54 protein-coding genes (2 of these 54 only partly in view) are annotated in these 57,671 nt (G+C 37.7%); 4 read left to right on the forward strand and 50 right to left on the reverse strand.

The window, feature by feature from the left end; translation table 11 throughout:
• The 17 genes from hslV to MUA90_RS08760 all read right to left on the reverse strand — a co-directional run.
• Nucleotides 1-518 carry the 5' portion of an ATP-dependent protease subunit HslV gene (gene hslV / locus MUA90_RS08680; protein ID WP_114603486.1) on the reverse strand. It extends 22 nt beyond the left edge of the window, so 518 of the gene's 540 nt are visible here — the first part of the coding sequence; it begins with the start codon at nucleotides 516-518; its stop codon lies beyond the left edge, outside the window.
• Between the two features lie 2 nt (nucleotides 519-520).
• Nucleotides 521-1,411: a tyrosine recombinase XerC gene (xerC, locus tag MUA90_RS08685; RefSeq protein WP_262586329.1), complete on the reverse strand. Its 891-nt coding sequence runs from the start codon at nucleotides 1,409-1,411 to the stop codon at nucleotides 521-523.
• Nucleotides 1,412-1,532: 121 nt separating this feature from the next.
• Complete coding sequence (gene trmFO, locus MUA90_RS08690; protein WP_262586332.1) at nucleotides 1,533-2,840, reverse strand: FADH(2)-oxidizing methylenetetrahydrofolate--tRNA-(uracil(54)-C(5))-methyltransferase TrmFO; 1,308 nt, start codon at nucleotides 2,838-2,840, stop codon at nucleotides 1,533-1,535.
• Nucleotides 2,841-2,923: 83 nt separating this feature from the next.
• Complete coding sequence (topA, locus tag MUA90_RS08695) at nucleotides 2,924-4,987, reverse strand: type I DNA topoisomerase (RefSeq protein WP_262586333.1); 2,064 nt, start codon at nucleotides 4,985-4,987, stop codon at nucleotides 2,924-2,926.
• Between the two features lie 142 nt (nucleotides 4,988-5,129).
• Nucleotides 5,130-6,020 (reverse strand): DNA-processing protein DprA, encoded by an 891-nt coding sequence (dprA, locus tag MUA90_RS08700; RefSeq protein WP_262586335.1) that lies wholly within the window; start codon nucleotides 6,018-6,020, stop codon nucleotides 5,130-5,132.
• Nucleotides 6,021-6,246: 226 nt separating this feature from the next.
• Entirely contained in the window at nucleotides 6,247-7,161 is a 915-nt protein-coding gene (gene sucD / locus MUA90_RS08705; protein ID WP_114603490.1) for a succinate--CoA ligase subunit alpha, read from the reverse strand.
• Nucleotides 7,162-7,181: 20 nt separating this feature from the next.
• On the reverse strand, nucleotides 7,182-8,348 hold the full coding sequence (gene sucC / locus MUA90_RS08710; protein ID WP_105992976.1) for an ADP-forming succinate--CoA ligase subunit beta: 1,167 nt from the start codon (nucleotides 8,346-8,348) through the stop codon (nucleotides 7,182-7,184).
• A gap of 223 nt (nucleotides 8,349-8,571) precedes the next feature.
• On the reverse strand, nucleotides 8,572-9,348 hold the full coding sequence (locus tag MUA90_RS08715; protein ID WP_262586338.1) for a ribonuclease HII: 777 nt from the start codon (nucleotides 9,346-9,348) through the stop codon (nucleotides 8,572-8,574).
• On the reverse strand, nucleotides 9,348-10,217 hold the full coding sequence (gene ylqF, locus MUA90_RS08720; protein WP_262586340.1) for a ribosome biogenesis GTPase YlqF: 870 nt from the start codon (nucleotides 10,215-10,217) through the stop codon (nucleotides 9,348-9,350). The genes MUA90_RS08715 and ylqF overlap by 1 nt, the downstream gene beginning before the upstream one ends.
• Before the next feature lie 124 nt (nucleotides 10,218-10,341).
• Nucleotides 10,342-12,342 carry a CocE/NonD family hydrolase gene (locus MUA90_RS08725; protein WP_262586342.1) on the reverse strand — a complete coding sequence of 667 codons (2,001 nt, stop codon included), beginning with the start codon at nucleotides 12,340-12,342 and terminating at the stop codon, nucleotides 10,342-10,344.
• A 3-nt stretch (nucleotides 12,343-12,345) separates the two neighbouring features.
• Complete coding sequence (locus tag MUA90_RS08730; RefSeq protein ID WP_262586344.1) at nucleotides 12,346-13,860, reverse strand: BCCT family transporter; 1,515 nt, start codon at nucleotides 13,858-13,860, stop codon at nucleotides 12,346-12,348.
• A gap of 268 nt (nucleotides 13,861-14,128) precedes the next feature.
• Entirely contained in the window at nucleotides 14,129-14,914 is a 786-nt protein-coding gene (gene phnX, locus MUA90_RS08735) for a phosphonoacetaldehyde hydrolase (protein ID WP_262586346.1), read from the reverse strand.
• On the reverse strand, nucleotides 14,907-16,016 hold the full coding sequence (gene phnW / locus MUA90_RS08740; RefSeq protein WP_262586348.1) for a 2-aminoethylphosphonate--pyruvate transaminase: 1,110 nt from the start codon (nucleotides 16,014-16,016) through the stop codon (nucleotides 14,907-14,909). The genes phnX and phnW overlap by 8 nt, the downstream gene beginning before the upstream one ends.
• Nucleotides 16,017-16,018: 2 nt before the next feature.
• Nucleotides 16,019-17,041, reverse strand: coding sequence for an extracellular solute-binding protein (locus tag MUA90_RS08745; RefSeq protein WP_316959788.1), 1,023 nt, complete (start codon nucleotides 17,039-17,041; stop codon nucleotides 16,019-16,021).
• The gene (locus MUA90_RS08750) at nucleotides 17,038-18,429 is read right to left on the reverse strand and encodes an ABC transporter permease subunit (RefSeq protein WP_262586350.1); all 1,392 of its coding nucleotides are present in this window, start codon (nucleotides 18,427-18,429) and stop codon (nucleotides 17,038-17,040) included. The genes MUA90_RS08745 and MUA90_RS08750 overlap by 4 nt, the downstream gene beginning before the upstream one ends.
• Nucleotides 18,426-18,662, reverse strand: coding sequence for a hypothetical protein (locus tag MUA90_RS08755; RefSeq protein WP_262586351.1), 237 nt, complete (start codon nucleotides 18,660-18,662; stop codon nucleotides 18,426-18,428). Before MUA90_RS08755 ends, MUA90_RS08750 begins: the two co-directional genes overlap by 4 nt.
• Nucleotides 18,652-19,407, reverse strand: coding sequence for an ABC transporter ATP-binding protein (locus MUA90_RS08760; protein ID WP_262586353.1), 756 nt, complete (start codon nucleotides 19,405-19,407; stop codon nucleotides 18,652-18,654). The genes MUA90_RS08755 and MUA90_RS08760 overlap by 11 nt, the downstream gene beginning before the upstream one ends.
• Nucleotides 19,408-19,576: 169 nt before the next feature.
• Here MUA90_RS08760 and MUA90_RS08765 point away from each other — a divergent pair, with 169 nt between their 5' ends.
• Nucleotides 19,577-20,329, forward strand: coding sequence for a DeoR/GlpR family DNA-binding transcription regulator (locus MUA90_RS08765; protein WP_262586355.1), 753 nt, complete (start codon nucleotides 19,577-19,579; stop codon nucleotides 20,327-20,329).
• A gap of 96 nt (nucleotides 20,330-20,425) precedes the next feature.
• Here MUA90_RS08765 and MUA90_RS08770 read toward each other — a convergent pair whose 3' ends face one another.
• Nucleotides 20,426-20,896, reverse strand: coding sequence for a GyrI-like domain-containing protein (locus MUA90_RS08770; RefSeq protein ID WP_262586358.1), 471 nt, complete (start codon nucleotides 20,894-20,896; stop codon nucleotides 20,426-20,428).
• A gap of 127 nt (nucleotides 20,897-21,023) precedes the next feature.
• Nucleotides 21,024-21,878: an ABC transporter substrate-binding protein gene (locus MUA90_RS08775; RefSeq protein ID WP_262586360.1), complete on the reverse strand. Its 855-nt coding sequence runs from the start codon at nucleotides 21,876-21,878 to the stop codon at nucleotides 21,024-21,026.
• Between the two features lie 240 nt (nucleotides 21,879-22,118).
• On the opposite strand from MUA90_RS08775, the gene MUA90_RS08780 reads away from it, so the two are divergent.
• Nucleotides 22,119-24,728 (forward strand): YfhO family protein, encoded by a 2,610-nt coding sequence (locus tag MUA90_RS08780; RefSeq protein WP_262586361.1) that lies wholly within the window; start codon nucleotides 22,119-22,121, stop codon nucleotides 24,726-24,728.
• Nucleotides 24,729-24,926: 198 nt separating this feature from the next.
• Nucleotides 24,927-26,564 (forward strand): hypothetical protein, encoded by a 1,638-nt coding sequence (locus tag MUA90_RS08785; RefSeq protein WP_262586363.1) that lies wholly within the window; start codon nucleotides 24,927-24,929, stop codon nucleotides 26,562-26,564.
• 78 nt (nucleotides 26,565-26,642) lie between these two features.
• Here the strand turns inward: MUA90_RS08785 and MUA90_RS08790 are convergent, their stop codons facing one another.
• From MUA90_RS08790 to MUA90_RS08910, 25 genes are all read right to left on the reverse strand, one after another.
• Complete coding sequence (locus MUA90_RS08790; protein ID WP_262586365.1) at nucleotides 26,643-27,644, reverse strand: ABC transporter ATP-binding protein; 1,002 nt, start codon at nucleotides 27,642-27,644, stop codon at nucleotides 26,643-26,645.
• A complete protein-coding gene (locus MUA90_RS08795; protein ID WP_262586366.1) occupies nucleotides 27,604-28,422 on the reverse strand; it encodes an ABC transporter permease in 819 nt (272 codons plus the stop codon). The genes MUA90_RS08790 and MUA90_RS08795 overlap by 41 nt, the downstream gene beginning before the upstream one ends.
• Complete coding sequence (locus MUA90_RS08800) at nucleotides 28,419-29,261, reverse strand: ABC transporter permease (RefSeq protein ID WP_232167183.1); 843 nt, start codon at nucleotides 29,259-29,261, stop codon at nucleotides 28,419-28,421. Before MUA90_RS08800 ends, MUA90_RS08795 begins: the two co-directional genes overlap by 4 nt.
• A gap of 20 nt (nucleotides 29,262-29,281) precedes the next feature.
• Complete coding sequence (locus tag MUA90_RS08805) at nucleotides 29,282-30,361, reverse strand: ABC transporter substrate-binding protein (RefSeq protein WP_232167182.1); 1,080 nt, start codon at nucleotides 30,359-30,361, stop codon at nucleotides 29,282-29,284.
• A 168-nt stretch (nucleotides 30,362-30,529) separates the two neighbouring features.
• The gene (locus MUA90_RS08810) at nucleotides 30,530-31,375 is read right to left on the reverse strand and encodes a metallophosphoesterase family protein (protein ID WP_262586372.1); all 846 of its coding nucleotides are present in this window, start codon (nucleotides 31,373-31,375) and stop codon (nucleotides 30,530-30,532) included.
• Nucleotides 31,376-31,575: 200 nt separating this feature from the next.
• A complete protein-coding gene (locus MUA90_RS08815; protein ID WP_262586374.1) occupies nucleotides 31,576-31,887 on the reverse strand; it encodes a YxeA family protein in 312 nt (103 codons plus the stop codon).
• A gap of 227 nt (nucleotides 31,888-32,114) precedes the next feature.
• Nucleotides 32,115-32,465 (reverse strand): 50S ribosomal protein L19, encoded by a 351-nt coding sequence (gene rplS / locus MUA90_RS08820; protein ID WP_262586375.1) that lies wholly within the window; start codon nucleotides 32,463-32,465, stop codon nucleotides 32,115-32,117.
• A gap of 104 nt (nucleotides 32,466-32,569) precedes the next feature.
• Nucleotides 32,570-33,307 carry a tRNA (guanosine(37)-N1)-methyltransferase TrmD gene (gene trmD / locus MUA90_RS08825; protein ID WP_262586377.1) on the reverse strand — a complete coding sequence of 246 codons (738 nt, stop codon included), beginning with the start codon at nucleotides 33,305-33,307 and terminating at the stop codon, nucleotides 32,570-32,572.
• The gene (gene rimM, locus MUA90_RS08830; RefSeq protein ID WP_262586379.1) at nucleotides 33,304-33,807 is read right to left on the reverse strand and encodes a ribosome maturation factor RimM; all 504 of its coding nucleotides are present in this window, start codon (nucleotides 33,805-33,807) and stop codon (nucleotides 33,304-33,306) included. The genes trmD and rimM overlap by 4 nt, the downstream gene beginning before the upstream one ends.
• Nucleotides 33,808-33,922: 115 nt before the next feature.
• Nucleotides 33,923-34,201 carry a 30S ribosomal protein S16 gene (gene rpsP, locus MUA90_RS08835; RefSeq protein WP_262586381.1) on the reverse strand — a complete coding sequence of 93 codons (279 nt, stop codon included), beginning with the start codon at nucleotides 34,199-34,201 and terminating at the stop codon, nucleotides 33,923-33,925.
• 162 nt (nucleotides 34,202-34,363) lie between these two features.
• The gene (ffh, locus tag MUA90_RS08840; protein WP_262586383.1) at nucleotides 34,364-35,731 is read right to left on the reverse strand and encodes a signal recognition particle protein; all 1,368 of its coding nucleotides are present in this window, start codon (nucleotides 35,729-35,731) and stop codon (nucleotides 34,364-34,366) included.
• Between the two features lie 13 nt (nucleotides 35,732-35,744).
• Nucleotides 35,745-36,077: a putative DNA-binding protein gene (locus tag MUA90_RS08845; protein WP_105992997.1), complete on the reverse strand. Its 333-nt coding sequence runs from the start codon at nucleotides 36,075-36,077 to the stop codon at nucleotides 35,745-35,747.
• Nucleotides 36,064-37,308 carry a signal recognition particle-docking protein FtsY gene (gene ftsY, locus MUA90_RS08850; RefSeq protein ID WP_114603517.1) on the reverse strand — a complete coding sequence of 415 codons (1,245 nt, stop codon included), beginning with the start codon at nucleotides 37,306-37,308 and terminating at the stop codon, nucleotides 36,064-36,066. The genes MUA90_RS08845 and ftsY overlap by 14 nt, the downstream gene beginning before the upstream one ends.
• Nucleotides 37,305-40,874, reverse strand: coding sequence for a chromosome segregation protein SMC (gene smc, locus MUA90_RS08855; protein ID WP_262586386.1), 3,570 nt, complete (start codon nucleotides 40,872-40,874; stop codon nucleotides 37,305-37,307). Before smc ends, ftsY begins: the two co-directional genes overlap by 4 nt.
• 40 nt (nucleotides 40,875-40,914) lie before the next feature.
• Complete coding sequence (gene rnc / locus MUA90_RS08860) at nucleotides 40,915-41,646, reverse strand: ribonuclease III (protein WP_114603519.1); 732 nt, start codon at nucleotides 41,644-41,646, stop codon at nucleotides 40,915-40,917.
• Between the two features lie 135 nt (nucleotides 41,647-41,781).
• Nucleotides 41,782-42,015 (reverse strand): acyl carrier protein, encoded by a 234-nt coding sequence (locus MUA90_RS08865; protein WP_002480667.1) that lies wholly within the window; start codon nucleotides 42,013-42,015, stop codon nucleotides 41,782-41,784.
• 124 nt (nucleotides 42,016-42,139) lie between these two features.
• Nucleotides 42,140-42,877 (reverse strand): 3-oxoacyl-[acyl-carrier-protein] reductase, encoded by a 738-nt coding sequence (fabG, locus tag MUA90_RS08870; protein ID WP_105993001.1) that lies wholly within the window; start codon nucleotides 42,875-42,877, stop codon nucleotides 42,140-42,142.
• Nucleotides 42,870-43,796, reverse strand: a complete 927-nt coding sequence (gene fabD / locus MUA90_RS08875; RefSeq protein WP_105993002.1) for an ACP S-malonyltransferase — start codon at nucleotides 43,794-43,796, stop codon at nucleotides 42,870-42,872. The genes fabG and fabD overlap by 8 nt, the downstream gene beginning before the upstream one ends.
• Entirely contained in the window at nucleotides 43,789-44,775 is a 987-nt protein-coding gene (gene plsX, locus MUA90_RS08880) for a phosphate acyltransferase PlsX (protein WP_105993003.1), read from the reverse strand. The genes fabD and plsX overlap by 8 nt, the downstream gene beginning before the upstream one ends.
• A gap of 7 nt (nucleotides 44,776-44,782) precedes the next feature.
• Nucleotides 44,783-45,340: a transcription factor FapR gene (gene fapR, locus MUA90_RS08885; RefSeq protein WP_105993004.1), complete on the reverse strand. Its 558-nt coding sequence runs from the start codon at nucleotides 45,338-45,340 to the stop codon at nucleotides 44,783-44,785.
• Between the two features lie 215 nt (nucleotides 45,341-45,555).
• Nucleotides 45,556-47,610 (reverse strand): ATP-dependent DNA helicase RecG, encoded by a 2,055-nt coding sequence (recG, locus tag MUA90_RS08890; protein WP_262586391.1) that lies wholly within the window; start codon nucleotides 47,608-47,610, stop codon nucleotides 45,556-45,558.
• 2 nt (nucleotides 47,611-47,612) lie between these two features.
• On the reverse strand, nucleotides 47,613-48,482 hold the full coding sequence (gene sdaAA / locus MUA90_RS08895) for an L-serine ammonia-lyase, iron-sulfur-dependent, subunit alpha (protein WP_262586393.1): 870 nt from the start codon (nucleotides 48,480-48,482) through the stop codon (nucleotides 47,613-47,615).
• A 19-nt stretch (nucleotides 48,483-48,501) separates the two neighbouring features.
• Nucleotides 48,502-49,164, reverse strand: coding sequence for an L-serine ammonia-lyase, iron-sulfur-dependent subunit beta (sdaAB, locus tag MUA90_RS08900; RefSeq protein WP_262586394.1), 663 nt, complete (start codon nucleotides 49,162-49,164; stop codon nucleotides 48,502-48,504).
• 245 nt (nucleotides 49,165-49,409) lie between these two features.
• Nucleotides 49,410-51,056, reverse strand: a complete 1,647-nt coding sequence (fakA, locus tag MUA90_RS08905) for a fatty acid kinase catalytic subunit FakA (protein ID WP_262588827.1) — start codon at nucleotides 51,054-51,056, stop codon at nucleotides 49,410-49,412.
• A 12-nt stretch (nucleotides 51,057-51,068) separates the two neighbouring features.
• Nucleotides 51,069-51,443, reverse strand: coding sequence for an Asp23/Gls24 family envelope stress response protein (locus MUA90_RS08910; protein ID WP_105993009.1), 375 nt, complete (start codon nucleotides 51,441-51,443; stop codon nucleotides 51,069-51,071).
• Nucleotides 51,444-51,792: 349 nt separating this feature from the next.
• On the opposite strand from MUA90_RS08910, the gene rpmB reads away from it, so the two are divergent.
• Nucleotides 51,793-51,981 carry a 50S ribosomal protein L28 gene (gene rpmB, locus MUA90_RS08915; protein ID WP_000517908.1) on the forward strand — a complete coding sequence of 63 codons (189 nt, stop codon included), beginning with the start codon at nucleotides 51,793-51,795 and terminating at the stop codon, nucleotides 51,979-51,981.
• 142 nt (nucleotides 51,982-52,123) lie between these two features.
• Here the strand turns inward: rpmB and MUA90_RS08920 are convergent, their stop codons facing one another.
• From MUA90_RS08920 to rlmN, 6 genes are all read right to left on the reverse strand, one after another.
• A complete protein-coding gene (locus MUA90_RS08920) occupies nucleotides 52,124-52,759 on the reverse strand; it encodes a thiamine diphosphokinase (RefSeq protein WP_262586396.1) in 636 nt (211 codons plus the stop codon).
• Between the two features lie 29 nt (nucleotides 52,760-52,788).
• Nucleotides 52,789-53,451 (reverse strand): ribulose-phosphate 3-epimerase, encoded by a 663-nt coding sequence (rpe, locus tag MUA90_RS08925; protein ID WP_262586398.1) that lies wholly within the window; start codon nucleotides 53,449-53,451, stop codon nucleotides 52,789-52,791.
• Complete coding sequence (rsgA, locus tag MUA90_RS08930; protein WP_105993012.1) at nucleotides 53,451-54,326, reverse strand: ribosome small subunit-dependent GTPase A; 876 nt, start codon at nucleotides 54,324-54,326, stop codon at nucleotides 53,451-53,453. Before rsgA ends, rpe begins: the two co-directional genes overlap by 1 nt.
• A gap of 143 nt (nucleotides 54,327-54,469) precedes the next feature.
• Nucleotides 54,470-56,485, reverse strand: coding sequence for a Stk1 family PASTA domain-containing Ser/Thr kinase (pknB, locus tag MUA90_RS08935; protein ID WP_262588828.1), 2,016 nt, complete (start codon nucleotides 56,483-56,485; stop codon nucleotides 54,470-54,472).
• A complete protein-coding gene (locus tag MUA90_RS08940; protein ID WP_114603529.1) occupies nucleotides 56,485-57,228 on the reverse strand; it encodes a Stp1/IreP family PP2C-type Ser/Thr phosphatase in 744 nt (247 codons plus the stop codon). The genes pknB and MUA90_RS08940 overlap by 1 nt, the downstream gene beginning before the upstream one ends.
• A 6-nt stretch (nucleotides 57,229-57,234) precedes the next feature.
• Nucleotides 57,235-57,671, reverse strand: partial view of a dual-specificity RNA methyltransferase RlmN gene (gene rlmN / locus MUA90_RS08945; RefSeq protein WP_105993014.1) — the end only. It continues 658 nt past the right edge of the window; 437 of the gene's 1,095 nt are visible here — the last part of the coding sequence; its start codon lies off the right edge, out of view — the gene reads right to left on this strand; its stop codon occupies nucleotides 57,235-57,237.

Here is a 57,671-nt window from a genome sequence, read left to right on the forward strand (position 1 = left end):
TTGTCATTTGTGAAGACACAAATCTCTGAAGCGACTTTCAAACTTGAATAAGCAATGTCTTTTGCTTCCATTTCCGTATGGCGTTTCAAAGCACGTCCAGCACTTAAAGCATAGTTGCCGCCAGAACCGATTGCAATTAAATCGTCATCCGGAGCAATCACTTCGCCAGTACCGCTGACAACTAAAATGGCATCTTTATCCATTACAATCAGCATTGCTTCTAATTGTCTGAGCTGTTTATCGCCTCTCCACTCTTGTGCAAGTTCAACAGCTGCTCGTTCCAAATTGCCGCTGAATTCTTGCAATTTCGTTTCGAATTTTTCAAACAATGTAAATGCATCTGCCACACTGCCTGCAAACCCTGCTAAGACTTTTCCGTTATAAAGTCTGCGGACTTTGCGTGCAGTTTGCTTCATAATGACTTGTTGTCCAAGTGTCACTTGACCATCGCCAGCCATTGCCGCATGGCCGTTTTGCCGTACCGCAAATATTGTAGTCGCATGAATTGAATTATTCATTCCTATTTCTCCTTTTTAGCTCGAGGATGTGCATTTAAATACACTTTGCGCAATTGTTGATTAGAAACATGTGTATAGCGGCCAGTCGTCGATAAGTTAACATGGCCGAGCAGTGATTGCACCGTTCTTAAATCTGCACCTTCATTCAGCATATGTGTCGCAAACGTATGGCGCAGCTTATGCGGATGAATATCTGTCACGCCTGCAGTCCGCTTCACTATGTCATTCAATACATAGCGTACACCGCGTTCTGTAATCGGACGTCCGTTCATATTAACCAACAGATAATCATGCGTTGATTTCTTAATCGGCGCAAACTCAGAAAGATAACGTTCGATACTTTCTCTGCACATATTTCCAAAAGGAATAAAGCGTTCTTTATTACCTTTACCTAATACTTTGACACCCGGCGAATTTAAATCTAAATCCTCTAACTTGATGTTCACTAATTCTGAAACTCGAATACCAGTACCATATAATAATTCTAAAATGACACGATCTCGCATACCTTTTGTTCCATCTTCTTCTACGGTTTCAAAGAGTGCACTCATTTCTTCTTCATAAAAGAAGTGTGGTAAGTATTGTTCTTTTTTCGGATGCACGAGTTGAACAAATGGGTTAATAATTGTGTCATCTTGTGTCATCCAATATTCATAGAAAGACCGTAACGTTGAAATTTTACGAGAAACTGTTGTTCTTTTCAAGCCTTTTGAATATAAATATGATAAATAATTTCTTGCATCTTTATATTCGAAAGATTTTAATTGTAAATGCTCTTGTTCTAAAAAGCTGTTAAATTGAATTAAATCATCATGATATGATTTCAAAGTATGTTTAGAAAAAAAGCGTTCAACTTTCAGCATATATAAAAAATTGTCTTGGATTTTATTCAATAAAAACCCCTCCATCATTTGCATTGTAGCATATCGACAGAGGGAGCTGCAGTGATTTAAGTCTCGAAACCGCAAACGTTTTCTAAACACAAATCCATTTTATCAAAATATTCATAATTTATCACAATGTTTGCTTAAAATTCTCTAAATACGTTAACGCACGATTTGCTTGTTGTTCATATCTCTCTTTTTTGTCTTTAATGCGTTTCTCTAATGAAGGCACTAAACCGAAGTTTGCATTCATAGGTTGGAAGTTCTTATTGTTTTTAGCATGTGAAATGTAGTATGCCATGCTGCCGATCATTGTTTCGCGCGGGAAGATGACTTCTGCTTTGTTTTGAAGTTTATGTGCAACGTTGATACCCGCAACTAAACCGCTTGCGGCACTTTCTACATAACCTTCAACACCAGTCATTTGACCTGCAAAGTATACTTTGTCGTGGCCTTTCAATTGATACGTTTCGCTTAATACATCCGGTGAGTTGATAAATGTATTTCTGTGCATAACACCATAACGTACAATATCTACATTTTCTAAACCAGGGATCAGACGGATGACATCTTTTTGTGCACCCCATTTTAAATGTGTCTGGAATCCGACAATATTATACAACGTACCTGCTGCGTCGTCTTGACGTAATTGAACGACCGCAAATGGACGTTTGCCTGTTTTAGGATCTTCTAAGCCGACTGGTTTCATTGGACCGAACAATAATGTTTTGCGTCCGCGTTCTGCCATCACTTCAAACGGCATACAGCCTTCGAAATACTTTTCTTTCTCGAATTCATTTACTGGTGCAGTTTCAGCTTTTAATATTGCATCGTAGAATCTATCGAATTCTTCTTCTGTCATCGGACAGTTCAAGTAAGCTGCTTCGCCTTTATCATATCTTGATTTCAAATACACTTTATCCATATCGATTGTATCTTTTTCAATGATAGGCGCAGCTGCATCATAGAAGTAAAGCTGATCTTCGCCTGTAATGTCTACAATTTCTTTAGCAAGGCCTTCTGTTGTTAAAGGTCCTGTCGCAATAATTGTATAGCCTTCAGGAATTTGTTCGATTTCTTCATTGATAACCGTAATATTCGGATGTGATTTCAACGTATCCGTAATATATCCTGCGAAATCATGTCTGTCTACAGCTAACGCACCGCCAGCAGGCACACGTGCATTATCTGCCGCTCTGATAATCAATGAATCTAAACGGCGCATTTCTTCTTTCAACACACCTACCGCGTTTGTCAGTGAGTTACCGCGTAAAGAGTTTGAACAAACCAACTCCGCAAATTTATCCGTATGATGCGCAGGTGTTTGTTTTACTGGACGCATTTCGATTAAATTCACTTTAATTCCTCTTTGTGCCAGCTGATATGCTGCTTCTGATCCTGCTAGACCAGCACCAACTACATTAACTGTGTCTGTCATTAATAATCCTCCTCAATCAGATGAAAAGAGGCAAGACGCAATTAGCGTAGTGCCGTTTTGTGTCCAACCTCTCAACTCTGGCTTTATTTTTGAACTTCTTCTTTATAATCGCAATTTGAGCAAACCACTTGGCTTGAACGTCCTTTTTTACGTACCACTAAGTGGTGGTCGCATTTAGGGCAATCTCTGCCTACTGGTTTATCCCATGAAATATAGTCGCATTCTGGATAGTTCGAACAACCGTAAAAGATTCTTCCTTTTTTAGATTTGCGTTCAACAACTTCGCCATCTTTGCATTTCGGACATTTTACGCCGATTTCTTTAACGATAGCTTTCGTGTTTCTGCAATCCGGGAAGTTGGAACAAGCCATGAACTTGCCGTAACGTCCCATTTTAATTACCATCGGAGCACCGCATTTTTCACAATCTTCTCCAGCCGGTTCATCTTTGATTTCAATTTTTTCCATTTCTTTTTCAGCACGTTCTACATCATCTTTGAACCCGCCATAGAAATTTGCTACAACATTTCTCCATTTTTCATCGCCGTCTGCGATTTTATCAAGTAATGTTTCCATGTTGACTGTAAATTCGACATCAATGATTTCAGGGAAGTATTCTTTTACTTGTTCATGCACGATTTCACCTAACTCTGTCGGCACAAACCGCTTACTTTCCAATTTAACATAGTTTCGCTTTTGAATGGTGTCAATCGTCGGTGCATAAGTCGAAGGTCTTCCGATTTTAAGTTCTTCCAACGTTTTAACCAAGCGCGCTTCAGTATATCTTGGAGGCGGTTGTGTAAAGTGTTGAGAAGGTTCGATGTTTGTCGCAATGACTGTTTCGCCTTCTTCGATAATCGGCAAGCGTTTATTTTGCTCTTCTTCATCTTTTGATTCCACATATAAAGTCATGAAACCTTTGAATTTGATTGATTGGCCATTCGCACGGAATTTAATATCGTTTTGCTCAATGTCCATCGCTACTGTATCAATTACAGCAGGTGCCATTTGACTTGCGACAAAACGTTCCCAAATCAATTTATACAAACGGTATTGGTCTTTCGTCAAATATGCTTTCATCTCATCAGGTGTACGCAAAGTTTTCGTAGGACGAATCGCTTCGTGGGCATCTTGATCCCCTTGTTTGCCTGATGCCTTGCGATGAGAAATATATTCTTTACCGTATTTTTCAGTAATGTAATCTTTCGTTTCTGCTTTTGCATCTGCAGAGATACGTGTAGAGTCAGTACGCATATAAGTAATCAAACCGACTGTACCTTGGCGTTTTAAATCGATACCTTCATACAGCTGCTGTGCAACCATCATAGTTTTTCTCGTCTTGAAGCCTAGTTTTCTAGAAGCTTCTTGTTGCAAAGTAGAAGTTGTGAATGGATTTGCTGGATTACGTTTTTTCTCTTTGCGTGTCACTTTTGTCACTTCGAAATTCTCGCCATCAAGCTGATCCGTCACAAATTTTACATCATCTTTATTCTTCAATTTATAAGGCTTGTGCTTATAATGAAGGAATTTTGCTGTGAAAGTCGATTTTTTATAGCGGAATTTCCCTTCGATTTTCCAATATTCTTCTGGTTTGAAATTACGGATTTCATTTTCACGATCAATCACTAGACGCAACGCAACAGATTGTACACGCCCAGCTGAAAGTCCTTTTTTAACTTTTTTCCATAATACCGGTGAAATATTGTAACCTACTAATCTGTCTACAATACGGCGTGCTTGCTGTGCATCGACTAGATTACGCTCTAAACTTCTCGGCGTTTTAAAACTTTCTTTTACTGCATCCTTCGTAATTTCGTTAAATACAACTCGGTTTTTAGCATTTTCATCTAATTTTAAAATGTTTGCTAAGTGCCATGCAATTGCTTCACCTTCACGGTCGGGGTCACTTGCTAGGAAGATTTTCTTTGCTTTTTTAGCATGTCTCTTTAATTCAGCAACGACCGGTCCTTTACCACGAATCGTAATATATTTGGGTTCAAAATCATCTTCAACATCTACGCCCATTTGGCTTCTCGGCAAATCTCTGACATGCCCCATTGAAGCGATAACTTTATAACGTTTCCCTAAATATTTTTCAATTGTTTTTGCTTTTGCAGGCGACTCAACTATGACTAAATTATCTGCCAAAGTAGGATCCCCCTTTGCTCCAATTAAATGTTCCTTGTTACAAAGATAAATGATAAACGGTTTATTTTACATTTGTCAATATTTTAATTTACATGAATATCAACGATTGACATCAATATTAGTGATAATTCCATCTATTGTATCACTCAATCTGTTGATAATCTTCAATAATATCTTGTGCACAAAGTACAATCTTTGCACCTTCTTGCGCACGCTTTAAATTACCGCGTGTTAATGATTGAAAGAGACTGCCCGGCAGCACATAAACATTGCGGTTTTGTTCTAAAGCTAAATCCACTGTGATTTGTGCTCCGCTTCTTTCCCTCGACTCTGTAATCATCACACCTTGTGCTAATCCGCTGATAATACGATTGCGTTCTGGAAACTTATATTTTTTCGGCGGATCGCTTGGAATATATTCACTGATAGTTAATCCTTTTCTTTCTATTATAGAACGCACTGCTTTTGTTTCTTTCGGATAATGATGATAATGTCCGAATGCTAAGACACCTATCGTCGGCATATGATGATGCAATGCTGCTTGATGTGCAAAGCAGTCTCCGCCTTTTGCTAAACCGGAAACTATCACAAAAGGATATAAAGATAAATCAGCCATTAATACTTTCAAAACTTTCTCAGTGTATGCGGTAGCTTCTCTGGAACCTACGATACTTAAGTAGTTCTGTCCGCGCAATAAATCTAAGTTTCCTTTGCAAAACAAAATCAATGGCGGATCATAAATGTTTTTTAGCAGTTTCGGATAGAGAGGATGAAAAATTGAAATAATCTCGATGTTTGAGTCAGTTAATTTGCGTCGGATTTGTTCAACATTGAGCGTACAATAGTTGTGATAATAAGTTGCGGCATAACGTGAAGGAGTATGATTTGAAAAATGTCGAAGATTTGTCATTTTTTCTTTAAGAGGCAAATCAAAATAATCGGAGTTGCTGCTTAATAATGCATATATCTGCCTTGTGGAATAGCCGGCAAAGCGTAATTTGAGGAGTTCTGAATCGATTGTTTTATGAGGCATATCTTTCCTGCTTTCTATGTTGTTTGATGTCATTATACATAGAAATCAATATTTCAGACAACACTTTTCTGATTAGAACCTAATGTTAGGAGTTTCTACTATTATATGTAAGTAAAACGATAAATTAATCTATAGCTATAGGAATACTCAAGTATGAAAATGAAAAGACACAGATTTGCGAAACAATGCAAACCTGTGTCTGACTCTCTATTTATTTCAACGCAGCTTATGCGTCTTTTTTAACTGTTAATAATTGTTCGTAGATACCCGCTTCTTTTGCCGCTTCAATTAAAGTTGAACCGATTTCAGAAGGTGTATCTGCTGTTTTAACACCATTTTCATTGAGTGTTTTGATTTTTTCTTTAGCAGTACCTTTACCGCCAGAAATAATCGCACCAGCATGGCCCATACGTTTACCTGGAGGGGCTGTTTGACCTCCGATGAAGCCTACAACTGGTTTAGTCATGTTAGCTTTAATCCATTCAGCCGCTTCTTCCTCAGCAGTACCGCCGATTTCACCGATCATTACAACAGCTTTTGTATCTTCATCTTTATTGAATGCATCTAATACATCGATGAAGTTTGTACCGTTGACTGGGTCGCCACCGATACCAACAGCTGAAGTTTGTCCGATTCCTTCTTCAGTTAATTGATGCACTGCTTCGTAAGTTAATGTACCAGAACGTGATACAACACCTACATGGCCTTTTTTGTGGATATAGCCAGGCATAATTCCGATTTTGCAATCATCTGGAGAGATAACACCTGGGCAGTTTGGTCCGATTAAACGTGTATGTTTATCTTCTAAATAACGTTTAACTTTAACCATATCAAGAACAGGAATGTGTTCTGTGATACAAATTGCTAAATCTAATTCAGCATCTGCACATTCTAAAATTGCGTCAGCCGCAAATGGAGCTGGAACGTAAATTACTGAAACGTTTGCTCCTGTTTCTTTTTTCGCTTCTTCTACAGTGTTGAATACTGGTACGCCTTCAACTACTTGACCGCCTTTACCAGGTGTAACACCTGCAACGATTTGAGTACCGTATTCAAGCATTTGTTTCGTATGGAAAAGGGCTGTAGACCCAGTGATACCTTGTACAATTACTTTTGTGTTCTTATCAACATATACGCTCATCTTAGTGTCTCATCCTTTCCTTAGACTTCTTTGACAAGTTTGACAATTTTTTGAGCGCCTTCAGCCATTGTTGCTGCCGGCTCAATTGCTAAACCTGAATCTTTTAAGATTTGTTTACCTAACTCAACGTTTGTACCTTCAAGACGTACTACTAAAGGCAATGTTAAGTCTACTTCTTTAACTGCTGCTACGATACCTTCTGCGATAATGTCGCAACGCATGATACCACCGAAGATATTTACAAAGATACCTTTAACATGATCATCGCCTAAGATGATTTTGAATGCTTCAGTAACTTTTTCTTTCGTAGCGCCGCCGCCTACGTCTAAGAAGTTTGCAGGATGGCCTCCGAAGTGATTGATTGTATCCATTGTTGCCATAGCTAAGCCGGCACCGTTAACCATACAACCGATGTCGCCATCTAAAGCAATGTAAGATAAATCGTATTTAGAAGCTTCGATTTCTTTTGGATCTTCTTCTTCTAAATCACGGAATTCTAAAATGTCTTTGTGTCTGAATAATGCGTTATCGTCAAAGTTGATTTTAGCATCTAATGCTAAAACATCTCCGTCGCCTGTAGTTACAAGCGGGTTGATTTCAACGATAGAAGCATCTTTTTCGATAAATACATTGTATAAAGCGATTAAGAATTTAGCCGCTTTGTTGATTGATTCTTTTGGAATATTGATATTGAAAGCAATACGACGTGCTTGGTATGGTGCTAAACCAACAACAGGATCGATAGTTTCTTTGAAGATTTTTTCTGGTGTTGAAGCCGCTACTTCTTCAATTTCAGTACCGCCTTCTTCAGATGCCATTAAAGTAACGCGATCTGTCGCACGGTCAATAACGAAACCTACGTAATATTCTTTTTGAATATCGCAGCCTTCTTCAATATATAAACGTTTAACTTCTTTACCTTGTGGTCCAGTTTGGTGAGTTACAAGAGTTTTACCTAATAATTCTTTAGCGTAAGCTTCCACTTCTGATAATGACTTAGCGATTTTAACACCGCCAGCTTTACCTCTACCCCCAGCGTGGATTTGTGCTTTTACAACATAAACATCAGTGTCTAATTCTTTAGCTTTTTCTACTGCTTCGTCAACAGTGAATGCTACACGTCCTTCTGGAACTGGAACGCCCATTGAACGAAAGATTTGTTTTCCTTGATACTCGTGGATATTCATTCTCCATCCTCCTGTTTCTTAGGTTAAGTACACTGTTAATTATAGAAAATGAAAGCGCTATTGTAAACTGAAAGAGGCTTATTTTGTCAATTTTGTTAATTTTTTAATTATCCCTTGAAACCTTGGTAGATATGAGATTGTAACTATTATAGTAGTTTTTCAAATTACTCTGAATATTACACAAGGCTGGCACCAATTTTTACAATTTGCACCAACCTTATTTTCAATCATTTTTAGTTGTAAGTGATTTAATCGGTTCAAAAGATTTTCTGTGTTCTGGAGTAACCCCAAGCTTATCTATTCCTGCTAGATGTGCTTTTGTGCCATAGCCTACATTATGTTCAAAATCATAACCTGGATATTCTGCACTTAATTCACGCATATAAGCATCACGATATTCTTTTGCCATAATACTCGCAGCTGCGATTGAAACACTTTTTGCGTCCCCTTTGATAATCGAAGTTTGCGCAATATCTAATGGCAGCTCCATCGCATCTATCAAAAGATGCGTCGGTTGTTTTGGCAAAGCTTCTATCGCTCGCATCATTGCGACTTGAGTCGCTTGATAAATATTCAAGTCGTCAATTTCTTCAGGTGTTGCCAAACCATAAGCATACGTCGCGTTTTGTTCAAGTGCTGCTTTAAGTTCCAGTCTTTTAGCAGGTGAAACTTTTTTCGAATCATCTAATCCATAATAAGCATGACCCGCGTTTAAGATCTCAGCACATGCGACAACCGGACCTGCTAATGGTCCTCTGCCGACTTCATCGATCCCGCAGATTACAGCTTGTGCATCTTGAGACAATATTTCATTTTCATACTCTGACATCGTTTCATATTTGTCTATCAGTGCTTGTGCTTTTAAGAGTTGTTTCCTGCGGCTTAAAAGCGCTTGTTGTACACCTTTTCTAGTATCTTGGTTCCATTCATGTGCATCCAGTACTTCTATACTGTCAATAGATTGAAGCAAGGCTTTGATTTCTTTAATCGACTGTCCCATTATTTGATTTCATCTGCCATCTCTTTATAAATATCAAAACTTTGTGTACCTAATTTGGCATTTCTGATGTCATTAATCAGCAATTCAATTACCGCTTCATAATCCACTTCATTTCCGCGCTGCAATAATCCGCGTCTGCGTCCTATCGCATCAAACCACTCTAGATTTTCTGCTTCAGCATCCAAATCCACATTATAATGCTTTTGCAGAGCTTCAATTGCATGTGCTTTATAAAACTCTAATCCATAAATCGCAACATCATCCAAATGCACAATACTGTCTTTGATTGCACCTGTTAAGCTTAATTTCTTACCGACAATCTGATCTTCGAATTTCGGCCAAAGAATTCCCGGTGTATCTAACAGTTGAAGCGACTTTCCGACTTTAATCCATTGCTGCTGCTTGGTAACGCCTGGAGTATTACCTGTTTTCGCAATCGCTTTATTTGCTAGTTTATTAATTAAAGTAGATTTCCCTACATTCGGAATACCGACAATCATGGCACGAATTGCTCGCGGTTTTAAACCTTTTGCTTTATCACGTTCGAACTTTTCTTTTGTTGCTTCAATTGCAGCTTGCTCTACTTGTTTTAAACCCTTGCCATGCTTAGCATCTACAGCTACTGGGAAATAACCTTTACCTTTGAAATATTCTTCCCATTTGGCTAATTCATTTAAATTTGCCATATCTTTTTTATTCATAATCACCACACGCGGCTTATTTTGAATAACTTCATCAATCATCGGGTTTCTTGAGCTATAAGGAATACGTGCGTCTACCAATTCAAAAACAACATCAACCTTCTTTAATTGTTCAGACACTTCACGTTTCGCTTTCGCCATATGCCCTGGATACCATTGAATTACCATGATTCATCACCTTTCATTTATAACGTTCTTATTCATTCGCATTCTCTTTATTATACTATATTTTGAGAGTCATGAAAAAATGAAAAATAGGACCTGAAACCATTGCAGTTCCAGATCCATATTTTTATACAAAGTTACGTTTATACTTTTTGCGCCATTCTTTTTCAAAACATTGTTCACCATTGTTATAAGCAACAAGTTGATTAAATAAATAGAAGTATTCTTCATCACACCACATATCGCTGATGGTTTCGACTTTAGTATCTATATCGTCATCTTTAACAATGACATCCCATGTACATCTTACGTGTGCTGATAACGGGTCATCTTCAATAATAATGAAATCATTATAATTCTCTGTACCGTAAGTAATATTAAGGTGCGGTAAGTTTCTTAACCCCTCATCAGAGTAATCCGCTAATACCCATTTGTCTTCTGTTAATTTTTTGATGACATCTCTTGTTCTGCTGCCTTCTCTAATCACTTCTTTTTCTAATGGTTCAGCTGTTTCTGAATTCGGATAGTTTAATGTGACAGGTTCAAATTTGTTAACATGCGGCAATTCAACTTTCGAATGTTCCAAGTCCACATCTAAGTTCACCATCTCAGGCGAAGGCCAAACTTGCGGCCAGTATGTCGGGGACATAGTTATCTCAAGATGATGTCCCTTCGGCAGCTGATAACCGACAACATCTAACGGGAATTCTACATCCACATATTGATCTGTCGGTAAAGCTTCAGGGAATTCATGACTCTGATAATGGTTAATATTAAATTGTCCTCTTGTAATTAATGTTTTCTTGCCGTTAGGGTGTACATCTGAAAGCCGAACATGAATGTTTGCTTGTTCTTTATCTGATTTCACCCTTAATTTTGCGATAGGCATACCAATTATATTGATTGGTTCATCAAACCTTTTACAAGAAATCGTAGTAGCTAATGCATTATCAATTGTTTGATCGTCAGGTAAATCGCCTTCTTGGCCAAATGGACAAAATACACCTGAATAAAGTCCATGATGCTGGCAATTCAACAATCTGACAGAACCCTCTAAATCTTTCAAAATATCTTGATGTTCCACTTTTTCATGATATAAATCCATCCACTCTCCAGAGCGGTATGCATATGAAGTTTTAGGTTCAACAGAATCTTGCAGATAAACTAAAAACTCATCTTGGTGTGCTTCATAATCTGGATTTTCCATCCATTTATCCAGCCATTCCAACACTTCTTGCAGGTAACCGATTTGAGGTCCAGGAATTGCAAGGTCTGGGAACTCATGCGCCCAAGGTCCGACTATTGCCTTTTTAGGTACATTTAAATTTTCCATCAAGCGAAATAGTGCGTTCGGATATGCATCTGCCCAACCGCTCATCGTCAGCACAGGTATGTTGATATCCGAATAATCTTCATTGACTGAACCATGTTTCCAATAACTGTTTCTCGTTTGATTTTCTACCCATCTTTCCACAAACGGCGGTGTTTTATCTAATCTGTCGATCCACATATCATACCAGCGATCGCCTACAAATTTAGGAAACGGCGGACGTGCATTATATGCAAACATTGTTGATGCCCACCAAAGCATATCTGATGCCATCATAGTGCCGCCGCGATAATGCACATCACCAGCATATCTGTCATCAGTAGAACATAATGTAATAATTGTTTTTAACGCTTTAGGACGTCTCGCAGCAATTTGCAGACCATTGAATCCTCCCCAGGATTTTCCAATCATAGCCACTGAGCCGTTGGACCAAGGCTGTTTTGCAATCCATTCGATAATCTCTATACCATCATCTTGTTCGACTTTAGGATATTCATCATCGATAATGCCTTCTGAATCGCCAGTTCCTCTTATATCCACTCTGACAGATGTATAACCGTGTCCTGCAAAGTACTTATGTCTTATTTCATCGCGCAAAGCAGTAAAATCATCTTTTCTGTACGGTAAATATTCTAAGACAGTACCTTTATTCTTACCTTCCATCACAGGCGCCCAAATTTTTGCTGAAAGTTTTGTGCCGTCTGACATAGTTATCCATGTATGATGTGTAATTTCAACTTCATAAGGCATATCTTTCACAATATTAATCTTGTTATAATCTACATCAAATACTCCCATTGATTATGAGTCCTCCTTTTTAATTGGAAAATCTTGTTTAAACCATCTGAACAACGAAATAATCAATAAAATATAAATCAAAACAATAGGTACAGAAACCACAACTGCTGAGGTTTGAATGACATCAAGCCCTCCTATCAACAGTAAGGAAATAGATAACAAGGCCATCAATACGCCCCAAACGATTGTGTGCCACATAGGCGGTTCTATACCGCCTCCGACTTTTTTAGATGCAGTCGAAGCCAAAATATAAGCAGCTGAATCTAATGACGTTGCGAGGAATATAAATCCTAATATAACGAAGAAAGGAATCACCAGCCAACTTACTGGCAATGTTTTTAATATTTCGATTACCGTTGCAGCATCACCATTCTCTGCCATAGATTTTACAACGTCAAATTTTTCAGTGATTTGCAAATTAATAGTATATCCGCCAAACACTGCAAAATACAGCCAGCTTCCTAACGTTCCCCATGCAAGTACATTTAAAATAAGGTTCTTTAATGTACGCCCTTTAGCAATCTTGGCAATGAACAATCCCATGAAAGGTGCAGTGGTCGCAAACCAAGCAAAGTAGAACACTGTCCAAGATTGCGGGAATCCGCTTTGCTTAATCGCATCTGTATAAAAACTCATACGTAAAAAGTTGTTAGACATAATACCCAGGCTATCTGTAAAGTAAGTCAAAATGAATGATGTAGGTCCGACTATAATGACGAATATGGCTAATGCGAGAGCTAAATAAACGTTGAAGTTACTAAGATTTTTAATACCTTTATGAAGCCCAAGCGATGCACTCGTAATATAAATCGCTGACCAGATCACAATAATAATAATGTTCAATAAAGTAGATTGTTCTACTCCTAAAACTTCCCCGATACCTGCTGAAATCATCGGTACTCCTAAACCTAGGGATGTCCCAAGTCCTCCGACTAAACTCCAGATCACTAAAATATCAATGATTTTGCCAATGACACCGTCAGAATATTTTCCTAAGGCACCTTTAACAGATTGACTGACTTTTAGAGAAGGATTTTTCTTTATATAGAATGAGTATGCAATGACTATCGTCGGCAATGCATAAATGCACCATGCAGAAATTCCCCAATGGAACATACCATAAGCTAATGACCATTCAGTAGATTCAGGTGATTTCGGTTTCAAACCAAATGGCGGACCTTGGTAATAATACATAGGTTCTATCATTGACCAGAACATTATGCTAGTCCCCATACCAGCACAGAACAACATCGCACCAAAACTAAAATTGTTGAATTCCGGTTTAGAATCCCCGAGTTTTATTTTTCCATATCTGCTGAACACGATATAAAGCAGAATAATAAATAAACTGAAAACTAAAAACTCAAAGACCCAATCCATACGGTTGTTAATACCAGTTAAAATCTGATTTAAAACAACCTCTGCCGAATCTTTTGTAATAATCAAAGTCACAGTAATGATTAGCAAAACGACTAATGACGGCCAAAAAATAACATGATCTAATTTTGCTTTTTTCATATATCAACTTCCCCCTTTGTTTGTAGATATACACCCTTAGCATATAGTGATGAGAATTTTATATCAACTTTTAATAAATAACAAATCATCATTGTTAGCACTTTTAAATTTATTCTCATATGTTTTTCTTTATATACAATCATTTCAAACTTCATGTATGTTGTTGCGATACAAGATGAGACATGATTAGAAATAAAAAAGAAACATTCCACGTCTAACCATGGAATGTTTCCTACTACTCTCTGGATTATTTAAATTTCACCCTTAACTATGCATTTAATGATTCGATTAATCCTGGTAATTCTTCAATACTGTAGATAACATGATCTGCGCCATTGGCTTCGAATTTCTCTTTGACCGCTTTACCGATTTCAGTACGTTCATCTACTGATAGTTGTTGCCAGTCTGATTCGTTATAACCTGAAAGTGAACTGCCTTTGATGACACCTACTGTGATTACGCCTGCGTTAACTCCTTCTTGTATATCAGAAACTGTATCGCCGACTTTAACGACATGTTGGACCTTTTTCAGTTCAAGTACTTCCATATTTTTAAATATCATATACGGATACGGTCTGCCATGATTGCCGACTAAGTCTGCAGTTGCTACAAAGTCTGGTTCATAGCCTTGCTGTGCTGCATTAGGTTTTACTACTTCCATCATTTCAGAGGTATAACCTGTAGTAGAACCGACTTTGATACCTTTTGCTTTTAACCAATGTGCTGTATCCACAGCGCCTTGTATCGGTGTAGTGAAATCTTCAAGTGTCTGCATCAACTGTGTTTCAAATTGATTATAAAGTTGATCAATGTCTTGTTCTTCTGGTGCTTTGCCATATTTTTCTTCCCATAATCCTTTAATACGCGGCATTTCTAACATTGCTTGAATATGATCGCGTTTCAACATTCCCATAGGTTCTCTTGCTTCTTCAATCGTTACATCAATCCCTGCATCTTTAAAGATATTAACGAAAACGTGTACCGGCGCAAAACAGCCGAAATCAATCATTGTACCTGCCCAATCGAAAATGACACCTTCTATTTTATTAATCATGCTGCACTTCCTCCTCTAAAATATATTGACGGATATTACGAATTAATTTGCTTAAATCTTCCACGTCTAAATCTCCAATGTTGCCGATTCTGAATGAAGGAATATCCATTAATTTTCCTGGATACAATACAAATCCTTCCGCTTTCATTTGATTATAAAAGTCTTCAAAATCAAACTCTGGATAAGGATATAAAAATGTTGTGATAATCGGCGATTGATATGCTTGTTTAATATACGGTGTGAAACCGATATCTGCTAAATGCTTTCTTAAATAGTCATTATTTTCTTGGTAGCGTTGATGTCTTGCTTCTATGCCGCCTTCTTCTTCCAGTTCAACTAATGCTTCTAAGAATGCCGCAACTACATGTGTCGGTGATGTATAGCGCCATTTGCCTTCATCTTTTTCCATTACTTGCCATTGGTCATATAAATCTAACACTAAACTATGCGCATTCCCTTTCGTTGTTTTTAATGTATCCTGTTTTGCGATAACAAAACCAAATCCTGGAACACCTTGGATACATTTATTCGCACTGCTGATAATGTAGTCGATATCTAATGCTGCGACATCAATAGGCAAACCGCCGAAACTGCTCATTGCATCTATAATAATTTTCAGATCAAATGATTGTGCAATTTGTGTTAAAGGTTCAATAGGATTAAGCATTCCAGTTGTCGTTTCGCAGTGTACCATCGCAATATGCGTAATGGTCTTATCTTCTTGTACCAGTGCTTTCACATCATCGAAATCAGGAACTTTGTCATACTCAAATCTTAATGCTGTCACACGCTTGCCGATACGTTCTGCCATTTCAATCATACGATTGCCGTAAGCACCGTTGCTGAGAATAAGGATATGATCCTCTTGGCTTAATGCTGTCTGTAAAACACTTTCGACGACAAAACTTCCGCTGCCTTGTTGTAAAACTGTCGTATATTCATCCGCATTTACACCTGATAAATCTAATAAGCGTTTGCGAATGTCTTGTGTAACTGACTTATAATCGTTATCCCATGTACATCTATCCTCTAACATTTGTTCCTTTACTTTCTTTGTTGTTGTCAATGGTCCTGGTGTTAATAATTTATAATCATGTGCCATGATTATTTGCCCCCTTTTTGTTCTTTTTTAATATCCGCTTCTTTTTTAGCTTCATTAAAGATGGTTTGATGCTGATCTAATAAGTTCACAGTTAAAGGTGTCGGCCATGCTTTTGGATGACTCGGCTTCATCGCTTCATCTACTTTTTCACCTTTATAAAGCGGTACTGGATATTCTTTCAATAAATCTTTTCGTCCATACTTTTGAATTACTGCTACCATTTTTTGTGCTTTTTGCTGGCGTTCTCCGCCTTTTTTCACAACTGCTGCTGCTTCTGTCAAAGCAAAGTTGCCTTCAGTCGGATCAATATACTTAATCGGTTCTCCTTCTTTCTCGGCATCAATGGCTTGGTTTCTTAATCCTGCACCTACTGTTGCTTCTCCGGATTGTACTTTTTTCAACGGCCCTGAACCTGAGCTTTCTAAATGCGGTCCGGCATTGATAATGAGCGGTTCAATAATGTGTTTGCCTTCTTTTTCTCCGTATTGATCAAGTACACCTTGCAACAAGAGCCAGCCTGTTGAAGAATCCATAATATTCGGGAAGGAAATTTCATTTTTATATTCCGGCTTCGTTAAATCTTTAATCGTATGCGGCATCGGTAATCCTTTTTCTTTAAGTGCTTTCGTATTTACAAACAATGAACCCATATTGCCTAGGATAGGAGTCATATAGTCGGGATACTGTTTGATTTCTTGCTGCTGAATAGAAGATGGCATTGCCGCAAACATATCATGTTCTTTTTGTGCACTTTCTAAATAGTAGCTTGCTTGTGTAATGATATCCGCTTCGATATTTTTGCCTTCTGCCATAATTTTCCCGCCTAATTCAGATGTCGACTGCGGCTGAATAATATATTCACCTTTATAGCCATGCGTATTTAATGCTTTCTCCATCGCAGCAATCGCTTCTTCATCGGCATTGGTTTGAATAATCACTTTATCTGAAGAAGAGCCTAAACCTACATATGAGAAATACAGCAGCACCAAACACAGCAAACTGACTAACACAATTTTAATTTTCAACGCAATTCCCTCCCTTTGTCATAACGCAACCAAAGGTGACTGATTACGCGTACTATAATATTCGTCAGTAAGATTAAAATAGATAGAATGAAGATATCTGTGAACCTGTTAAAGTGCTGCAGCTGATTGATTTGCGTTGAAACAATCTGAGTTGATGTAGAAACTAAGAAGATAACTCCGCTGATGGTTACCATTGCATTAATAAAATAGTAATTAATCATTTCAACAATAGTAGTCTTCATATTCGGTAAAATCACTTTAAAGACCGTTTCAAACCAGCTGTCTTTCAATAACATACTTGTCACATCCCAAGACTTATCCAGTTTTTCCATGGCACCTTTAGCCATTAAATAAGGCGTTGTGAAATAATGCACCACGATACTGAGAATCACAATTAAGAAAGTGCCTTTTAACGAACTGTTTTGGAAAAAGAGCAAATATGCTAAACCTAAAATCATACCTGGCACTGTATTCGTCAGCATAGCGATCAGATTAAGCCCTTTTCTTCCGGCTAATTGTGTACGTGTGCTGATAATCGCACTGAAGAAAGCGATAATCGTTCCAAATACAGCTGTACAAACTGCAACAAAAACCGATTGCATATACACATGAACTAAGACTTCATCTTTCAGCAAATTAATAATATGTTTTAATGTAAATTGCATATTGTAGGGATAATTAGTCGTGAAAGGTACGACAAACATCACCATAAATATCACTAAAATAAGCGTACTTAAAATAAAAGTCAGTGTTCCGATAATACTGTCATGCATAGGTTTTTTGTTCGGACTGTATTGTTGTGCAAAGCGATGTTCGACATTCCATCTTTCAATTACAGTCAAGAATATAAAGCCGAGCAATGCTGGAAGCAGCATAATCATCGCAATGACTGCACCTTGTGCAAATTTAGGAATCGAACCTAAGATAGTCTGATAGAGCAAGATAGAAATCACTGTGTCGTCCGCTCCGATTGAAGCAGGTATACCAAAATCTGTGAAACTTAAAATAAATGACAAGATAAAGGCATTGCCGATAGGAATGACTAACGGTCTTAACAATGTATGATAAAATCTGCGCAGCCCATTATCATGCATGAGTTGAGAAACATAGAAAAAACGATGATCAATATAATTAAATGCATTATTGATGATAATAAAAGCTGCCGGCAACGTATAAATAATGTATCCGATAAGCATCCCCTTTTCACCATAGACAGTAAATAAAGGTTCGCCTAAAAATCGAGCAATAATACCTTCATTGCCGAATAAATACATCAACAAGAAACCGTAAGTGATTGTCGGTACTAACATCGGCAGCATCACCATGCCATGCGTGTATTGTTTGAGCATACGCGGCAGCGCTGTGACTTGAAGCGCATACGCAGTCAAAACGCTAATACCGCTGTAATAAATGCGGCGATGAAAGACAATTTCAAACTTCGAAACAATGCTTTCGTCACTTCAGGATTCGTTAATACTTCTTTAAAATACACACCGCTTAACTGTCCGTTGTCTACTACTGAACGCCCCAGCAGCAACAGTATCGGCAAGATTAAAAAGATAATAAAGAATGCTAATAATAAAATTTGTATAATGCGCTGACTCCATAACTTATGCACCATGTTGTTCACCAAACAATTGATAAATATGATGACGCTTGATTTCCAATTGGTTCAAAATAAATTGTCTTACAAACTTTGAATTCGGACGGTGAATAATATCTTCAGGTGTACCGAATTGTGCGATTTTCCCTTCTTGAATCACCACAATTTTATCTGCCATTGTCAATGCTTCTTCAGGAGCATGTGTCACAATAATCGTTGTTAGATTTAATGATTTTGCTACTTTGATAATCATGTCTTTAATACGTTCTTTAATCATGCCGTCCAGCGCACTTAAAGGTTCATCCATTAATAGTACTTTCGGTTCCATAACAATTGTGCGAGCAATCAAAACTCTTTGCTTTTGTCCGCCTGATAATTCGTGAATCTTTTTGTATAAATGCGGACGCAATTCTAGTAATTCGATTAAATCCGAAACTTCTTTCGTATTCGGGTCTTTCTTTAAATTGTTCAAACCATACATAATATTGTCGCGTGCATTTAAATGCGGGAATAAACAATAGTCTTGAAAGACAATATTGAAACCTCTTTTTTGCATTGGTACATGATGAATCGGCGAATGATTAAAATGAATTTCACCGCTTGTTACTTCCGTTAATCCTAAAATCATATTCAATAAAGTCGTTTTGCCGCAACCGCTTGGCCCTAATAACGCTACGATCTCTCCATTTTCAATATCCAAGTTAATGTCCTTTAATACTTCATTGTTGTCGTATTGCTTTGTTACATTTTTTAAACTGAGCATAATAAGCACCTCCGCTTTGGTATACTCAAAGCATAAGAAATGATTATTAAGTCAGTGTTAAAAATGTTTAAGTCTTGATTAAGTTATGACTATATTATTACCAACTTTGTTTATTTCTAATCATTTCGGGGGTATGATGTTACTAATAAGATATTGAGGTGAAACGAAGATGCTTCCAACTGAAAGAAGAGCTGAAATTATACAAAAACTAGAAAAAAACAACTTCCTGGAATTAAAGACCTTACATAAGGAACTTAATATTTCTATGGAAACTTTACGCAGAGATGTGCAACAGTTAGTCAAAGACGATTTAGTGCTTAAAGAATACGGCGGAATCAGAATCAATAAAGAACAAAATGGAGAATCTGCGATTGAACGCAGATTAGATCGTCATTTAGATAAGAAGAAAAGTATTGCACAAAAAGCGTTGAAAGAGATTCAAGACGGAGATTGTATTTATTTAGACAGCGGATCGACCACTTTACAGATTGCTAAAGGATTAGACAGAAAAAACAACCTTACTATAGTGACGAACTCTATTCCTGTTTTAATACAATGCATGGAGTATGGGCATAGCTTAATTTCTATCGGAGGCAAAATCAGAGCGTCTGAACAATCGCTGACGCAATTCGACTTCCTATTCAATTTTGAACGATTGAATATTAATAAAGGATTCTTTTGCTGCAGCGGTGTATCTGCACAAAACGGCGTTACTGATTACAGCTTAGAAGAAGTCGAAACCAGAATCCGTCTGATGCATATTTCGCAGCAATGTTACCTGACAGCAGACAGCAGTAAAATCAATAAAGTCGTTACTGCTAAAATCAGCGATGCAAAAGATTTTAATTGGTTCATCACTGATGATGCAATTAATCATAAGGATAAACAAGCATTAGAAACAGCAGGACTTAAAGTTTTGTAATTAAAGAAATGAAACATAACAAATAAAAACAGGATGTATTTGCAAAAAAGTCTAGTTGCCTCTTTCGCAAATACATCCTGTTTATTTAAATACCTTCTATTCTTCTACAGGTACATATACTTTTGCTGCATAGTCATCTGCCATAGGATTGCCATGCGGATAAAATTCAATACCTGGTGCTTGTCTCATCTTGAAACCTAATTCATTTAAGTAGTGAGGATTATATACCTTTTCACATACACGCTGTATCGCCTCAGGAACCGGCCCTTTTGCATCTGCGACCACATATTTCCCTGCAGGCAGTGTATAGGGGTGCAGTCCTGCTTCTGATTTTTTATCTGATGTCACAGCAATCAAATAATTCATTCCGCTTTCTGTCGGAACAATCACACCTAAAAATCCATCCAATTTATGATTGCTGAGTGCTGCTAGTGTTTTGTCTTGTCCATTTTCATTAAATGCCTGCCATGCTTTCGGCAAACCTTGTTGTGCATCTTGCATTGTCGCAAATTTGCTTAAATAACCGATGACATTCATCTCTTCAAGTGTTTGAACTTCATATTCCATATTATTCACTCCTATGATTTTTCATAATTAACATTCATTACCCTATTTTGCTGTAAATCATAGAATAAATAAAAAAATAACACCAAACAGCACCTTGGCTGTTTGATGTTATGAATAGGATAACTGCTTATTCTTTAAACTTAGTTAAGTCCGCTGCGATATATTCAGAAGCAATGACACCGCGAGATTTTGCCCAAAGTTCACGGCTGACGAAATGAATGCGGTTATTTTTCTTCGCATTGATAGTATTATAAACTTCAGATTGGCGTAATTTTTCAAGCGCTTCTGAGTTTTCATCGTCTACCATCAGAATTAAACGTTCTGGATTTAATGTTTTTAATTGTTCATCTGTTAATTTCAGATACGGTCCATCTTTATATTCAGGATACGTTTTTGAATCTGCTTGTGTGATTGCCATTTTGAAGCCTAAACGTTTCAAGAATTGACCGACATAACTGTTCGCATCATGACCTACGATATGATTGTCTGTTACCACTGCAGCAAGTGTGCCTAAATGTTTGTCGACAGTGATTTCATCTTCGATTTGTTTAATTTTTTGTTCATGAATTGCGACACGTTTTTTCGCTTCTTGTTCTTTTGATACTGCTTTACCGATCAGTTTGAATGATTCTACGTTTTGTTCATAGTTGCCATCAAAACTTTCAAGTAAAATTGTAGGGGCAATTTTTTCAAGGTCTCTATAAATTCTGTGATGGCGTTCACCGTCAGCAATAATCAGTTGCGGTTCAGCTTCTCTTAATGCTTCAATATCAGGATTTTTTCTATCCCCTAATGAAACATAGCTGCCGACTTGTTCTCTGACTGCGTCAAATAAGTTTTCTGCATTGCCGTCATCAGCAATAGCAGCTGGCTTAATATCTAATGCCAGTAAATCTTCTACAAATGAATACTCTAATGCTGCCACTCTATCAACATTAGCTGCAACTTGTGTAATGCCTGATTCATTTCTTACTTCAACCATATTACTATTACCTCCATATTAATGTATCGGTTTATTGTTTACCCATATTAACTATTCCTATACCTTTATTCCCTATACGCTCGAGATTATGCGTGATTCATTAAAATCTTAATTTACAGAACATTGTCAAATACTAAAACATTTCCTTTCCTCATCAAGTTACTGCTAAAATTAAAGAGGGTATATAGAGTACATTAATAATGTTCAATATATGTATTTTTAATTCAGGAGAGACAGACAATGAGATCAAACATAAAACAAAATTTCATACGTTTTCTTAAAATCGCCGGCATAGCTGCAGTGATGATGTTGATAATCTTTTATCCGGCACTTCGTGCATACATGAAGCATCAGATTGTATTCAGCGGTGTTGGAGACGGCTTCAGACAAATGATGCCGTTTCAAAAATATCTTTATCAGCATGTGACGCACTTTGCCAGTTTCTATGATATCTCATTCGGTTTAGGCGGAGACTATATTACTGATTTAGCGTATTACTATTCCACTTCACCGCTCACGTATCTGAACTTTTTCTTTGTGTGGTTAGGTGAACATCTCTTACATATGAATCCAAGCAGTATCGAATTTTGGCCTGGCAACCAACTATTCTTTGCGATTGTCAAAGCTATTTTGACATTTATATCAGCGTACTATATGATGCGCTATTTTAAATTACAACGTTATACTGCTTTAATCGGTACGATTTTGTATACTGCATCTAACGTTATGCTGTATTTCAATTTTACTTGGTCATTTTACGGGGATGTACTCATTTATCTTCCAATCACCTTGCTCGGTGTTGAAAAATTATTCAGAGAACGACGGGCGGGCTGGTTGATTGTCGGCTTAGCCTTAACATTGATTTCAAACTTTTACTTCAGTTACTATGAAGCGATTATTATCGGCGGTTATCTCATTTACAGAACGCTCTTCCAATATAAAGAGGATATTTTAACTAAGATACAAAAAATATACATTACAGCGATAACATTCATTTTAAGTCTGATGATTTCAAGTTATGGCTTTTATACAGGTGTCAGTTCGTTTTTACACAACGACAGAAAACAAAATCCATTGCTGGAATTTCCGTTTTTCGTTGATTTATTGAACACACAAAAGCAGACTTTTTTATCAGGGTTCCATATTATACTTTCAATACTTGTTATCATAGCGCTGCTGCAATTTAAATTGTATCGCCATTATTACTACCGTTTGTTTGCGATTACTACTTGGATCTTTATTTTAGGTTCGTTTACCAACGCATTCGACAGTTTCTTTAACGGCTTTTCAATTCCGCAGCGCAGATGGGTGTATATCCTTACTATGACCGCAGCTCTATTAGTCGCACTCATGATTCAACATTTTGCAGAAATGTCGATTGTTTCACTGATCGTTGCTTGTATTCCAGCTTTCGGTGTTTTATATTTCTCTTCTCGCTTTGCAAAAGGAGATTGGGACTGGTGGATCAGTACAGTACTGATTATCATAATATTAGCTGTCATTATAGTACTCTTTAAAGGCAAAACAAACCGCTGGCTCAAAATCAGCTTAGTCCTGCTTATCTTGCTTCAGCAATATTGGCAGCTGAAAGAATATAAACACAATACACTTTCTGAGTATGAAACTGATATTGCTCAAGTTACCAAACATGATTATTTCAGCAAGCCGTTGAACAAGAAAATCAAAGCGCTGCAAGCCCAAAATAAAGATGATTTAATGCGCATTGACTATATGAGCGGTTACGGACTGAACTCGCCTTTCATTTACGACTATAACGGCATTTCACTCTATTCAAGTATCTTTGATGGTGAAATCTTGAAGTACTATGACAAAACCATGCAAATCAACATGCCTGTCGATAAAAACAGTACTTTCCGTTTATTTAATAATCGTGCAAATTTAATGGCACTTTGGGATGTGACGGATCGTTTCAAAATGGAATCTGATAAGAATATGCCTTACGGCTTTGAGCAGCAAGACAAGATTAAAGATAAAGATGCGACATTTATTCATTCGCATAATCAAATCGATTATCCTGCCGCACACATTACCAACAAAACATTTAATATGGATCAATTGAAATCACCTTTAGATAAAGAACAAGCCATGTTAACTGGTGTGGTTTGGGAGCATCAAAAAGGTAATTCTGATTTTAAACCGAATCAGAATTTATTATCTCAATCTCAAACTGATTTACGCGATGCCAAACAAGTGGATAACAACCACATACAAGTGCAAAAAGATAAAGGCGGTGTCACATTATCATTGCCGCCTGCCCTAGCAAATCAATATCAAGATATGTATGTAGAAATGGATGTTGAACGCATCTCTCCTTCAACAGAACATTATGTAAAATTAAACGAGTATAAACAAAAACGAAATGAACTGGATTATAAATACCGCAGATTTGTCTCACCGGTGACGATGAGAGTAAAAGCATCACCGGAGTTAAAATTACAATTGCCGAAAGGCAAATACCGTTTAAATATCAAAGGTATTTACGGTGAAGATTATGCAACTTTAAGAAATGCAAAAAAATCATTAACACCTGTTAAAGTTACAAAAGAAAACGATGGCCTGCATATCAAAAAACCAAAAGCAGTTTCTGGGAATTTAGTATTGCCTACTGCTTATAGAAAAGGTTTATACGCAGTAATAGACGGCAAGCAGCATGAAGTCAAACAAGGTAATGGTATTATGACTGTAATTAAAACAGAAAAAGGTCAAACTGATATTCACCTGAAGTATCAACCGCCTTTATTCAAAACGCTAATCTTAATTTCTATTATTGGTTTGGTATTAAGTATTTTCTGGTGCAGATTCCTATCAAAACGCAAATTCAAATCATAAAAACATTTCAGTACTGGTATGCAAAGTGAACCGCTTCTGCATACCAGTACTTTTTATATACACACTATTTTTACTAGTCGCTTACATTTATTTTACTGAGTGCTTTAACAGTCTATGCAAACACTGTCCTGAATTTTATACTATTCTCATGAAATTTCAGAAAAAACAATAAAATTCAGAAAGGTTTGGTACAACACTGTGAAAGATGAAAATTATAAAGAAGAAAGCAAGCAACACCTATTAGAATTACTGCAGCAACTGACAACTGATGTATCCAACGATTCATCACCTTCATTCAAGGAAGATACTTGTACCTACGAAGCTTTGATGCAGCGCTTTATAAATATGTTGTATTTAGCAGAAAAAGAAATCCTTCATTCTGCTTTAAAAAATCAACATTCTATATACACACTGACACGCGCACAATATGATAAGCTGGTACATTTAAAACCATCCAAATTTTTGATGCCCTTCGGCAAAAACCGCTATTTCATCTCACCCGAACTAATAAATTTCTATAATCAGCATTATCTTAATAATCAATTCGAAACCTTACCTGAATTGAACAGTTTTGCCGAAAAAACCATCCATCGATTAACAGAAACAGAAAAGCATTGCAGAAGTTATGAAACTAAAAGATTTAAAGATTGTATAGCAGAAAATATAGATGCGAAAACACTCGAACATTTATGCAAGATAACGCAGATTAATGATTATGAAAGTCTCACACATGAAGAAAAATGTGCAGTACTCTCTCAAAAAATACTCAATGATTTTGATTTGATCGAAAAGCTCATCAAAAATATTCCGCCGATTCGCGTTCTCTTTTCATTGATGGTGTTTGAAGATAGAAACAGTTATACAGGTGCAGAAGTACCTGGAAAGAATCGTGCGTTGTTTTTCCTTTTCAGTAATCCTGAATATGATATTTTGTACTTGCCTATTGAATTATTTGAACAATTAAAACATTTTTTCAAAACAAATAATATAGATCCGATGGCCGTCCTCATTCACACACTTAAAGATTTCACCGGCAAAGAACTGGAACCTCAAAAAGAAAAGCAATGGATAACAGATCTGTGCCAAAATCGTTTGACTGACATAGAAACAGAAACATTATTAAATGTTTTAACTAAAGATTATGTATACGCTGAAATACTCGATAGAATGTACAATGAAGAAAAATCAAGCTTTTTCATTAACCTGATCAGTGTTTATGGTTTCTTGCCTTTATCCTTAGTCACAACCTTATATAACCGCTTCTTTGAAGCCGATGAAACAACAACGTCAATCAAAACTCTGATTTCTAAAGTTTATTTCAAATGCGAACATGCATTAGAACAAGGCTATTTAGCCAATGCCACAATACAAGAAGTCATTCCGGAATTAGATATGATATATGTCGATATTCCATACTATATCCCTGAATCCCTTGAGGAATTAGATACTGTTGCAAACAGTTACAATCACTTTGAAGAGGCTGATTTCTTAAAGAGTTATGATTTCTTAATGATGAACGTAAATGTGACAGAAGACATGATTACAGATTGCTGCACATATATAGAAGTTGCGGTTATCGAAGATTTCCTTCTGCCTCAAATCAAAATGCTGCCAAGAGAAGAAGACATTGAAGATTGCGTCAACCAATGGAAATTAGACGGACTCTTTAAAGGTATCCCTGCTAAAACTATAATCAAACACATTACCGTTATGTATAACACTCTGAACCTTTGGTCACTTAGAGGCTATACTAGAAAAGCCTATCAAGCCTTGCAAAAACAAAACGGAACCGCTTCAAACCCTACTAATATCATTGACCTCGATGAATTTATCTAACTAAAAACAAACACGTTCTCATCCTAGTTGAAAAGGAGAGAACGTGTATATTTTTAACATTTTTCAATTGTTTTTAAATTAATCAACAAATATCAAATCTTCTTTTCCAATAAAAAGCGGATAAGTTTGGTTGATTTCTTTAAAATTACTAGACCGGTTTAATTCATCTACTATAATAGATTCACCATTAACATCAATAACAAATCGAATAATCGAGCCGAGCATCGTCATATTTTTCACACAGCCTGATAGCTCAATTGCATTTTCAGTCGGTGTAAAACTCAAAGTCTCTGGTCTAATTGCGACAAAATGACCTTGTTCAGGTTTTTGACCAGTAATGCCTTGCCATTTTTCTGCTTCAATAACATTGTAGCTGCCGATAAATTTAGAGACAAATTCATTATTTGGTGATCTGTAAATGGTCTGCGGTTCACCTTCTTGAACAATATGACCGTCTTTAAGGATATAGACATAATCACTCATAGACATTGCTTCTTCTTGATCATGCGTAACTAGAATCATTGTAATATTTAAGCGCTGTTGAATATCTTTCAGCAATGTTCTTAAAGTTTTTCTGATTTGTGCATCTAGTGCACTCAATGGTTCATCCAGCAATAATACTTTTGGATCCATCACTAATGCACGTGCAAGGGCCACCCTTTGTTGCTGCCCTCCTGATAATTGTGCAGGATATCTTTTTTCAAAACCTGATAATCCTGTAATTCTAATCATCTCAAATACTTTATTCTTAATTTCACTTGCACTCAGCTTTTTGATTTTCAAGCCAAAACTTATATTATCTTCAACAGTTAAATTTGAAAATAATGCATAATGTTGAAAGACCATACCAATATTACGTGCTTTCGGTTCTAACTTATCAATTCTCTTATCATTGATAAATATTTCACCACTATCCACATCGTGTAATCCTGCGATACTTCTGAGAAGTGTACTCTTTCCACATCCGCTAGGCCCTAATAATGTTGTCATAGAACCCTCTTGAATGTTTAAATCTAGACCATGCAGCACAGTTTTATCTTTAAATTTTTTCGTCAGTTTTTGAATTTTGATGAAACTCATTAGAAACCATACCTTTCTTATTTGTTGAAATTTTAAGAATCACAAATGTAATCACCATTAATAAGATGAAATAACAAACCACAATGGCACTTGAAATATGGCCGTTTTTCTTTAGGTTTTGCATTAAGAATACTTGTACAGTTTCAAAGTTTGATCCCAAAATCAAATTGATTAATACAAATTCACCGAATAAAATTGAGAAACAAAGCAAGGCAGTCACTGTAAGACCGTATTTAATATTAGGTAATATCACCTTAATAAAAGCACCCATTTTCGATAGACCTAACATTTCTGCTGCTTCAACCATTTCATTGGCTCTGACTGTTCTTAAGTTATTAGAAACGCCTTGGTAAATGTATGGAAAAATACTAATTATATACGCACCCACCACAATAACAATCATCGGAATGCCTAAGTTTGCATAACCTTTCAATAAACCCACACTTAAGATAACGCCTGGCATAGCATAACAAATGATAATCACAATTTTCATGTATTTATCTAAAGCTGGGTAATAAATCTTAATCGCATATATTGAAGGCACCATAATCAACAATGCTAGTAATAATGACACTGTAACCAATATCAAAGTTCTGACTAATGATAATAAAAATTGATCATTAGTAAATAAGTCCGCATACCATTTAAATGTGAATCCAGCTGGTAAAATCGTATGACTCCAACTCGTTGCAAGTGAATACACTAATGTTGCGATTAAAGGGACTGTTAAATAAAGTACTACAATGAGTACACTGATATTCTTCAGAATATTTTTCATTTGATATCCCTCCGAATCGATTTCATAATGTATTCATTTGCTAACATATTAATCAACAAAATAATCGCTAATACAACAGCTAATGCTGCAGCAATTTCTGGCTGTGCAAAGATATCTCCAGCTACACTATTACCAATACGTATTGCTAATAAGTTATATGAACTGCCTGTTAATGCATAAGCAGATGCATAGGCGCCCATACTATTCGCAAACATTATGGTAAATACTCCTGCAAAACTAGGTAATAAATTCGGCAATGCTATCTTCACCCAATATTGAAAGTTAGATGCACCTAATAAACTTGCTGCTTCTTTCCATCTTTTATCGATACCTTCATAGATTGGAAACAACAACATAATCCCTAACGGAATTTGGAAATATACATAAATCAGCATAATGCCTGTAAAACTATAAACGCTAAAACCACTTAATAAGTTCAATCCCAATCCTTTATCAAGTAAAACAAACACACCTGTATTTCCTAACAAAATAATAAATGCAAAAGCTAAAGGGATCCCAGCAAAATTGGAAGTCAAGTTGGCAATAACCAAGAATTTTTCTTTGAACTTGATTGATTTTTCAGCGATTGCATAAGTTGCAACCGCTGTTAATATCAATGCTATCAAGCTGGATAAAATAGAGATAAGTATTGAATTCCAAAAACTTTGCAAATATAGTTTTTCTTTAAAGATAGTGAAATAGTTTTGCAGTGTGAATGAAGAACCGTCGTTTGTCATAAAACTTCCGTATATCATCATACAAAGCGGAAACACTAAAATTGCTAGAATGACAACTAATAAAACCGCAATCGCAATGATGAAACCATTCTTTTGTTTCATATTTCTTGCTCCTATTACGACTATTTAATTAAAGGCATAATCTCAGATTGCCATTTTTTAGGTAATTCTTTTAATGCTTTATTCCATGCTTCGTTGTCTTTAATTGTTTTTACATTTTTATACATGCTGTCAGGTAATAATTTTGCTTTCGCTTCTTCTGAAATTTTCGCATTTTTTCTGATTGGACGTGCATAACCTTTAGCTAAATTATCTTGTCCTTCATCAGACAGAATAAATTCTCTTGCTACAGCTGCAGCATGCGGGTTTTTTGCATTTTTATTAATAACTGAAGTATAACCGCTCATCACTGAAACATCTTGAGGGATAATTACATCAAAACGTTTTTTATCGATTTGATCACGATAGTTTAATCCATTGAAATCCCAAAGCAATGCAACTTGGTGTTCACCTTTTCCTAAAGAAGCAACATTAGGGTCAGTTGTAACTAAGCGGCCTTCTTTTGCTAATTTTTTAAAGAAATCGATACCTGGTTGCAGATTCTTTTCATCCCCGCCGAATGCGTAAGCTGCTGCTAAAACGGCAAATTGTGCTTGGTTAGCTTTTTCAACGTCGCCAATCGAAACTTTATATTTTCCTTTTTCTAAATCTTTCCAAGTTTTAGGCGCATCTTTAACTGATTCTTTATCAGTCACAAACGCCATTGTTCCTGTATAACTTACAATCCAGTTACCGTCTTTATCTTTTGCCCAATCTGGAATTTCATCAAAGTATTTTGTTTTATAAGATAATGTTAACCCTTTTTCTTTAGCTAACGGACCAAAAGCAATACCGACATCACCAATATCTCCAGAAGCATTTTTCTTTTCTGATTCAAACTTTGCTAATTCTTCTGCACTCGACATATCAGTATCTTTATGTTTAATACCATATTTTTTATCGATATCTGACCAAGTTTCTTTCCAGTTTGCCCATGTATCCGGCATACCTAATGAATTAACTTGTCCTTCTTTTTTTGCTTTTTCTACTACTGTCTTTTCTCCTTCTTTATTAAGATCGACAGATTTGTTTGAACTATCATTTCCGCACGCTGCCAGTAAAATTGCTGCTGACATAGAAACTGTGACTAATCTTTTTAGCATAACAACGTCCTCTTTTCCATAAATTATTTAAAATATAACTATAGTTAACATATCATTTATTTGTTAAGTAGTTGTTAACAGTATGTAAACATATGTACATTCTTGAAAAAATGTATAAAAAAAGACTGAAAACTCATTCCTTGAGTTCACAGTCTGATATTTTAATGATTAATTTAATGCTTCTGCTTCTTCTTTCACATCATCTTTGTCTTCTTCTGCTTCGATAATGTAAGTATTACGGTTGAGTTTATCATTCCATTCAATGATTCTCGCACCTCGTTTTAATTTACCATAGGCATTATAACCTGTTACTCTGCCGTAATTTAATTGAATACCGTAATAGTTAGATGTAAAGTCATTATTGTGATCGTGGCCGCAATATACGCCGTTGATAGTTGTATTGTAATAAAGTTGGTACCATAGTCCGCTGTTTACGCGCGGTGGGCATACATCTTCATAAAGGTTGCCGACATAGCCTTGTTTCGCCGCATCCGCATATTCAGGTAATGGCATATGCATAAATAATTGGTCTGGCATTGTTCTGTTTTTAGCACGATTAATCAACCATTTTTGTTGTTCATAAGTCACAAAGGCATAACCGTCAAACGGTGCTCTTGCATAGTCTCCAGCATCAAGCATATAAATTCTGATACCATTGTCTAAAGTATAGAAATAAGAGTAACAGTCATTATAAACTGCACCGCCTTCACGTTTTACATGCATTACTGATTTATCGATGATTTCCCATAAACGCATTCTGTTATAATTTGATTCACTTTCATGATTACCTAAAGTCACCGCAAATGGTACTTTCAAACTATCGAAGAAGTCAATCACAGCTTTAAATGTTTCAAGTGCACCTTCTTCATTACTCCAAATCAAATCTCCTGTAATAACAATCACATCAGGTGTTTGTTCTTTCACCATTTTTTCAATCAGCTTGAATGTTTTCACATCTTCTTCCTTAAATGGCTGACTGCCGATATGTAAATCTGTTAGTTGCATGATTTTCATAGTTGTTCACTCCTAGTTGATGGTTTGTCGCATCATAAACAGATGTTCCAATTTCTTTTTAAATTATATTAAACCACTTGTATTGTGGCACATATTGAACGAAATGTATAGAAAAAAAGAACACTATTTATGAATGCATGACAAAAAAGCAGAGAGATAAAACATTTCGGCTTATTTTTTCATTGTCAGTTTTAATAAGGCTAGTCTACTTGATACGGTAAAGATTTAACATAATGCATTTCTTTAACATATTTTCCTTTATGAACAATCACCACATATTGCTTATTCGGATCAAAACCTAAGAAATCTAATTTATAAGGTACAAATTCACCGCATTTTGAATAAGCTTGGATATTCTCATACCTTTGCGTGCCCTTGTCTACTTGTGCATATGAATATTCCATGCGCAAGAATGGATTAAACCGATCTGTAAATTGATTTCTAATTGTAGTAACCGCAAATATACCGATGATAATTAACGTACTTAAACTTAATATTATTACCTTCTTCATTCGACTTTCCAACTCCTTCTGGGTGTATTGAACTCTGATGTACAAAGTTGTATAAACAGAATATTCAGATAAATAATTGTACCACTCTGAACACTGCTTCCATTCATTTTACTATATATCATTTTTATTTACTAATCTTTATATATCATCATCTTTCTAAAAGAATAAAAAAAGACTGTCCCTCATTAGGAACAGCCTGGTTTACTCGTATGTCTATCTGTCTAAAATTAGCGAATTTCTTTAATTCTAGCAGCTTTACCACGTAAGTTACGTAAGTAGTAAAGTTTAGCACGTCTAACTTTACCGCGACGAGTTACTTCGATTTTTTCAATTTTTGGAGTGTGTACAGGGAATGTACGTTCAACACCAACACCTGAAGAAATTTTACGAACTGTGAAAGTTTCTGAAACTCCGCCACCGCGGCGTTTGATTACTACACCTTCGAAGACTTGGATACGTTCGCGAGTACCTTCGACGATACGTACGTGTACACGTACTGTGTCTCCGGCACGGAAGTTAGGTAAGTCTGTGCGTAATTGTGATTTAGTAACTGCTTCGATTAATTTGTGATTACTCATTATTTATTCTCTCCTTCAAACTATGTTCTTGCCTCGACAACAAAATAGCAGCGGACCATAGTGATTTTTCGTGCTTAGCACACTTAAATAATATTAGCACACTGCTATTTTGTTTTCAATTGGTTTTTGTAGTTTTCAAGTATTTTTTCATCTTCTGATGATAATGAATACTTTGTTAGTAAATCGGGTCTTTTGACAAATGTTCTGATCAGCTTTTGTTCGTGTCTCCAAGCATCGATTTTAGCGTGATTGCCTGATAATAACACATCAGGGACTGTCATCCCTTCAAATTCTCTTGGGCGTGTATATTGCGGAAACTCTAATAAGCCGTCTGAGAAAGAGTCATCTTGATGAGACTGCTCATTTCCAAGCACGCCTGGAATTAATCGTACAATCGCATCTGTCATGCTCATCGCAGGCAATTCCCCGCCGGTTAATACATAATCTCCGATGGAGATTTCGTCTGTGACTAAATGCTCTCTGATACGTTCATCATAGCCTTCATAATGGCCGCAGATAAATACTAAATGTTCTGCTTGGCTTAATTCTTGCGCAACTGCTTGTGAGAAAGGTTTACCTTGCGGACACATTAAAATTACACGTGTCTGTTCTGTTGTCTCAAGGTCCTTCATCGCATTAAATACAGGTTCTGGTTTCAATACCATCCCTTGACCGCCGCCGAACGGATAGTCATCAACTTGGTTATGCTTATTTACCGCATAATCTCTGAAGTTGACTGTATTCACTGATATGATCGACTTATCTTGTGCACGCTTTAAAATAGAATGATTCAGTACGCCATCAAACATTTCTGGAAACAGTGTTAAATAATCAATTTTCACTCGTCTAACATTCCTTCCAATGGCGTAATTTGAATACGGCGTCCAGATACATCTACATCTTGTACTACATCTGCAATATAGGGAATCAAGTATTCTTTATCGCCTTGAACTACCCATACATCATTAGCGCCGGTTTCAAAGATTTCTTTCACGCGACCAATCGGTGTATCACCATCAAAGACAGTACAGCCGATAATATCGGAATAGTAATACTCATGTTCATCTAATTCAATGGCTTCGTGATCTCGTTCTTGTGTTAAGATAGCACCTTTTAAATGCTCAATATCATTGATATTGTTAATACCTTCAAATGTAAGCATATGGAAGTCTTTATGTTTGCGGTAAGATGCCACAGTTAACTCAAGTGTGTCACCTTTATGATTGACTGTTAAAACTTCGCCAGGTTGAAAACGTGTTTCTGTAAAATCTGAATTAGATTTGACTCTAACTTCGCCTTTAATACCATGTGTATTTACAATTTTGCCGACTTCTACTTTCATATGCACTGGGCCTCCAATATGTGGTCTTGTGTGAAAAAACATTTCTACTTAATAATAACCCTAAGACAACTGTATTGTCTCAGGGTTATGTGATTAAAGCAACTTATTGCTTAACTTACTTAGAATGACGTTGTTCTTCGAATTTTTTCAAAACACCTTCTTTAGATAAGATATTGTGAACTGTGTCAGTTGGTTTCGCACCGTTAGTTAACCATTTAAGTGCTAACTCTTCGTCGATTTTAACTGTTTGAGCTTTGTCTTTAGTTACCGGATCATAAGTTCCGATTTGTTCGATAATACGACCATCACGTGGCGCACGAGCATCAGCTGCTACGATACGGTAGAATGGATTTCTTTTTGAGCCTAAACGTGTTAAGCGGATTTTAACTGCCATGTATAATTCTCTCCTTTGAGTCTTTGTTTTCTTTTCTACAAGAAATAATAATAACAGGTATCAGAAACTTTGTAAAGAGGTTTCTCTTTACCATTTTTATTTTTTTATATATTCTGCGTAAAAAAAGTGCTGTGCGGATAGACACAACACTGATTTTACATATTAGAACGGCAAATTCATGCCTTTCATCATATTTTCAATTTGACTGCGTTTGCCTTTTTTGCCTTTGCCTCCGCCAGTAAATTGTTTCATCATTTTCTTCATGTCATTGAATTGTTTCATCAAACGATTGACTTCTTGAAGTGAACGGCCTGAACCTTTTGCGATACGTTTCTTACGAGATACGTTTAAAATTTCAGGTCTTTCGCGTTCTGCTAAAGTCATAGATTGGATAATTGCTTTAATATGATCGATTTGTTTTTCGCTCATATTCAATTTATCCATACCTTTCATTTTGTTCATACCTGGAATCATTTTCATGATTTCATCTAACGGACCAAGGTTTTTAACTTGATCTAGCTGTTCTAAGAAATCATCCAGCGTAAATGAAGCTGTACGCATTTTCTTTTCTAAGTCTTTTGCTTTTGACTCATCGACATCTTGCTGCGCTTTTTCAATTAAGCTCAGCACATCGCCCATACCTAAAATACGTGATGCCATACGTTCTGGGTGGAAGAGTTCCAAACCATCTAATTTCTCGCTCATACCGACAAATTTAATAGGTTTTTGTGTAACAGAACGAATTGAAAGTGCCGCACCACCGCGTGTATCACCATCAAGTTTTGTTAAAGTAACACCTGTTACTTCTAATTGATCATCGAATGATTGTGCAACGTTGACCGCATCTTGACCTGTCATCGCATCTACAACCAGCATGATTTCGTTCGGCTTAGAAATTTCTTTGACTTCTGCCAATTCATTCATCAATGTTTCATCGATATGCAGACGACCTGCTGTATCAATGATAACGAAGTCTAAATGTTCTTCTTTTGCATGTTTAAATGCGTTATCAACGATTTGTTGAGGCTTAACTTGATCGCCTTCGCTGTATACAGGGATATCTAATTGTTTCCCTACAGTTTCTAATTGGTCAATCGCAGCCGGACGATAGATATCGGCCGCTACAAGTAATGGTTTCTTATTGTATTTCTTGCGCATTAACAAAGCAAGTTTACCTGCAGTTGTTGTTTTACCTGCACCTTGCAAACCTACCATCATTACAACTGTCGGCGGTTTATTCGCCATGTTGATTGTCGAATTTTCTCCACCCATTAATTGCGTCAATTCATCTTGTACAATTTTAATAACCTGCTGTCCAGGTGTTAATGATTGCATGACATCCGAACCTAATGCACGTTCAGAGACAGTTTTAATAAATGATTTAACGACTTTAAAGTTAACATCGGCTTCAAGCAATGCAAGACGTACTTCACGCATCATCGCTTTAATATCCGCTTCAGTCACTTTCCCTTTTCCTCGCATTTTCTGCATGGTCGCCTGCAAGCGATCGGATAATCCTTCAAATGCCATCCAAGTGACCTCCTTATTCTAATTCTTCTAGTTTCTCAATATATTGTTTCAAGGCATCCGGATCTTCAATAGATGCTTTCATTTGATTATAAATTTCACGACGTTGTTCAAACTTTGTATAAAGCTCTAATTTCGCTTCATAGTCTTCTACTAAATCACCAGTTCTTCTTATGTTATCATACACTGCTTGGCGACTCACATCAAAAGTATCCGCGATTTCGCTCAATGAATAATCTTCAAGATAAAATAGTTCCAAATAATTACGTTGTTTCTTAGTAAGCAGGGATTGATAAAAATCAAACAAATAATTCATGCGCAGAGTCTTAACTAAATCATTTTTGCTCATCAGGTGTCTCACCATCATTTGTCTCATGATCATCCGCATGCTCTTCGACTGTTTCTTCAATCATACCCGCAAACAAGCCGTAAACGTAACTTTCTGGATCGAACGGTTGTAAATCATCCAGCTGTTCGCCTAAACCAACGTATTTTACCGGTATATGCAATTCATTACGGATTGCTAAGACAATACCGCCTTTCGCTGTACCGTCAAGTTTTGTCAACACAATACCTGTCACGTTTGTGACATCTTTAAAGTTGCGTGCTTGAGACAATGCGTTTTGTCCTGTTGTCGCATCTAAGCATAATAATACTTCATGCGGCGCATCCGGAACTGCACGTCCGATAACACGTTTCATTTTCTCCAACTCATTCATTAAGTTTGCTTTGTTTTGCAAACGTCCTGCAGTATCGCAGATTAAAATGTCGACACCTTTATGTTTGGCCGCATTAATCGCATCATACATTACAGCAGCCGGATCTGAACCTTCGCTTTGGCTGATAACATCCACATCTACGCGTTCGCCCCATACTTTCAATTGATTAATCGCACCAGCTCTGAATGTGTCGCCTGCTGCTAACATTACTTTCTTGCCTTCTGCTTTATAACGATGCGCTAATTTACCGATTGTTGTCGTTTTGCCGACACCATTCACACCTACCATTAAGATAACGTTTAATCGGCCGTCTTCAATGTTCATAAGTTCTGAGTGGTCATCATCTTGCTGATAGATTTCAACGATTTTTTCTACGATAACTTCTTTTAAGTCTGCAGTTTCTTTGATGTTGCGGCGTTGTGCTTCTGTACGCAATTCATCTACCAGTTCCATTACCGTATTGAAACCGACATCGGCTGTGATTAACATTTCTTCTAAAGCTTCGAAGAAGTCTTCATCTACAGTACGGTAACGTGCAATCAAGTTATTCAGCTGTTCTTGGAAATTTTCACGTGATTTTTCCAGACCTTGTCTGAACTTCGCACCCAATTTTTGAGATTCGATTTCTTCAAATTCTTCAATCGAAATCAAGCCGTCATCGAAATCAAAGTCATCTTTGGTTTCTTCTTTCGGCTGTGCTTCAGGCAATGTAGAGCGCTGCTCGGTTTTCTCAGAAGAAACGGTTTCATCCTCTTTCTTGTCATCTTCGGATTGCTCTATGTCTTGCAGTTCTTCTAAGTCTTTTTCTTCTTCTGAGGGTTTGCCTGCGAACTTGTCTTTTAGTCGTTTAAAAAAGCTCATTCTTGTTCCTCCTTCAACACTTCGTCAATTGTATTTAAATTCACACTTACAAGTTTAGATACACCAGATTCTTGCATCGTAATACCATATAAACGATCTGCGGCTTCCATTGTGCCTTTACGGTGAGTAATCACAATAAATTGTGTTTTCTCAGATAACTGTCTTAAATAATTCGCATAACGAATCACATTGGCTTCATCTAGTGCTGCCTCTACCTCATCTAGTATAACAAATGGAGCTGAGCGTACTTTTAATAATGCAAAGAGCAATGCAATGGCACTTAAAGCACGTTCTCCCCCGCTGAGTAATGAAAGGTGCTGCAGCTTCTTGCCTGGCGGTTGTACAATAATATCCACACCGGCAGTCAAATAATCATCATCTGTTAATTTCAATTCCGCATAACCGCCGCCGAATAATGATTTGAATACTTCTGAGAAATAACCTTGTACCGCATGGAACGTTGTTTTGAAGCGTTCCATAACCGCTTGGTCCATTTCCAGAATAATTTGTTCTAATGTCGCTTTGGCCTCTCTTAAATCTGTACGCTGTTCATCTAAGAATGTGAAACGTTCATTCACTTCTTCAAACTGCTGAATCGCGTTTAAATTCACAGGACCCAGTTCTTCAATCGACATTTTCGTCAATTTCACTTTTTGACGCAATGCATCAATCGGCTCATCTTGTTCATACATGTCTTTCGCTGCTTCGAATGTTAAATGATAATCATCAGTTAAATGATCGATACAATGTGAGATTAACACATCAAGCTTCGATTGTTCTGCTTTAATATCTTGATAGCTGTTTTCTATAGATAAGATATCACGATGTGCTTCTTGAAGCTTGCTGTCGAAGTCATCAATCGATGCATTGATTTCTTGACGTTCTGTTTTCAAAGTACTCAACTTTTCGCTTAAAGCTTCTTTTTCTTCTTGCTTAGCTTTGATATCTTTTTGAATTGTTTCGAAAGCTTTCTGCCCTGTCACTTCATCCGAATTGAACAATGCAATATCTTCTTCTAATTTTTCTTGCTGCTGCTGATTTTGCGTGATTTGATTAGCAAGACGTTCTAATGCTTGGCGTTGTGTTTTGCTGCGTTCTTTGATTACTGCCAAATCCGATTGCTTTTGATGCAATTGCTGCTGTAATTGTGCCGAGTTGGCTTTTCCTTCTTTAGACAATTGCGTTAAATTTTCGATTTGCTGCTCTAAAGCTTGCAGTTTTTTTGCGATTTCTTGTTTTTCTTGTTCTTTGGTTTCTAGTGTCTCGCGGCTGGTCGCACTTTGATAGCCGTCATTTTTCTCAAATTCAAACTCTTCATGTTCATTTTTAAGATGTGCTTCGCTTTTACGCAAACGATCGAGTTCCAGCGCTAAATCGTGCATTTCTTGTTTTGCTGTATTATAGCTTTTACTGATATGCAGGTAATTTTCGCTCAATTCATTCGCATGTGCTTTCGTTTTTTGAACTTCTTGTTCGAATTGTGCGGTTTGCTGCTCATAGTCTTTTAATTGCGCTCGTAATTGTGTCAGTTCATCGCGCTGTGCCAATATACTCTTTGTTTGACGCTGCCCGCCGCCTGTCATAGAACCGCCTGGATTGACGATATCTCCTTCTAACGTCACGATACGTGTACGATAGCGAATGGCTTGTGCAAGGTCATTGGCATGCTTCAAATCATCTACAATAATCGTATTGCCAAGTAAATTATAGATAATATTGTTATATTGCTGATCAACTTGAATCAAATCTGACGCAATGCCCATAAAACCGGCTGCTTGTTGTGCAGTATGCATAATATCTGAACTTAAACGTCTCGGCTGAATGACATTCAACGGCAAGAACGTTGCACGCCCTAAACGATTTTGTTTTAAATACGCAATCGCTTGTCTGCCGTCTTTTTCATTATCAACGATAATATGCTGCATTGAAGCACCTAATGCCGTTTCAATCGCAGTCGTCAATTCTGACGGCACTTCGATAATTTCTGCCACTGCACCATGAATGCCTGATAATTGGCTGTCTTTTGCTTTTAAGACGTGTTTGACACCATTAAAGAAATAAGTATAGTCTTCTTCCCGACTATTCAAGCTCTCGATTTTTGCTTTCAGTTTATCTGTATAACGATAGGCTTGATACAGTTTTTCCTCATCTGCATTTTGTTGATTTTTGCTCTTCGTTAATTCTGCTTCGCATGATTTCAACTGCTTTTCCAGCTCTTCGAATGCTTGCTGCTTCTCTTGGTGCTGTTTAGATAACGTATTGATTTCTGATTGAATAGCTTTTAATTGATTGAATGCTTCTAATAAGCGGCTGTCTAACCGATCTTGTTTCGCTTCGTTTTCTTCAATCGTACGTTGCAAGAAACGAATATCATTATTCACTTCTGATTGTGCTGACATTAAGTCATAGTAATCATTTTTAATCGCTTCTAACTCTTCTTCATGATCACCGTCAGCCACATACAATTGATCTTCGAGCTTTTTAATCTCAGCTGACAGTGCTTTTTGTTTTTCTTGAAGTGCTTGTTTTTCTTCTTCAGCATGTGCTTTTTCTTCAATCAGCTGGATTTCTTGTGCTTTTAACGCTTCTTGTTCTTCTTCGTAGCGTGCGTTGGTTTGAGATTGGTTGCGTTTACGTTCTTCTAAAACATTCAGCTGACCTGATAGTTTTTCAGCTGCTTCTGTCGTTTGAACCAATTCATAGTTCAAGCGTTCAATCTCATCATTCTTTTGATTCAATTCAGCTTTATATTTAGATAAAGTACGTGAATAGCTGTTTTTATCCGCTTCTTTTTGTGCTTGCTGACTCTTTAATACATTCAAGCGTTCATCTGCTTTATGAATAGTTTCGTTGTATTCATTAATATCATGAACAGTTACCAGCACATCGCTTTTCTTCATTTCTTGAGACAAATGCTGGTATTCTTTAGCAATGGCCGCTTCTTCTCTTAAAGGTTCAACACGCCCTTCTAAATCATACAGAATATCCTCAACACGATTTAGGTTTTCTTCTGTTTGATCCAGTTTTTGAACCGAAGCTGCTTTACGCTTTTTATATTTCAAGACCCCTGCTGATTCTTCGATGATTTGACGTCGATCGACAGGTTTCGCATTTAATATTTCATCTACACGGCCTTGCGAGATAATACTGAAAGCCTCTTTTCCTAAACCTGAATCCAGGAAAAGATCGATAATATCTTTTAAGCGTGCACGGTCATTATTTAAATAATATGCACTTTCACCGCTGCGATACAATCTGCGTGTCACGATGATTTCATCTTGTTCGACATTCAGCTGATGGGCGTAATTATCTAGTTTTAATCGTACTTCTGCATAATTTTGAGCTTTACGATGTTCGGCACCGGAAAAAATAATATCTTCCATTTTAGAACCGCGCAGAGACTTAGCTGATTGTTCACCTAAGACCCATTTAATCGCATCAGTGATATTACTTTTGCCACTACCGTTTGGACCAACAATCGCCGTCACACCTTGATCAAAGTGGACTTCTGTTTGTTCTGCAAACGATTTGAATCCAAATGCATTAATTGATTTTAAATAAACCATACTTCACTCGTTCTCCCTGTCGCTGCAATCAGCAGCTTGTTCATTGTTTCTGTTTCATCTCTGTATAAGCCTTTTCAGCGGCTTTTTGTTCTGATTCTTTCTTCGTTCTGCCTTGTCCCTCCGCAATGGCTTCGCCTTCTAATAACACTTCAGACGTAAATAGTCGGTGGTGTGCAGGACCTTCTTCATGTATCAAGCGGTACGTCACGCTGCCTTTGTTCAGACGATGGATATACTCTTGGAATTGTGTTTTAAAGTCGATAACACCCATCAATGCATTATCTTCTACATACGGGAAGATAACAACTTGTGCAAAATGCCAGACTGCATCTAAACCTTGGTCTAAATACAAGGCACCTACAAAAGCTTCAAATGCATCTGATACCAATGACGGTCTTGTACGGCCGCCGGTTTTCTCTTCGCCTTTGCCGAGTAGGATAAGTTCGTTTAATTCGATTTTATTCGCAAATATTACAAGTGAGGGTTCACAAACGATGGTCGCGCGCATTTTTGTAAGATTGCCTTCAGGCAGCTGTGGATACTTATCAAATAAATAGCGTGAAACCGTCAATTCTAATACCGCATCTCCAAGAAACTCCAGACGCTCATTATGCGCCAGACGATCCATATTAAAATCATTAATAAAACTTGAATGTGAAAATGCTTGCTGATAGAGAGGTAAATTATCATATGAGAGTTGCAATGCATGCATTTTATTCGCAAACTTTTCGTTAAAAGCTTGCAACAATGCATCTTTCTTATGTTTGGCCAAAAAAAGACCTCCTTTGATTATTTCAAAACGAACGATGTCGTTAAATTGCTTATGTGTCCCATTTTACGTGAATTTCAAGCAAAACAAAAGAAAAATCTGAGTCGGTCAAAGAGACGACTCAGATAGTATTGTTCATTATTTTTCAAGGTTGTTGATGAAATTAACTGCGTCACCAACTGTATTGATTTTTTCAGCTTCTTCATCTGGAATTTCAGTACCAAATTCGTCTTCTAATTCCATAACTAATTCCGCGATATCAAGTGAGTCAGCGCCTAAATCATCTTTGAAAGATGCATCTTCAGTTACTTTGTCAGCATCAACACCTAAACGGTCAACGATGATATCTTTAACTTTATCGAAGTTTTCCACGTCGATTCACCTCCTTTAACAAGCCTATATGACTCTATTATTTTCCCATTATATCATTAAGAATACAAGTGGGATAGCTCCATAAAATAGTGTAATCCCACTACTTCTCATGATTTAACGGCAATTATTCCATAAACATACCGCCATTGACATGGATTGTTTGGCCGGTAATGTATTTTGCTTTGTCAGATGCTAAGAAAGATACTGTGTTCGCAATATCTGTATCTTGACCAAAGCGGCCTAATGGAATTTGGCCTTTCATTTGTTCTTTAATGTCATCGCTTAAAGCATCTGTCATATCAGAAACAATAAATCCAGGTGCTACAGCATTCACTGTAATATTACGTGAAGCAAGTTCGCGGGCTACAGATTTTGTTAATCCGATAACACCTGCTTTTGTCGCAACATAGTTTGTTTGACCCGGGTTGCCGACAGCACCTACTACACTAGATAAGTTGATGATTGCACCGCTTCTTTGTTTCATCATTTGACGTGATACTTTTTGGATGCAGTTGAATGTACCTTTAAGGTTCGTATCAATTACGTCATCCCATTCTTGTTCTTTCATACGCATTAATAAGTTGTCGCGTGTGATACCTGCGTTATTAACCAGTACATCCACTGAACCGAATTGTTTTACGACTTCTTGAATCATGTCTTTGACTTCATCAGGGTTTGCGACATTCGCTTGGATTGCGAAAGCTTCCACACCTTTAGCTTTGATTTCTTCTACGACTGCTTCTGCTTTTTCTTTGTTGCCGGCGTAGTTCACCGCAACATTATAACCGTCTTCTGCTAATTGCAGCGCAATACTGCGTCCAATTCCTCTAGAAGCTCCTGTTACTAATGCACTTTTACTCATGTTCATTCCATCCTTTGACATCTTCGAGTGTTTGAATCGAAGTTAATTTAACATCTCTGTTGATTTTCTTGATTAAACCGGATAATACTTTGCCTGGTCCGATTTCAATAAAGTGATCGACACCTTGTTCAATTAAATACTCTGTAGATTTAATAAACTGCACTGGAGAATACAATTGTTTCACCATGTTTTGTTTAATGACTTCTGCGTCTGTTTCTGCTTGTGCGTGATAGTTTTGCACGACAGGAATTTCTGCATCATGCCATTCGAATTGATTGATATAGTCTTCAAAATCTTTCTCAATCACTTGCATCATAGAAGAGTGGAAAGGTCCTGAAACTTTTAACGGCATCACACGTTTTGCGCCTAAGGATTTACCTTGTTCAACAATTCTGTCGATAGCTGTTTTATGACCAGACACAACGACTTGACCTGGCGAATTGATATTTGCCGGTTCAACAATAGAACCCTCTTCAGATAAATCTTCGCAGATTTTCGCAACTTCATCATAATCCAAACCAAGTACTGCAGCCATGCTGCCGACACCGCTTGGGAAAGCTTGTGCCATTAATTCCCCTCTTTTGCGTACGATTTTCACCGCATCTTCAAAAGAAAGTACTTTAGCCGCAACTAAGCTTGAATATTCGCCGAGGCTATGTCCCATTGTATAATCTGCACCCAAATCATTCAAAGCATTAAACAATGCAATACTGTGTGTTAATAATGCAGGTTGTGTATTTTCAGTTTCACCGAGTTTGCCCTCTTCATCTGTGAACATTGTTTCTAATAAATCAAAGCCTGCTGCTTCTTGTGCAGCGTCTAATGTTTTTGTTGCATTTGTATCTTGTTGGTACAAGTCTTGTGCCATACCGACTTTTTGCGCACCTTGACCTGGAAAGATAATCGCTGTTTTACCCATTTTGTCCACCTACCGTTTCTCTCATAATATCGACAATATGATTTTCTCCTGCGATTTTCGCTTGGCGAATTGCAGAATAAAATGCTCTTGCATTCGAGCTGCCGTGTGCTTTAACGACAATACCGTCTAAACCAAGCAGTACTGAACCGCCGTATTCAGCATAGTCCATTTTTTTCGTCATTTTATCTAAATCTTTTTTCAATACTAAAGCTGCAAGTTTGTTTTTGAAGTTGGCTAATAATGCAGATTTCAGCATTTTACCGATAGATTTCGCAGTACCTTCTAAGTTCTTTAAGACCATATTGCCTGTGAAGCCATCAGTAACCACAACATCTGCGGCATCTTCCATCAATGTTTTCGCTTCAACATTGCCTGAGAAATAGAAAGAAGGATCTTCTTTCATCAAATTATAAGCTTCTTTCGTTAAGTTATTGCCTTTTTTAGGTTCCGTTCCGATGTTTAACAATGCTACTTTCGGTGCACCGATACCTCTGATTTTTTCAGCGTAAATGTTGCCTAATTGCGCATATTGCAATAAATGTTCTGGTTTCGCATCCGCATTGGCACCGACATCTAAAAATACAAAGCCTTTGCCGGAAACAGTCGGAAGTGTCACCACTAATGCAGGTCGTGCTACACCTTTAATACGGCCCACAATGAAGAGTCCAGCAGACATCAGCGCGCCTGTATTGCCTGCAGAAACACATCCTGAAGCTTCCCCGTCTTTTACCGCTTGTGCCGCTCTGACCATAGAGCTGTCTTTCTTACGTTTAATGGCACGTACCGGCTCATCTTCCATTTCGATTTCTTCAGTAGTATGACGGAATTCCAAGCGCTCATGCTTGATTGTGCACTGTGCTTCATCTCCGAATAAAATAATATGTAAATCTGGGAAGTCGTTCAACGCTTTTTCTACCGCTTCTAAAACGATACCAGGCGCGTCATCTCCGCCCATCATATCAATGGCTAATGTCACCATCTCGTGATCACTCCTCATTATAATAATACATTTTGAATGTACCTCTGAATACGCATTTATCTTTAACATATGACGATACTGCAACCGTAATATATTTTGATCCGAAATCAACCACTTGTGCAAAAGCATGTACGGTATCATGCAATTTCACTTGTTTTAAAAAGTTGACTTGGCTTTCTCTTGTCAGCACCATATTCTTTTGAATCAATGCTACACATAATGAATTGGCTTGTGCAAACAATATATGTCCGCGTGCAATATCATTACGTGTAAAGACCGAATCTTCCGTAATATAAATCAAAGATTCAGCAGTGACATTTGGTTCTACCCGAATCAAGTCACCGATAATTTCATTCCCTTCAATTGCACGAATATGTTTGTAGTTATGTTCTGCTACAGACTTAATTCGTTTGCGCAATTCCGGTATTTTCAAGTAAGTTCTATCCAGTCTTATCGTTTGGATACTGACAGAAAATAAATCGCTCAACTCATTATCAGTCATAAAGGGGTTCTCTTGCAGACGTTGTTTGATTGCATCACGGCGCTCTTGTTTTTTCAACTTCATTGCTTTACCCCCTAATTTAGTACCAAGTCTTAAGACTTCCTTACATATCATATCATTTTCTCTTAAAACAGCTCAACAAAAAACACAACAGATTAATTAATTACAGTTTATCGAAATTAATCTGATGTGTCATGTATTGTCAGGCGCTATGAATTACATCGGCTAATGATTTTGTGTGCCATTCATCCATCGCCTTGCATCTTATTCTGTTAGATTTAATCAAAACTTGTGTGTAACAGATTTTGTTCTACGAAGTTGCGCAGAATGTCATACTGCTCTGTAAAGAAAGCGCCGGATTGAATCAATTCAGCTGCTTCATCTCTTGCTACTTCTAACATACGATAATCTTCAACGATATTCGCCACTAAAAAGTCCGGCAATCCGCTTTGTTTCACACCAAAGAAATCACCTGGACCGCGCATTTCCAAATCACTTTCGCTCAGTTCGAAACCATCTGTAGTTTGCGTCATGATATTCATACGCTCAATACCAGTTTCGGTTTTCGGCGATGCGATCAAAACACAATAACTTTGATGTTCGCTGCGTCCGACTCGGCCGCGTAATTGGTGGAGCGTGGAGAGTCCGAAACGGTCTGCATCATAAATAATCATAAACGTCGCATTAGGGACGTTTACCCCCACTTCCACTACAGTCGTCGAAACTAAAATATCGATTTCATGTCGATTAAACCGCTGCATGACATCATCTTTATCATCCGCATGCATTTTACCATGCAATAATCCGACACGGCCGACACCATAATGCTGCTCCAGCGATTCATATAATTCAATCACATTTTGTACATCTTCCAAATGTTCTGAGCTTTCAATCAGCGGACTGATAACATAAGCTTGTCTGCCTTTATTCAGTTCAGCTGTCATTTGATTCAAGACAGATTCATACGCTTCATGTTTTGCCCACATGGTCTTAATCGGTTTTCGTCCTTTTGGCAATTGTTTGATAGAAGATACATCCATTTCTCCAAATACTGAAATGGCTAACGTTCTAGGAATCGGTGTCGCAGTCATAAACAATACATTCGTCATCGCACCTTTTTCTCTTAAGGCTTGACGCTGATTGACACCAAAACGGTGCTGTTCATCCGTAATCACTAATCCGACATTTTTAAACGACACATCATCTTGAATCAAAGCATGTGTTCCGATTAAGCAATCAATTGTACCGTTTTCTAATTGCTCTAATAATAATCTGCGTTTCTTGCCTTTGACCGATCCTGTAAGCAAAGCAACGTTCATGCGATCGCCGAACAGTTTTGTTAAACTTTCTGCATGCTGTTCTGCTAAGATTTCAGTCGGTACCATGAGTGCAGATTGATAGCCGGCAGTTTTTAACGCATACATACAAAGTGCTGCGACTACAGTTTTACCTGAACCTACATCCCCTTGCAGCAAGCGGTGCATTCGTATCGGTGCTTTTAAATCTCTGAAGATTTCATTCACCGCTGTTTTTTGCGCGTCTGTTAATTCAAACGGCAAATCATCGATAAATCCTTTGACTTTGTTTAAATCATAATCGATTTCAATCGCATCATCGCTTGCTTTTTCAAGGCGATTCAGCCACTGCATACGCAGCTCGAATAAGAATAACTCTGTAAAGGCATATGTTCTGCGTGCTTTTAATAATGCTTTTTTATTATCCGCATAATGCAGCGCTCGGATAGTTGAAGCGAGTGATTCTAATTTATATTTTTCGCGCAGTTCATCTGACAGCCATTCTTTGATTTCTATATCATCTAATACTTTGCGGATAATATCTCTCAAAGTTTTTTGTTTAATGCCTTCTTTGATGCGGTAGACCGGTTCAAGCTGTTCTTGGTCTTGGCTCATATCCGGCTGTTCTGTGGTATACATACGCATACCATTGATTTCTTGTTTGCCGCGGTTCCATTTGCCTTTAATAGTCACATGGTCGTGCAGATTGACTTTCTTTTTCAAATAAGGCTGATTGAAGAAGACCGCTTTCACCGCAATATTATTTACCATTAAATGCAGTGTTACTTTTGAACGGTTTCTTCCAAAAAAAGCGACAGTGGGCGTAGTATACACTTCGCCGACCACTGTCACGGTTGATTGATCTTCTGCTTCATTTAAATCTACTACGCTGTTATCTTCATAGCGTACAGGCAAATAAAGCACTAAATCTTCTACGTCATATATATTCAGTTCATTTAATACACCGATTCGCTTCGGACCAAGTCCTTTGATTTGATCCAGCGAATAAGGTTGATCAATGAGGTTTACTTTAGTCATGTTTAATCACCAAATATTTGTTGTTTTAAGCGTTGGCCGGTTGGTGTTCCAGCGAGTCCGCCGCGTCCTGTTTCACGCAGTGCTGAAGGCATCGTCTGCCCGATGCGATACATTGCAAAAATCACTTCGTCTGTAGGAATACGCGATGAAACGCCTGCAAGTGCCATATCCGCTGACACAATTGCATTCGAAGCCCCTGCTGCATTACGTTTCACACAAGGCACTTCAACCAATCCCGCTACCGGGTCACATACTAAACCTAGCATATTTTTCATACAAATTGCAAAAGCTTCAGCTGATTGCTGCGGCGTGCCGCCGGCCATTTCAACCGTTGCAGCTGCAGCCATCGCTGCGGCTGAACCGACTTCTGCTTGGCATCCGCCTGCAGCACCTGAAATCGAAGCATTATTTGCTACGACAAAGCCGAAAGCACCAGCAGTTAATAAAAAGTTCAGCATGTCTTTATGAGAAGGGTTGAAGCGGTGCTTAATCGCAAATAACACCCCAGGAACGACACCTGCAGAGCCGGCAGTCGGTGTTGCACAGATTTTCCCCATCGCCGCATTCACTTCATTCGTCGCAACTGCTTTGCTGACCGCATCTAATAAGATTGGTCCGGAAAGTGCTTGTCCGCTTTCTAAATACTTTTTAATTAAAACAGCGTCGCCTCCTGTTAATCCAGTGGTCGAGGTCACACCATTCAAACCTTCATCCAACGCATTTTCCATCGTTTTAAAATGATGACCCATACCTTCATATACTTCATCAGCCGATACCCCGGTTACTGACATTTCTTGTTCCAGCATAATTTCATGAATGGCTTTGCCTTCTGTTTCACATCTCTCTACTAATTCTTCAACAGTCTTAAACATGTGTATGCCCCCTCCCATATTAACCTTCCATCAATGAAACAGCTGTCACGCCGTCCACCGCTCTGATTTTATTAAGTATTGCTTCATCTGGTTCTTCATCTAATTCGCACGTCATTAACGCAGAATCCCCTTTTTCTTTACGCGCGACTTGCATGGACCCTACATTGATACTCGCATCGCCTAATATATTCGTCACACGTCCGATGGTGCCGAATGTATCGCGGTGAAAGACTAATAATGTAGGATAATTGCCTGAAATACTGATTGGGAATCCATTGACGGCGACAATTTCAATTTTACCGCCGCCGATAGAGACGCCTTCTACAGAAATGGTTTTATCACCTTTAGTCATACTCAGCACTGTGGTATTCGGATGCGGCTTATCTTCATGCATCTCGATAAAGTTGACCTTCATCCCTTCAGCCGCTGCCGTTGCTAAACTGGTTTTAATACGATCATCATCGGTATCATAACCTAACAATCCGCCCACTAAAGCAACATCCGTACCATGACCGCGATAAGTTTCCATAAACGAACCGTATAAATAAATATCGACACGTTCCGGAAAATCGTCGAATAAGTCCCGTGCGACTAATCCGATTCTTACAGCCCCTGCTGTATGTGATGATGACGGTCCTACCATAGTCGGCCCGATAATATCAAAGACACTTTTAAACTTCATTGAAACTCCCCCTTACTCCATTGTTTTATTTTATTATTGCAACTATTTCAAATATTATAACAATTTATCTGACAAAATAGTACTATTTTTCATTTCCTTCTCGCAAAATCGAGTTGAATACATTCTAATACTGCATTTAAAGCTTATATATTTTGTATTGTTATGACTTCACACAGAAAAATTCACTTAGGCTGTCCTTTGAACCTAAGTGAATTCATTACATCTCTGCTATGTGATTTTCAATCTTATTCAACGGAGAATAAATACGGATAAATCGGTTGATCTCCGACTTGTTCATCTACTTCAACATCAGGATACTCTTCTTCTAACCACTCTGTTAAAGCTTCTGTTGTTTCTGATTCTGCTTCTTCTCCTGTAAGTACAGTGACAATTTCAGAATCATCATCAATCATATTTGCTAATAGAGCTTGAGCTGCTTCTAATTGTGTTGTTTCGCTCGCAACGATTTTACCTTCTTTAAGGCCCATAAATTCGCCTTCTTTAATCGCAATACCGTCAATTGTAGTATTACGCACCGCATTCGTAATCGCACCTGAAACAACATCATTTAAAGCTTCAGTCATTGTAGCTTGATTATCTTCTAATGCTGCGTCTGGTAAATAATGGAATAATGCTGCGATACCTTGCGGAATAGATTTTGTCGGAATCACGACTGTATCTGCTTCAACAATTTCAGCTGCTTGGTCGCTTGTCATTTGAATGTTTTTATTGTTCGGTAAAATAATTGCTTTTTTCGCACCTGATTGTTCCATGACTTTCACAATATCTTCCGTTGAAGGGTTCATTGTTTGACCGCCATTGATAATAGATGTTGCGCCCATAGATTTGAAGATTTCAGAAATACCTTCGCCCATAGAAATCGCAATAATTGCTGTTTCTACTTGTTCAGCGTTATTATTTTCTGCTTTCTTCTCTTTATTGACCACATTACGGTGTTGTTCACGCATGTTTTCAGCTTTGACTTTAATTAATTCGCCATATTCTTGGCCATAATTAAAGACTTCGCCTGGATGTTCAGAGTGAACATGGACTTTTACAATCTCATCATCATTAATTACTAGTAATGAGTCGCCGAACTTCGTCATATCTTGACGGAATTCTTGTTCATCGAATGGACGTTTGTTTTTATCGAAACGTACCATCATTTCAGTACAGTAACCATATACAATATCTTCAGTATTGATAATACCTGAGAAATCATGGTCATCGTTAACGAAAGTTTCTGTATCCAGTTTAGGTGCAGCAGCTTCTACTTTTTCACCTTTCAAACCTTTTAAGAAACCTTCATACACACATAATAAACCTTTACCGCCGCTGTCTACGACACCGACTTCTTTTAATACCGGTAATTGGTTCGGTGTATTATCTAAAGCAATACCGCCTTGTTCGATAATAGCTTCTAATACTTCTGTACAATCTTCTGTTTGTTTTGCTTTCTCTACACCAGCTTTAGCCGCTTCTTTGGCTACAGTTAAGATTGTTCCTTCTACTGGTTTCATCACTGCTTTATAAGCTGTATCGATACCTGCTTCAAAGCTTTCTGCGAATGCTTTCGCATCCACTGTTTCATAATCTTCCATGTTTTGGCAGAAGCCTCTGAAGATTTGCGAAAGAATTACACCTGAATTCCCGCGTGCACCCATAAGCAAGCCTTTTGAGAAAGTCTTCCCTAAAGCGCCAATGTGATGAGATGCATTATGTTCGACTTCTTCTCTCCCTGAAGTCATTGTCAGATTCATGTTCGTACCTGTATCGCCGTCTGGAACAGGATAAACATTTAATGCATTGATTACCTCTGCATTATTAGATAAATTTTGTGCCCCTTGGATTACCATATCGGCAAATAATTTACCATCTATTTTGCTGATCATCATGTCGTCCTCCTAATGTTTCTTGCCGTAATTATTCATACGTACACCCTGTACATAAATATTGATTGAATTCACTTTTAGATTTAATGTTTTTTCCAAAGTATATTTAACAGTAGATTGCACATTATTCGCAACTTCTGAAATTTTGATTCCGTAACTTACAATAATATACATATCAATGTCGATTGCTTTATCATGCGAACGCACCACGATTCCGCGTGCATAATTCTCATGACCTAAAATTTCCGCAATCCCATCTCTTACTTGTTGTTTGGATGCCATTCCGACAATACCATAACATTCTACGGCTTTTCCGCCTACTACTGATGCGATCACTTCGTTTGAAACGTCAATATTGCCGTATTCATTGGTAATTTCTAATGTCATTATGAGTTCCTCCTTAAGATAGGTCTAACAAGCACATTTAAAAGGCTTGTATCCATTACTTACTATTATATAATGAATAGCGTAATAATGCCTTTTTTTCAATGCCGGATAACTCTGGCACATCCCTTTAATTCAATTGAGTGGGTGATGAAGTCCACATAATTGCTTTTAAAGTAAAACGCATACATAGACATTTACAAATTATAACACAATTTTGTTCTTTATTTAGAATAACTTAAAAAATTCTTGCACTGCAACAAATTTTGGTTGCCAATTTGTGAAATCTGTGCTAAATTAGGAAAGTATATCATAAGTCCGTGTGTTTATATTTATTAAAGGAGGTACTTTCATGGGTAAACAATGTTTCGTAACAGGTCGTAAAGCTTCGACTGGTAATCGTCGTTCACACGCTTTAAACTCTACTAAACGTAGATGGAATGCTAACCTTCAAAAAGTTAGAATCCTAGTAGACGGAAAACCTAAAAAAGTTTGGGTTTCTGCACGTGCTTTAAAATCTGGTAAAGTTACTAGAGTTTAATAAATATAAAGCACATGAACAAACGACTCGTATGTGGCGGGTCGTTTTTCTTTTGTCTTTTTTTAATAAAAAGGATTGGCTTGCATTTTTAATGCGCCAATCCTTTTATTTTGTTTAAACACTTATATTTCATGTGCACCTGTTAATCATGGCTGCGTACACAAAGCACACCGCCGGCTTCTACAATGACTTCTGCTTTCTCAGCTTCAATCTCATTTGAAATCGTTAATGTAGACCCTTGATACAAAGTTTGATGGTCTAACGGATACTTGAAGCCATTTAATGAAATCACAGTATGATCTCTTTGCGGCACAAATGAGGTATATTTGAAATCAGCATCATACGCCATTTCATGCGTCCCTTTACCTAGATATACAATCTCATTTTGCTTATCAATCAGACGCACGACTACACCTGCATCCAAATAATCAGGTTCTTGCAGTAATTGGACAGCACCTAAAAAGTGATCCAGTCTGCCGCCGGTCGCACCGTAAATGTTAATTTCATTAAAGTCGCATTCTACGGCTTCTCTGACACCTAAGCCTAAATCCGTATCTGCTTTTTCAGCTTTTACCGGATGGATATCTAATTGATTTTTCAAATCTATCCGTTCTTCTTCTGTGACAGAATCAAAGTCACCTAATGAAAATATCGGTTGAATATCATGTTCTATCAGAATGAGTGCCCCTCTATCGATACCGCCCCATTCTTCGTCTGCTTTTCGTTGTAAAAGATGATGCGGCAAATGGCGATCGCCGCATAATAGATTGATTTTCATAAGATCCCCCTGCTTTCGCTTGCCTGCCTTTAATTAGAAGATGCGTCTGCACCTTTTAATGCTTCTGCCACTGATTGATAGTCGGCTTGTTTAAAGAAATATGAACCCGTCACAAGCATGGTTGCACCTGCTTCGACACATTTTTGACCGGTAACCGCATTGATACCGCCGTCGACTTCAATATCGAAATCTAAATCAAATTTTTCTTTATACGCTTGTAATGCGGCTACTTTTTCAACACTGTTTGAAATGAAAGCTTGACCGCCGAATCCAGGATTGACTGTCATCACTAAAACATAGTCGACATCATGCAAAATCGGTTCAATCGCCGCTGCAGACGTACCAGGATTAATCACTACGCCTGCTTTAGCGCCGTGTGCATGAATCAATTGAATCGCACGATGGATATGCGGTGTTGCTTCAAAGTGGACTGAAATCATATCTGCCCCTTTATTCGCAAACTCTGCGATATACGCTTCTGGATTTTCAATCATTAAATGCACATCAATCGGTAAATCAGTACCTGCATTGACAGCTTCTAAAATCGGAAGCCCAATTGAAATATTCGGCACAAATTGACCATCCATGACATCAAAGTGCACACCATCGACACCTGCTGCTTCTAACGCTTTCAACTCATTGTGCAGATTTAAAAAATCTGCTGATAATAGGGATGGAAATACTTTAACCATTAATATCTTTCCTTTCGTGATGCAATTTCTTCAAATAATTGTACATAATGCTGATAACGAAATTGCGCAATATTGCCCGCTTCTACTTGTGCTTTCACATTACACTTCGGTTCTTTCATATGATTGCAATTTCTGAACTTGCAATCTTGTCCATATGCTTGAATCTCTAAAAAGTAATCTTTGACCTCATCTTTATGGATATGATCAAAATCAAGTGCACTGAACCCAGGCGTATCTGCCACAAAGCCGTCGGCGCGTTCAAACAATTCTACGTGACGTGTTGTATGTTTGCCGCGGTTTAAAGACTTTGAAATTTGGTTCGTCTCAAGCTTCAAGTCAGGACGATACGCATTGAGCAGTGTGGATTTGCCGACACCTGATTGTCCGCTCAGCACCGCAAGACCTTCGCCCCATGCATCAAATACCGCTTCGATTGAATCCTCTTTGCCGACAAATTGCGTCGCATAACCGATGTCTTGATACACTGCTAATGCCTGTTCAATACGTTCGATTTGCTCCTCATCAGCCATATCTTTTTTCGTCACTACAATACGCGGATTCAACCCGTAGGAATGCGCAATGACTAAAAAGCGATCTACCAATTGCGTTGAAAAATCAGGCTGTACAGCACTCATCACAATAATCAGATGATCGATATTGCTGACTGGCGGCCGCTTCAGCTCATTTTTTCTTTCATGAACATGATGGATATAGCCTTCTGTCACATTTTCAATTTCAAAATCTACGATATCTCCGACAATAGGAGAAAATTTCTTTTTGCGGAATAAACCGCGGGGTTTTGTATCAAACATTTCACCGTCTGAATCCACACGGTACACACCGCTGATCGACTTGATAATACGTCCTGTCCTCACCGAGACACCTCTCTTATTTGCGTTCATTTTCACTAATACATTATACCAAACGTTTTACTATTACACGAACGGTTGATACAAAAACATCCTACCTCTTAAAGCCTCAGTTTAAGAGATAGGATGAATGGATTGCTATTCATTTTTTAATAACCGACATCTTTGTCTGCGACAATTTTATCATCGACACGTACTGTGTAGCCTGCTGTTTTGCCTTTTTCGATTTTTAAAGGAATAGACACAGAACGGTCGCTCGTAATATCCATCGTTTGCGACGCTGAAGTGCCGTCATGGTCTTTGTCTCGAATAAAGATTTCTACCTTTTGGCTGTCGCCGTCTTTACCCGAATACGGCACTTTCACAGATTGTGTCACATCTTTGACTGAGCTTTCACCAGATTTATCTTCATCGCTGCTGTCATCATCAGATTTTTTACCTAATGACACGACAAAAGTAATCGTCGAATCCTCATCGACAGACTTGCTTTTCGGCGATTGAGAAATTACTTTGCCTTTTTCAACTTTGTCGCTGTGTACTTCTTTTTCTTTCACAGGTTTCAAACCTTTTTCGTGCAGTTCTTTCTCTGCTTTGTCATAGCTTTCGCCTGTATAGTCTTTAACATAGACTTGTTTAACCCCTAAGGATTCTGTCAATACAATATGTGTATCATTAATCGGCACTTCTGTATCTGCCGCAATGTTTTGATGTTCAATCAAACCGCGCTCTAATTTTGTTTTAGAATATGCTTGGCCGACAGAAATATGCTTAAAGCCTAATTTATCCAGCAATTTCAAAGCTTCTGCTTTAGTGCTGCCGTAAAGGTTCGGCATTTGTACTTTTTTCGGTCCTTTAGACAAGACAATATTGACGGTGCCATGTTCTTCCACGCGTTCGCCTGGAGCTGGATCCGTCGTGATAATTTGATTCTCTTGATACTTATCACTGAATGCACGTTTGGTTTTGCCGACTTTGATGTTATGCTCTTTCAAGATTTGTTCGGCTTGTGCTTCTGTTTTGCCTCTTAAATCCGGTGTTTCAATATATTTATCTCCGAATACACCATAAGCCACAAAGCTGATTAAACTAATGAGCAGTACCGCAAAGATAAGTCCGAAGAAGAATTTTTTCTTTTTGGACCGTTTCTTTTGAGGCACTTCATAAACCGGACCTTCTGTACTTTGGAAACGTTGCTGATTCACAATCGGAATTTCCATCGTTTGATGAATCGGTTCTTCTTTTTTACCTTCCGGCTGTGCTTTTGATTCTTTCGCAATCGCGTCTTTATCAATCGCAATTGTTTTCGTATCCGCTTCATCCGATACATAAGGTGTTTCGCCTGCTCGGCATTTTTCAAGCGCACTGCTTAAATCTTTTTTCATGCTTTCAATGTCTTGGAAGCGGTTGTCTCTGTCTTTTTCTGTTGCTTTTAATATAACATTGCTTAATGCTTGCGGAATTTCAGGTCTGATATCCGTCGCATTCGGCATCGGGTCTTGTATATGTTTTATCGCAATACTGACAGCTGTCTCTCCGGTAAACGGCGGCTCGCCGACAAGCATTTCGTATAAAACAATCCCGATTGAATAAATATCTGTACGTTTGTCCGTAGCTTCGCCTTTAGCTTGTTCAGGCGATAAATACTGAACCGTACCCAACACATGACTGGTTTGTGTCATCGCAGTTTCGCTCAATGCTTTCGCAATACCGAAGTCTAAAATCTTTAACGTTTTATTGCGATCAACTAATATATTTTGCGGTTTAATATCTCTATGTACGATACCCATTTCATGTGCATGCTGAATACCTTCTAGTATTTGCTGGGCAAAGCTGACTGCTGTTTCAACACTTAAAGGTCCATGCGTTTTAATATATTCAGAAAGTGTCGGACCTTCGATATATTCCATCACCAGATAGAAATATTCATGATCTTCTCCGACATCTTTTACACTGACAACGTTGTCGTGTGAGAGACGTGATGTATTATGAACTTCACGTTCAAAACGTCTTACCATATCCTCTTTTTCATGCGGCGCAATATGAATCATTTTAACAGCGACTTTGCGATCTAAGATGGAATCTTCAGCGAGGTATACATTGCTCATGCCTCCGCCGCCTAAAAATTCTATTATCTTATAGCGTTCGCTGATGATTGAGCCTATCATCATACGCGGTCACCTTCTATTTCTGCCAATACAAGGCTGACGTTATCCGTTGAATCATGTATTTGCGCAAGCTCTAATAAAGCTTGTCCTTGTGCTTCAAGCGGCAAGTCTTGATTGAGCTGTTCTTTAATTTGAAACGGACGGACAAAGTCAGTTAAACCATCAGAGTTCATCAATAAATAGTCGTTAAAGTTAAGACGCTTCACATAAATGTCCGGTACGACAAATTTATCTGTTCCCATCACACGCGTAATAATATTACGCTGCGGATGTGTAAACGCCTCTTCTTCTGTAATCTGACCCGTCATCACCAAATGATTCACAAAAGAATGGTCATTGGTAATTTGTTCGATTTCTCTGCTGTTGACTAAATAAGCGCGAGAATCGCCGATATTTGCGATCACCGCATGCTTATCAAAGATCAGGGCTGCCACCGCAGTGGTACCCATGCCTTTGAAATTGTCATCAGTCAACGCATAGCTATAGAGCTCTCTATTCACTTTTTGAAGTTTCATACGCAGCCAATCTTCTGCTTGGTGTTCTTCTACCAAATTTTCTTCTTCGAATAGCTCCTTTAAGCGTTGAACCACAAATTCACTTGCGACTTCCCCAGCTTTATGGCCGCCCATTCCATCACATAAAACCAATAGTTGCTGCTCTGTCATGTTATAGAAGATACCGCCGGCATCTTCGTTTTTTTCCCTATGGTGTCCTGTGTCTGTGAAAAATTCTGCATTTAGCATAGGTTCCTACCTCGTTTCTACTTGACGTTCCTTCGCTCTTAATTGACCGCATGCGGCATCGATATCTGAGCCTTGTTCACGTCTAATTGTCGCATTAATACCCAGACGCTTCAATTCTTTTTCGAATTTGAAGATATCTTCTTTCGGTGTTTTAACGTAATTACGTTCCGGCACATGATTGACAGGAATCAAATTGACATGACAGTTCAATTTTTGAATTAAGTGTGCCAGTTCTCTCGCATGTTTTAATTGGTCATTTACGCCGCCGAATAAACCATATTCAAATGTAATACGACGGTTCGTCTTTTCTTGATAATAATGGATAGCTTCCATTAATTTATCGATTGAGTATGCACGGTTGATCGGCATTAATTTAGAACGGATTTCATCATCTGCTGCGTGCAAGCTGACCGCAAAGTTGATTTGGATATCTTCTTCCGCAA

It is taken from the genome of Staphylococcus sp. IVB6181, assembly GCF_025561445.1.
Lineage (GTDB): Bacteria > Bacillota > Bacilli > Staphylococcales > Staphylococcaceae > Staphylococcus > Staphylococcus simulans_B.

Coding starts and splice junctions, on each gene's coding strand:
- phnW (WP_262586348.1), bottom strand. CDS start 16,016: ATGGCACATGATTATAAATTATTAACACCAGGACCATTGACAACAACA.
- rpe (WP_262586398.1), bottom strand. CDS start 53,451: ATGGTTAAAGTATTTCCATCCCTATTATCAGCAGATTTTTTAAATCTG.
- MUA90_RS08760 (WP_262586353.1), bottom strand. CDS start 19,407: ATGCTCAGTTTAAAAAATGTAACAAAGCAATACGACAACAATGAAGTA.
- MUA90_RS08725 (WP_262586342.1), bottom strand. CDS start 12,342: ATGGGAGTATTTGATGTAGATTATAACAAGATTAATATTGTGAAAGAT.
- recG (WP_262586391.1), bottom strand. CDS start 47,610: ATGACTAAAGTAAACCTCATTGATCAACCTTATTCGCTGGATCAAATC.
- pknB (WP_262588828.1), bottom strand. CDS start 56,485: ATGATAGGCTCAATCATCAGCGAACGCTATAAGATAATAGAATTTTTA.
- MUA90_RS08795 (WP_262586366.1), bottom strand. CDS start 28,422: ATGAAAAATATTCTGAAGAATATCAGTGTACTCATTGTAGTACTTTAT.
- MUA90_RS08845 (WP_105992997.1), bottom strand. CDS start 36,077: ATGAGCAAAAATGATTTAGTTAAGACTCTGCGCATGAATTATTTGTTT.
- MUA90_RS08810 (WP_262586372.1), bottom strand. CDS start 31,375: ATGAAAATCATGCAACTAACAGATTTACATATCGGCAGTCAGCCATTT.
- rplS (WP_262586375.1), bottom strand. CDS start 32,465: ATGAGTAATCACAAATTAATCGAAGCAGTTACTAAATCACAATTACGC.
- rpsP (WP_262586381.1), bottom strand. CDS start 34,201: ATGGCAGTTAAAATCCGCTTAACACGTTTAGGCTCAAAAAGAAATCCA.
- trmFO (WP_262586332.1), bottom strand. CDS start 2,840: ATGACAGACACAGTTAATGTAGTTGGTGCTGGTCTAGCAGGATCAGAA.
- sdaAA (WP_262586393.1), bottom strand. CDS start 48,482: ATGTTTAAGACTGTTGAAGAATTAGTAGAGAGATGTGAAACAGAAGGC.
- MUA90_RS08770 (WP_262586358.1), bottom strand. CDS start 20,896: ATGGAATATGAAGTTCAAACACTTGAAGAGATGAATGTCATCGGTTAT.
- MUA90_RS08730 (WP_262586344.1), bottom strand. CDS start 13,860: ATGAAAAAAGCAAAATTAGATCATGTTATTTTTTGGCCGTCATTAGTC.
- MUA90_RS08815 (WP_262586374.1), bottom strand. CDS start 31,887: ATGAAGAAGGTAATAATATTAAGTTTAAGTACGTTAATTATCATCGGT.
- MUA90_RS08910 (WP_105993009.1), bottom strand. CDS start 51,443: ATGACATTAGAAATTACCAATGAATACGGCAATATTGACGTTTCAAAC.
- plsX (WP_105993003.1), bottom strand. CDS start 44,775: ATGGTGACATTAGCCATTGATATGATGGGCGGAGATGACGCGCCTGGT.
- MUA90_RS08775 (WP_262586360.1), bottom strand. CDS start 21,878: ATGGTTGAAGTAAGAAATGAATCAGGCATTACACAAGTTGCAGCTAAT.
- MUA90_RS08780 (WP_262586361.1), top strand. CDS start 22,119: ATGAGATCAAACATAAAACAAAATTTCATACGTTTTCTTAAAATCGCC.
- MUA90_RS08715 (WP_262586338.1), bottom strand. CDS start 9,348: ATGGGACAGTCGATTAAAGAAATCAAAGCCTTGCTTCAATCTATTGAC.
- MUA90_RS08755 (WP_262586351.1), bottom strand. CDS start 18,662: ATGGTGCATAAGTTATGGAGTCAGCGCATTATACAAATTTTATTATTA.
- ftsY (WP_114603517.1), bottom strand. CDS start 37,308: ATGAGCTTTTTTAAACGACTAAAAGACAAGTTCGCAGGCAAACCCTCA.
- sucC (WP_105992976.1), bottom strand. CDS start 8,348: ATGAATATCCACGAGTATCAAGGAAAACAAATCTTTCGTTCAATGGGC.
- rpmB (WP_000517908.1), top strand. CDS start 51,793: ATGGGTAAACAATGTTTCGTAACAGGTCGTAAAGCTTCGACTGGTAAT.
- MUA90_RS08800 (WP_232167183.1), bottom strand. CDS start 29,261: ATGAAACAAAAGAATGGTTTCATCATTGCGATTGCGGTTTTATTAGTT.
- dprA (WP_262586335.1), bottom strand. CDS start 6,020: ATGCCTCATAAAACAATCGATTCAGAACTCCTCAAATTACGCTTTGCC.
- MUA90_RS08790 (WP_262586365.1), bottom strand. CDS start 27,644: ATGAGTTTCATCAAAATTCAAAAACTGACGAAAAAATTTAAAGATAAA.
- fabG (WP_105993001.1), bottom strand. CDS start 42,877: ATGAGTAAAAGTGCATTAGTAACAGGAGCTTCTAGAGGAATTGGACGC.
- sucD (WP_114603490.1), bottom strand. CDS start 7,161: ATGAGCGTATATGTTGATAAGAACACAAAAGTAATTGTACAAGGTATC.
- MUA90_RS08805 (WP_232167182.1), bottom strand. CDS start 30,361: ATGCTAAAAAGATTAGTCACAGTTTCTATGTCAGCAGCAATTTTACTG.
- MUA90_RS08940 (WP_114603529.1), bottom strand. CDS start 57,228: ATGCTAAATGCAGAATTTTTCACAGACACAGGACACCATAGGGAAAAA.
- fabD (WP_105993002.1), bottom strand. CDS start 43,796: ATGGGTAAAACAGCGATTATCTTTCCAGGTCAAGGTGCGCAAAAAGTC.
- rimM (WP_262586379.1), bottom strand. CDS start 33,807: ATGAAAGTAGAAGTCGGCAAAATTGTAAATACACATGGTATTAAAGGC.
- MUA90_RS08765 (WP_262586355.1), top strand. CDS start 19,577: ATGCTTCCAACTGAAAGAAGAGCTGAAATTATACAAAAACTAGAAAAA.
- fakA (WP_262588827.1), bottom strand. CDS start 51,056: ATGATCAGCAAAATAGATGGTAAATTATTTGCCGATATGGTAATCCAA.
- phnX (WP_262586346.1), bottom strand. CDS start 14,914: ATGATTAATAAAATAGAAGGTGTCATTTTCGATTGGGCAGGTACAATG.
- sdaAB (WP_262586394.1), bottom strand. CDS start 49,164: ATGAAGTTTAAAAGTGTCTTTGATATTATCGGGCCGACTATGGTAGGA.
- ylqF (WP_262586340.1), bottom strand. CDS start 10,217: ATGGTAATTCAATGGTATCCAGGGCATATGGCGAAAGCGAAACGTGAA.
- MUA90_RS08920 (WP_262586396.1), bottom strand. CDS start 52,759: ATGAAAATCAATCTATTATGCGGCGATCGCCATTTGCCGCATCATCTT.
- smc (WP_262586386.1), bottom strand. CDS start 40,874: ATGGTTTATTTAAAATCAATTAATGCATTTGGATTCAAATCGTTTGCA.
- fapR (WP_105993004.1), bottom strand. CDS start 45,340: ATGAAGTTGAAAAAACAAGAGCGCCGTGATGCAATCAAACAACGTCTG.
- ffh (WP_262586383.1), bottom strand. CDS start 35,731: ATGGCATTTGAAGGATTATCCGATCGCTTGCAGGCGACCATGCAGAAA.